Raw genomic sequence first — 47,621 nt, 5'->3', positions numbered from 1 at the left:
CAATCCAGCGGCCCGCAGCTGCATCACAACAATAGCGCAGATCCAACAAACAATGCTCGGGCTTGACCCGAGCATCCAGGCCACACGGAGAACGTCGCCTGGACCCTCGGGTCAAGCCCGAGGGTGACGCGGAGAGGGTGGGAAACGAGGTGCAAATCGGAGGCACGGAAAAAGCCGCACCGCCTTTCGATCAGGCAATGCGGCGCTCCTTGACAGGCTGCGGTTACCGCCCCGACTGGATCTGGTCCAGCACGCCGCCATCGGCGAAGTGGGTCTCGTTGGCCGCTTCCCAGCCGCCGAACACGTCTTCCACGGTGATCAGCTTCACCTCGGGGAACTTGTCGGCATATTCGGCCTTCACTTCCTCGTTATGGACGCGGTTGTTGAAGGAGGCGACGATTTCCTGGCCCTGCTTGGTGTAGAGGAATTCGAGATAGGCCTTGGAAACCTCCTCCGTGCCGCGTTCCTGGGCGACCTTGTCGACGACGGCGACCGGGAATTCGGCGAGCAGCGACATGGAGGGTACGACGCGCTCATATTCGTCTTCGCCATACTGGGCGCGGATGTTTTCCACTTCCGCCTCGAAGGTGATCAGCACATCGCCGATGCCGCGTTCGATGAAGGTGGTGGTGGCGCCGCGGCCGCCGGTGTCGAACACGGCGACATTGCCGAGGAAATCGCCGACGAACTCGCGCGCCTTCTCGTCATCGCCGCCGAACTGATCGAGGGCATAGCCATAGGCTGCGAGATAGGTGTAGCGGCCATTGCCGGAGGTTTTCGGGTTGGGGAATACCAGCTCCACGCCTTCGGCGGCGAGATCGTCCCAGTCCTCGATACCCTTCGGATTGCCCTTGCGCACCAGGAAGGCCGGCAGCGAGTAGTAGGGCGAGGCGTTGTTCGGCAGCGCCTGCTGCCAGTCGGCCGCGACGAAGCCGTTATCGGCGAGGATCTGCACGTCGAGCACCTGATTGAAGGTGACGAGGTCGGCCTTCAGGCCCTGCAGGATGGCGCGGGCCTGCTTGGAGGAGCCGGCATGCGACTGCTTGATCTCGACATCGTCGCCGGTTTCAGCCTTCCAGTATTCGGCGAAGGCCGGGTTGATCGTGGCGTAGAGTTCGCGCGCGATGTCGTAGGAGACGTTGAGGATTTCCACCTGGTCGGCCTTGGCCGGCGTGGTGAAGAGCAGGGCGGCGCCGAGAGCGGCGAGGAGTGTCTTCTTCATGAAATGAACCAATCTGCTGAATGGAAGGATCGTGAGGCGGAGATTATGAAAAGTGGCGAATTTGCGCCAAGAAAACCCTTCGCCCGAAGGCTGCTTCTTTGGAAAATTATAGTCGCGTTTCGTCCCTGAAACGGCTTTTGTTTTCGTGGCGCGCGGATCGGCCCGGCGGCCAACGCCTGAAAATTTGGTCCCCATCCCGTGCGGAGATGCTAACGCGTGCTATAGGTTCGCAGAACCCGTGACAAGGTCTTCTACTATCGCGAAGGAACAGTTTCATGAAAATCGGATTTATCGGCCTCGGCCTGATGGGACGCCCGATGGCGGCCAACCTGATCGAAGCCGGCCACGAACTCTTCATCAACCGGGTAAAGCCGGTCTCGCAATTCCTCGTCGAAAGAGGCGCGACCGCCTGCGAAACGCCGAAGGCGGTGGCCGAGGCCGCCGAGATCGTCATTACCATCGTCTCCGATACGCCGGATGTGGAAGAGGTGCTGTTCGGCGAGAACGGCGCGGTCCACGGCCTGTCCAAGGGCAAGATGGTGATCGACATGAGCACGATCTCGCCGGTGGCCACGCGGGACTTCGCCGAGAAACTGGCCGCGATCGGCTGCGCCTATCTCGATGCGCCAGTCTCCGGCGGCGATATCGGCGCGAAGAACGCCACGCTGACGATCATGGTCGGCGGCGCGGACGAGGACTTTTCCCGCGGCAAGCCGTTGTTCGAGGCAATGGGCAAGACCATCACCCATATCGGCCCGGTCGGCGACGGCCAGACCGCCAAGCTCGCCAACCAGATCGTGGTTGGGCTGACGGTCGAGGCCGTGTCCGAAGCGCTACTGTTTGCGAAAAAGGCCGGCGCGGATCCCGCCAAGGTGCGCGAGGCCCTGATGGGCGGCTTCGCCGGCTCGCCGATCCTCAAAATTCACGGTGAGCGGATGCTCAACCGCACCTTCGATCCCGGTTTCAGCATGCGGCTGCAGAGGAAGGACATGTCGCTCGTCGTCAACGCCGCCCGCGAGATCGGCCTTGCGCTGCCCAACGCTGCGTCCACCGAGCAGTTGATGAACGCCGCAATCGCCCGCGGCGACGGTGAACTCGACAATTCTGCGTTGATCCGCACGCTGGAGGCGATGGCGGGGCTTGAAGACGAGGCGTGAGCGCAAGTCGCGCTCTGACCGTGCCGCCTGCTCCCGATATTCTCTCCCGCTGGCGGGAGAGATGCCCCGAAAGGGGCAGTGAGGGTGGCGCGGCATTTCAAACCGTGAAGGCGTTCGCGGTGACAGGCTCCCCCCTCACTGTCGCTTTCGCGACATCTCTCCCCTCCGGGGCGAGAAGACTTGGGGGCTTTGCGGCGAGGCCTGCGTGGTGATCCGGTAGCCGAGGAATTTACTCCTGTTCGAATTCGATCAGCGCGCCCTGGAAATCCTTTGGGTGCGCGAAGAGGACCGGTTTGCCGTGCGCGCCGGTCTTCGGCTTACCGTCGCCGAGCACGCGGATGCCGCGTTCGCCGAGCCTTGCCGAGGCTTGCGTGATGTCTTCCACCTCGAAACATAGGTGATGGATGCCGCCGCTCGGGTTCTTGTCGAGAAAGCCGGCGATCGGCGAGCCTTCGCCCAACGGATGCAGCAGCTCGATCTTGGTGTTGTCGAGGGTGATGAACACCACCGTGACGCCATGCTCCGGCAGGTCCTGCGGTTCGGAAACCTTTGCGCCGAGCGCTTCATAGCTTGCGGCGGCCTCGGCAAGGTCGGGCACGGCGATGGCGACGTGGTTGAGGCGGGTGATCATCGGTTGCGCCTCTTGCCTTCGAGCAGGTCGAGCAGCGAATTGGCGGAATCCAGCACATTGGTGCCGGGGCCGTAGACGGCGGCCACGCCGTTTTCGAGCAGGAAATCATAATCCTTGCGCGGTATGACCCCGCCGACGACGACGATCACCTCGTCCGCGCCGCGCTTCTTCAGCGCGTTGACAAGCTGCGGGGCCAGCGTCCTATGGCCGGCGGCGAGCGATGACATGCCGACGATATCCACCTTCTCGCTCAGTGCGAGATCGGCGGCTTCCTCCGGCGTCTGGAACAGCGGGCCGGCGACGACATCGAAGCCGATATCGCCATAGCCGGAGGCGATCACCTTGGCGCCGCGGTCATGGCCGTCTTGGCCGAGCTTGGCGATCAGCACGCGCGGCGCGCGGCCTTTCGTTTCCGCATAGGCCTTCAACCGGTCGGTGATCACGGCATATTCGGGGTCGTCCTTATAGGCCGCGCCATAGATGTTGCGCACCACTTTGGGGGTTGCGGCATAGCTGCCGAAAGCCTCGCGCATCGCATCGGAAATCTCGCCGACGGTGGCGCGGGCACGGGCTGCCTCGACGGCCGCCTCCAGCAGGTTGCCCTCGCCGGTTTTCGCCACCTCGGCAAGGCGGGCAAGCGCCCGGTCGCAGGCTTTCGGATCGCGTTGGCGGCGGGTCTGTTCGATCCGGCGGATCTGGGAAGCCTTGACGGCCGAATTGTCGATATCGAGCGTTTCGATCGGCTCCTCGTTTTCAAGCCGGAACCTGTTGACGCCGACGATCACCTCCTCGCCCCGGTCGACGGCGGCCTGGCGGCGGGTGGCGGCCTCCTCGATCATCTTCTTCGGCAGGCCGGCATCGACGGCGGCGGTCATGCCGCCTTCCGCCTCGATCTTTTCCATCAGCGCCCAGGCCTTGTCGGCAAGGTCGTTGGTCAGGCTCTCGACGTAATAGGAGCCGGCCAGCGGATCGACCACTTTGGTAATCCCGGTCTCGTTCTGCAGGATCAGCTGGGTGTTGCGGGCGATGCGGGCGGAAAATTCGGTCGGCAGCGCCATCGCCTCATCCAACGCATTGGTGTGCAGCGACTGGGTGCCGCCGAGCGCCGCCGACATTGCCTCGTAAGCCGTGCGGATGACGTTGTTGTAAGGGTCCTGCTCCTGCAGCGATACGCCGGAGGTCTGGCAGTGGGTCCTGAGCATCAGCGAGGATGCCTTCTTCGGCGCGAACTCCTCCATGATCCGCGTCCACAAAAGGCGCGCGGCGCGGAGCTTGGCGGCCTCCATGAAGAAGTTCATGCCGATCGCGAAGAAGAAGGATAGCCTTCCCGCGAAGGCATCGACATCGAGGCCCTTGGCAATGGCCGCGCGGACATATTCGCGCCCGTCGGCAAGCGTGAAAGCCAGTTCCTGCACCAGCGTCGCGCCCGCCTCCTGGATGTGGTAGCCGGAAATCGAGATCGAATTGAACTTCGGCATTTCCTGCGCGGTATATTCGATGATGTCGGCAATGATCCGCATCGAGGGTTCGGGCGGATAGATATAGGTGTTGCGGACCATGAACTCCTTCAGGATATCGTTCTGGATGGTGCCGCTGAGTTTTTCGCGGGGCACGCCCTGTTCCTCGCCGGCGACGATGAAGCTTGCAAGGATCGGGATCACCGCGCCGTTCATGGTCATCGACACCGAGATCGTCTCGAGCGGAATGCCGTCGAACAGGATCTTCATGTCCTCGACCGAGTCGATCGCGACCCCCGCCTTGCCGACATCGCCTTCCACGCGCGGATGGTCGCTGTCATAGCCGCGATGGGTGGCGAGATCGAAGGCGACGGAAACGCCCTGCTGGCCGGCAGCGAGGTTGCGGCGGTAGAAGGCGTTGCTCTCTTCCGCCGTGGAAAACCCGGCATATTGCCGGATGGTCCAGGGCCGTCCCGCATACATGGTCGCGCGCGGCCCGCGCACGAAGGGGGCAAAGCCCGGCAGGCTGCCGATATGGTCAACGCCCTCTAGGTCCTGCGCCGTGTAGAGCGGCTTGACGGCAATGCCCTCCGGCGTGTTCCAGGTCAGCTCTTCGACCGGCTTCTTCGCCTCCTTTTCGGCAAGCGCCTTCCAGTCCGCTATGGTCTTGTCGTTCGCCATGGTCATATCCTCCCGCCGGTCATCACTCGAATTCCATGATCATTTCATCGACGGCAAGGCTTGCGCCGGTTTCGACGGCGATCGTCTTCACCACGCCGCGCTTTTCGGCGCGCAGGATGTTTTCCATCTTCATCGCCTCGACGGTGGCAAGCGCCTGACCGGCCTCCACAGTATCGCCGGCGGCAACCGAGAGCGCGGTAATCACGCCCGGCATCGGGCAGAGCAGCATTTTCGAGGTGTCCGGCGGCATTTTGTGCGGCATCAGTTTCGCCAGCGCCGCCACATGCGGCGAGCGCACCCTTGCCGTGACATCCATGCCGCGCCAGCGCAGCCGGATCGCCGGACCCTTGAGATCCACCTTGATGCCGAGCGAAACGCCATCGACCTCGAAGGCGGCGTGGCTTATGCCCGGCTTCCAGTCGCTGGCAACGCTTGAGGTCTTGCCATCGGCGAAGGTGATCGTCGCCTTGTCGCCTGTCGCGATTGTCAGCGTGAAGGCGTGGCCGGCAAGCGTCACCACCCAGTCGGCGCCGACAGACCGGCGGTGATTGTCGATCGTGCCGGAAATATGCGCTGCCCGGTCCTGCACCCGGTAATTGATCAGCGCGGCGATCGCCGCCAGCTTGCGGGCGGCATGATCATCCGGTTCGACGCCGGTAAAGCCCTCGGGAAATTCCTCGGCGATATAGGCGGTCGTCAGCCGTCCGGCGCGGAACCGCTCCTGACGCATCACCGCCGAGAGGAAGGGCAGGTTGTGGCCGATGCCCTCGACCTCGAAATTGTCGAGCGCGTCGCTCATCGCGTCGATCGCGCTGGCGCGGTCGGGGGCGTGGGTGCAGAGCTTGGCGATCATCGGATCGTAATACATCGAAATCTCGCCGCCCTCGGTGACGCCGGTATCATTGCGCACCACCGAGCCATCCGGATACGCGCCTTCCTCCGGCGGCCGGTAGCGCGTCAGCCTGCCGATCGAGGGCAGGAAATTGCGGTAGGGGTCTTCGGCGTAAAGTCGGCTTTCGATCGCCCAGCCGGTGAGCTTGACGTCGTCCTGACCGATCGTCAGCGCCTCGCCGGATGCCACCCGGATCATCTGCTCGACCAGATCGAGACCGGTCACAAGCTCGGTCACCGGGTGCTCCACCTGCAGGCGGGTGTTCATCTCCAGGAAGTAGAATTTGTTTTCCTTGCCATCGACGATGAATTCCACCGTGCCGGCGGAGTGGTAGCCGACGGCCTTGGCCAGCGCCACGGCCTGTTCGCCCATCGCCTTGCGGGTCGCTTCATCGAGAAAAGGCGAGGGCGCTTCCTCGATGACCTTCTGGTTGCGCCGTTGGATCGAGCATTCGCGCTCGCCGAGATAGAGACAGTTGCCATGCTTGTCGCCCAGCACCTGGATTTCGATATGGCGCGGCTCGGTGACGAATTTCTCGATGAAGATGCGGTCGTCGCCAAAGGCGTTCTTGGCTTCATTCTTGGAGGACTGGAAGCCCTCGCGCGCCTCCTCGGCGTTCCAGGCAATGCGCATGCCCTTGCCGCCGCCGCCGGCCGAGGCCTTGATCATCACAGGATAGCCGATCTCGTCGGAAATCCTCACCGCCTCGTCGGCATCGGCGATCAGCCCCATATGGCCGGGCACGGTGGAAACGCCGGCCTCCGCCGCAAGCTTCTTCGAGGTAATCTTGTCGCCCATCGCCTCGATCGCGCCGACCGGCGGACCGATGAAGGCGATGCCTTCCTTCTCGAGGGCTGCGGCAAAAACCGGGTTTTCGGACAGGAAGCCATAGCCCGGATGCACCGCGTCCGCGCCCGTCTTGCGGATCGCGTCGAGAATCTTGTCGATCACGATATAGGACTGCGCAGACGGCGCCGCGCCGATATGCACGGCCTCGTCGGCCATCTTCACATGCAGCGCGTCGCGGTCGGCATCGGAATAGACCGCGACCGTTGCAATGCCCATTTTCTTCGCGGTCTTGATGACCCGGCAAGCGATTTCGCCGCGATTGGCAATAAGGATTTTCTTGATCATGTCTGCGGGCCTCAAAGCGGTATCGTGTCGTGCTTCTTCCAGTGCGTCTCCGCCCGCTTGTTGCGCAGCGAGGCGAAGGCGCGGGCGATGCGGCGGCGCGAGGAATGCGGCATGATCACCTCGTCGATGAAGCCGCGTTCGGCGGCGACGAAGGGGTTGGCGAAGCGTTCCTCGTATTCGGCGACCTTCGCGGCGATCTTTTCCGGGTCGCCGAGATCGGCGCGGTGGAGGATTTCTGTCGCGCCCTTCGCGCCCATCACCGCGATTTCGGCCGTCGGCCATGCATAATTGATATCCGCGCCGATATGCTTCGAGGCCATCACGTCATAGGCCCCGCCATAGGCCTTGCGGGTGATCAGCGTCACCATCGGAACGGTCGCCTGGGCATAGGCGAACAGCAGTTTCGCGCCGTGCTTGATGACGCCGCCATATTCCTGGCCGGTGCCCGGCAGGAAGCCCGGCACGTCGACCAGCGTCAGAAGCGGAATATTGAAGGCATCGCAGAAGCGCACGAAACGGGCGGCCTTGCGTGATGAGTCGATATCGAGGCAGCCGGCCAGCACCATCGGCTGGTTGGCGACGACGCCCACGGTCTGGCCCTCGATCCGCATGAAGCCGGTGATGATGTTTCTGGCGAACGCCTCCTGAAGCTCGAAGAAATCGCCCTCGTCGGCAAGTGCCAGGATCAGCTCCTTCATGTCGTAGGGCTTGTTGGAGCTGTCGGGGATCAGCGTGTCGAGGCGCTGTTCGATCCGGCCTGGATCGTCATGGAACGGGCGCACCGGCGGCTTCTCGCGGTTGTTGAGCGGCAGGAAATCGAACAACAGCCGGACCTGCTCCAGCGTTTCGATGTCGTTTTCATAAGCGCCGTCGGCGACAGATGATTTTTTCGTATGGGTGTCGGCGCCGCCGAGCTCTTCCGCCGTGATCACCTCATTGGTGACGGTCTTGACCACATCCGGGCCGGTGACGAACATGAAGGAACTGTCGCGCACCATGAAGATGAAATCGGTCATCGCCGGGGAATAGACCGCCCCGCCGGCGCAGGGGCCCATGATCACCGAAATCTGCGGGATCACGCCGGAGGCCTCGACATTGCGGCGGAAGACTTCGGCATAGCCCGCAAGCGAGGCGACGCCTTCCTGAATGCGCGCGCCGCCCGAATCGTTGAGGCCGATCACCGGCGCGCTGTTCTTCACCGCCATATCCATGATCTTGCAGATCTTCTGGGCATGGGTTTCAGACAGCGAGCCGCCGAGCACGGTGAAATCCTGCGAGAACACATAGACCTGCCGGCCGTTGATCGTCCCCCAGCCGGTGACCACGCCATCGCCCGGCACTTTTTGCCCCGCCATGCCGAAATCGACGCAGCGATGAGTGACATACATGTCGTATTCTTCGAACGAGCCTTCGTCGAACAGCACCTCGATGCGCTCGCGCGCCGTCAGCTTGCCCTTGGCGTGCTGGGCGTCGATGCGGCGCTGACCGCCGCCGAGACGAGCCTCCTCGCGGCGGCTTTCCAATTGCTCCAGAACTGTTCGCATGTCTCTCCCCATGTCACTCGACCGTGGCCATAACCCAAAGCCGCGTGCCAGAATATGATTGAACGCGCGCGTTTGTTAAATTATAAAATGGCAAATCCGAAATTGCGAATTTGCGAACATGGCCACCGGAAAACTCTTCATCGGACGCAAGGTGCGTGAACTCAGGCTTCAGGGCAACATGACCCAGAGCCAGTGCGCCGAACGGCTCGGCATTTCGACCAGCTACCTCAACCAGATCGAGAACAACCAGCGTCCGGTTTCGGCCGCCGTGCTGCTGGCGCTGGCGGAGAAATTTCAGCTTGATCTCAGCGAGCTTTCCTCGGGGGAGGGCGACCGGCTGCTTTCGGCGCTCACCGAGGCGCTGACGGATCCGGTGTTCGAGAACTATACGCCCGGCCTGCAGGAGCTGAAGCTTGTGGTCCAGAACGCGCCCGGCTTTGCCCACGCGCTGGTCGCCGCCCATCAGGCCTATCGCCGGATGAACGAGCAGCTTGCGGGTTTCGACGATACGATTTCGCGCGCGAGCCCGCTGGAGGCGACGCCTTACGAGGAGGTGCGTGACTTCTTCCACTTCGTCGACAACTACCTGCACGATCTCGACATCGCCGCCGAAAAGCTGGCGGCGGAGATCGGCATCGGCGAGGCGGATGACGCAGCGCTTCTCGCAGCCCATCTGGAGAAGGCGCATGGCGTCCGGGTGCTTCGGATCGGGCCGGAAAGCGCGCTGATCCGGCAATATGATCCCAAGCAGCGTACGCTGGCGGTCAACGCCTCGGTGCCGCAATCGACCCGCAATTTCCAGATGGCGTTGCAGATCGGGCAGTTGCATGCTGCAGATCTTATCGACAGGATCGCGGCGGAGGCGGGGTTCCGCTCGCCTGAGGCCGTCGATATCTGCCGCGCCGGGCTAAAGAACTATTTCGCCGGCGCCCTGATCATGCCCTATCGCAAGTTCCTGACCGCCGCCCATGAGCTGCGCCACGATATCGAACTGCTTGCCGCCCGCTTCGGCTCCTCGCTGGAGCAGGTCTGTCACCGGCTTTCCACGTTGCAGCGCCCGGGCCAGAAGGGCGTGCCGATCTTTTTCGCGAGGGTCGACCGCGCCGGCAACATCACCAAGCGCCACAGCGCCGCCAAGCTGCAATTCGCCCGCTTCGGCGCGGCCTGTCCGCTCTGGAACGTGCACCAGGCCTTTGAGCAGCCCGACCGGATCATCCGCCAGCTCGCCGAAACGCCGGATGGCGCGCGCTATCTCTGTCTGGCGACCCAGATCACCAAGGGCGGCGGCGGCTTTTTTGCGCCCAAGCCCACCTATGCGATCGCGCTCGGCTGCGAGGTTTCCTATGCGGGCGCCTTCGTCTATGCCGACGATCTCGACGCCGACAATCGCGCCGCCTTCAGCCCGATCGGCATTTCCTGCCGGATCTGCGAGCGCACAAAATGCCCGAGCCGCGCCGTGCCGCCGCTGAAACGCAAGATCGAGGTCGACCAGAACCAGCGGCATTTCCTGCCCTATGAACTGATGTAAGGCCGCGCCTCTATTGGACCTTCGGTCCGGCCTCGGTGCAGTTGTTCGGGAACCATCGCGTCAGGAAATCGACGAAGGTGCGCACCTTCTGCGGCAGATAGCGGCGGTGCGGGTAGATGGCATAGATCGCCGCGCTGGTCGGCAGATGGTCATCGAAAAGGGTGACGAGTTCTCCGGACGCGACCGCTTCACGCGCAATGAAATCCGGCACCAGCGCCACCCCCAGCCCGGCAATCGCGCCGCGCATGGTCGCGATCGGCGAGTTGACCGAAACCGGGCCGTGGATCGGCACGGTATAGACGGTGCCATCTTCCGGGTTCTTGAACCTGAGCGAGCCGTGGGATTTCGGATTGGTATCGACCAGGAACGGCACATGGGCCAGATCTGCGGGCTTTTCCAGCGGGCGGTCGAGCGCCGCCAGCCATGTCGGCGACACGCAGATATGCGACTTGAAATCGGCAAGCTTGCGCGCGATCAGCGCTGAATCCTCGAGGCTGGTGATCCGGATCGCGACATCATAGCCTTCCTCCACAAGATCGACGAACCGGTCCTCGGCGACGATTTCGAGCGAGAGGTCCGGATGGGTTGCGGTGAAATCAAGCAGCGACCGGCCGACCGGGGCATCGATGAAGGTGCGGGGCACCGAAACCTTGAGCTTGCCGCGCAGGTCGGAATTGTTGGCGCGCACCGTATCGGAGAGATTGTCGACGTCCTGGACGATGTCGATAACGCGGCGATGGTAAAGTTGTCCCGCCTCCGTCAGCGAGAACTGGCGCGTCGTGCGGTTCAGCAGCAGCACGCCGAGATCGTCCTCCAGCTCGCGCACATATTTCGAAAGCAGCGCCTTGGAGCGGCCGGTCTTGCGGGCGGCGGCGGAAAAGCCTTCCGCTTCGACCACATCGATGAAAGCCCGCATTCTCGTCAAAGTGTCCATTGCCGCTCCTTGAAAGCGCTTGCGAAAAAATTACTGAAGTTTTGTCAATCAGATAGCATCTTCAACGGGATACAGGGGAAGATTTTGGGGGTGCCCCACTTGATTTTCAAGTCCGGTTTTAATATCTCTCCGCTTGCCCAAAGTCGCGCGTGCCTGTGGGTGTCCGCCGAACTCTCGAATGGTGAGGGTCACGGTAAGGTACCTGGAACTAACCCCTCCAGTCGCTTCCCGGCCAACCGGTCAAGCGAGGACATCTTGAAGCAACGACGGTGCGGGCCTTTCTGGTGTCTCCCGGATTTCCATCCCCGGGGTACTAAAGAGGCACATACCTTCATTGCCGGAAGTGCGGCGGGTCAATCCCCCAATCCAAGGCAGACAAAGCCGGATCATCCTTGCTTGCAGGGCTGATTCAAACTTGAGCGTTCGCCGCAACCGTTCCCCGGGGTCTCCACCGGCCGGGTTCGTGCGCGGAGCGATGCGCCCTTTGTCATCCGGGAAAATACCGGATCAGAATGCTTCAGAAGGGGTTAGAACAATGACCACCGAGCGTATCGCCGAATTCTTCCGCACCCGCCGCCCCGATGGCCCCTGCCTCGTTGTGGACCGCGAAGTCGTGCGCGACAACTACACCGCCTTCCGCCGCGCGCTGCCCAACAGCGACATCTTCTACGCGGTCAAGGCCAACCCCGCGCCGCAGATCCTCGAGCTGCTCGCAGGCCTCGGCTCCAACTTCGATTGCGCGTCCGTCGCCGAAATCGAAATGGCGCTGGAAGCCGGTGCCACCGCTGACCGCATCTCGTTCGGCAACACCATCAAGAAGGAACGCGACATCGCCCGCGCCTATGCGCTCGGCGTCAACCTGTTCGCTGTCGATTGCCATGAGGAAGTCGAGAAGATTTCCCGTGCAGCCCCCGGCGCGCGCGTGTTCTGCCGCGTTCTGACCGATGGCGAAGGTGCTGAATGGCCGCTGTCGCGCAAGTTCGGCTGCGTTCCGGCCATGGCCGTCGACGCGCTGGTCTATGCCCATCAGCTTGGTCTGGAAAGCTACGGCGTATCCTTCCACGTCGGCTCGCAGATGACCAAGGTTGAAGCCTGGGACGCAGCGCTTTCCGATGCCAAGCGGGTGTTCGCGCAGCTTGCCAAGCAGGGCATCTACCTGCAGATGGTCAACATGGGCGGCGGCTTCCCGACCAAGTATCTGCGCGACGTGCCGACGGCGGAAGCCTACGGCCAGGCGATCTTCGCGGCGCTGTCCCGCCACTTCGGCAACCAGCTCCCGCGCACGATCATCGAGCCCGGCCGCGGCATGGTCGGCAATGCCGGCGTCATCAAGTCGGAAGTGGTTCTGATCTCGAAGAAGTCCGACGATGACAAGCATCGCTGGGTATTCCTCGACATCGGCAAGTTCGGCGGTCTCGCCGAAACCATGGACGAGGCGATCCGTTATCCGATCCGCACCGAGCGTGACGGCGACGAGATGGAGCCCTGCGTTCTCGCCGGCCCGACCTGCGACAGCGCCGATGTGATGTACGAGAAGAACATGTATCCGCTGCCGATCTCGCTGACGATCGGCGACGAGGTTCTGATCGAAGGCACCGGCGCCTACACCACGACCTATGCGTCGGTGGCGTTCAACGGCTTCGAGCCGCTGAAATCCTACGTCATCTGAGGATTTCCCTTGCACATCGGTGCGGCTTGAGGAGAGCCGCACCGGGATAGCCGACCGGGGCCACGCCCCGGCCATCCTGTTGCACTGTAATTTTGGGGGATAATCCGATGGCCCCGGTTCTTGCTGAAATCGCTGTTCAGTCTTTCGTTATTGCCGAAGAGGCCTCTTTCGACGTGCCCGCGCGCGAAGCGCTGCTCGATCGCGCCATGGGCCCGATGCGCAAGAAGAAATCGTCGGAGAAGATCCGCCGCAACCGGCTGCCGGCCGATGGCCTCGCTCTCGTTGCCCGCGATGCCGCCGGCATGTTGATCGGCACGGTGCGCCTCTGGCACGTGGATGCCGGCATTGCCGCCGATGGGCGCGGCGTGCCAGCACTTCTCCTCGGCCCGCTCGCCGTCGAGCCCGGCCTTTCCGGCAAGGGCGTCGGCGGTACGCTGATGCGCGCCGCGATCGCCGAAGCCGCGGCCCGCGGCCACGGCGCGATCCTGCTCGTCGGTGATCCGGAATACTACGCCCGCTTCGGCTTTTGTGCCGACAAGGCCGAACTCTTGGTCATGCCCGGCCCGTTCGAACGCCGCCGTTTCCTCGGCCTCGAATTGAAGAACGGCCACCTCGAAGGCGCCGCCGGCGTTCTCGTGGCCTCGGGCCGGAAACTCCCGTCCGCACGGGTCAAACCCTTCCGCCGCGCCGCCTAAGGTTCCTTCACCGTAAAAAGCTCCGCTGGTTTCCGATCAGCGGAGCTTTTGCGTTTGGCACAAAAAACCCGGCCGCCGGGGCCGGGTTCGTTCATTCGGTTCTGCAGTCGCTCAACCCGCAGCGCGGGCCTTCTCGAAGCGCTTGCGCTCGTTGGAGTCGAGATACATCTTGCGCAGGCGGATCGACTTCGGGGTGACTTCCATCAACTCGTCGTCCTGGATCCAGGAGAGCGCGCGGTCGAGCGTCATGCGGATCGGGGGCGTTAGCTTCACCGCTTCGTCCTTGCCGGCGGAGCGGATATTGGTGAGCTGCTTGCCCTTCAGCACGTTGACCTCAAGGTCGTTGTCGCGAGTGTGGATGCCGACGATCATGCCGGCATAGACCTTGTCGCCCGGCTCGATGATCATCGGGCCGCGATCTTCCAGGTTGAACATCGCGTAGGCGACAGCCTCGCCAGCCTGGTTGGAAAGCAGAACGCCCTGGCTGCGGCCGCCGATCTCGCCCTTGTAGGGCTGGTAGTCGTGGAACAGGCGGTTCATGATCGCCGTGCCGCGGGTATCGGTCAGAAGTTCGGACTGGTAGCCGATCAGGCCACGGGTCGGCGCGAAGAAGCGCAGGCGCACGCGATCGCCGCCGGACGGGCGCAGCTCGACCATTTCGCCCTTGCGCTCGGCCATCTTCTGCACGACGACTCCGGAATGCTCCTCATCGACGTCGATGACGACTTCCTCGATCGGCTCCATCAACTGGCCGGTTTCGGCGTCATTGTGCATGACCACGCGCGGACGCGAGACGGCGATCTCGAAGCCTTCGCGGCGCATGGTCTCGATCAGTACGGCGAGCTGGAGTTCGCCACGGCCGGAGACGTAGAAACTGTCCTTGCCCTCGGCTTCCTCGATCTTCAGCGCGACATTGCCTTCGGCTTCCTTGAACAGGCGGTCGCGGATGACGCGGCTCGTGACCTTGTCGCCTTCGGTGCCGGCGAGCGGCGAGTCGTTGACGATGAAGGACATCGTCACCGTCGGCGGATCGATCGGCTGGGCGGTGAGCGGCGTGGTGACTGACGGATCGCAGAACGTGTCGGCAACCGTGCCCTTGGAAAGGCCGGCGATCGCAACGATGTCGCCCGCCTGGGCTTCCTCGATCGGCTGACGCTCGATGCCGCGGAAGGCGAGGATCTTGGAGACGCGGCCGGTCTCGACGGTCTTGCCGTCCTGGCTCAGCACCTTGACCGCCTGGTTCGGCTTGATCGTGCCGGAATTGATGCGTCCGGTGATGATGCGGCCGAGATAGGGGTTGGCTTCCAGAAGCGTGCCGATCATCGAGAACGCGCCTTCGGCAACCTTCGGCGCCGGAACATGGTCGACAACGAGATCGAGAAGCGGGCCGAGGCCCTGGTCCTTCGGGCCTTCCGGCGAGGTGTTCATCCAGCCGGCGCGGCCGGAGCCGTAGAGAATGTGGAAGTCGAGCTGCTCGTCGGTGGCGTCGAGGGCGGCAAACAGGTCGAAGACCTCGTTGACGACTTCGTCGGCGCGGGCGTCCGGACGGTCGATCTTGTTGATCGCGACGATCGGGCGGAGACCGACCTTCAGTGCCTTGCCAACCACGAATTTGGTCTGCGGCATCGGGCCTTCGGCGGCGTCGACGAGAACGATCGCGCCATCCACCATCGACAGGATGCGCTCGACCTCGCCGCCGAAATCGGCGTGGCCGGGGGTGTCGACGATGTTGATGCGGGTATCCTTCCAGACAACCGAGGTCGCCTTGGCGAGAATGGTGATGCCGCGCTCTTTTTCGAGGTCGTTCGAGTCCATCACGCGCTCGTCAACGCGCTGGTTTTCGCGGAATGCGCCGGACTGTTTCAGAAGCTCGTCGACAAGGGTCGTCTTGCCATGGTCAACGTGCGCGATGATCGCGATGTTGCGAAGTGCCATATTTTTAGATCTCTGGGGCTGGGACGCAGTCAATGTTCTGGGGAGGAGCGCCCGGTACTCATGGGGGCGCTCTTACACATATTTTGACGAAAACGAAAGAGAATGTTTTGTGGCAGGGGTTTTGCGGTCGTTGTAAAGCGAGGCGTCGGGTCATTCGCTTATGGGTAGGATGCGTATTATACCGCCATTTTCTCATGGGTCATGCTCGGGCTCGACCCGAGCATCCAGGCGACACGGAAAACGCTGCCTGGACCCTCGGGTCGAGCCCGAGGGTGACCCGAGGTTGGGGTAAGGTGAGCGAAGATCGCAAGAGCCTCAACCGAAGCCGAGCAGGATTGCCCCCTGGTAGAACACGAAGGCCACCAGCCAGGCGTAAACCAGCGACACGACCAGCGAAAACACCATGAACATCGTCGAGCGGCTTTCCGCGCGCACGGTCGCGACCGTGGTCAGGCAGGGCGTGTAGAGCAGGCAGAACAGGCAGAAGGAATAGGCGGCCACCGGCGAAACGGTGAGGCCGATCTGGTGGGCGACGAGGCCCGCGGACATGGCGTAGATGGTCGAGAGCGACCCGATCACCACTTCCTTGGCGATAAAGCCGAAGATCAGCGCCAGCGTCAGGTAGGGATTTACTCCTATGGGCGCCATCACCGGCTGCAGGAATTCGCCGAGCCTGCCGCCCCAGGTATCAAGTCCCGTTGCATCCGTCGGGAAATTGGTCAGGAACCAGACCGCAATCGTGCCGACGATGATGAAGTTCGTGGCGCGGTGCAGGAAGATGCGGAGTTCGCCGTAGCCCCGAAGCCAAACCTGCCTGAGCGTCGGCACCCGGTAGGGCGGGAGCTCCAGCACGAAGGGCTCGGTATTCTTGAACTGTTTCGAGCGCGAGAAGATCGCGGCGGCGAGGAAGGCGGCGACGAAACTGATGATATAGAACGAAAACAGCACCAGCGGCCCCTGCGCCGGCGGAAACACGGCGGCGATGATGAATACGAAAACAGCCAGCCGCGCCGAGCACAGCGAGAAGGGGATGATCAGCATAGTCAACAGCCGGAGCGGCTGCGAGCGCATCACGCGGGTGCCCATCAGCGCCGGCACGTTGCAGCCGAAACCCATCATCTGCATCACGAAAGAGCGGCCGTCGAGGCCGACGCGGCGCATCCACGTATCCATCAGATAGGCCGCGCGCGAGAGGTAGCCGCTGTCTTCCACCGCCGCCATCAGGAAGAAGAACAGCATGATCAGCGGGATGAAGGAGGCGACGGTGGCGACGCCGAGCCAGATGCCGTTGATGACGAAGTTCTTCAGCCATGCCGGACCGAGATCGAGCGCCGGGGCGAGGACATGCGCCTGGACCCAGTCGGTGACGACGCCGGCCGCGTCCTGCGAGGGCAGGCCGAGCGCCCAGACGATATAGAAAACGACCAGCATCACCACGAAGAACAGCGGTAGGCCGAAAAGCGGATGGAGCAGCACCCGGTCGAGGCGCTCCGTCATCGTCTTCGGGGGCGTTTCCGGGTAATGGACAGCGCCATCGATGGTCTTGGCCAGCGTTTCGGGCGTCATCAGCGTGGCGCGCAGCGTATCGTAACCGGCAAGCCTTGCCGGCATGCCCTCATGGTCCGCAAGCGTGGCTGCGACCGAGGTCAGCGCCTCCGGATAGCCCTCGCCATATTTGGCGCTGATCAGATGCACCGGCAGGCCGAGCCGCGCCGACAGTGAATGCGTATCGATCGCGATCCCGTTGCGGCGGGCCTCGTCGGCCATGTTCAGCATCACCACGGCGGGCAGGCCGAGCAGTTTCACCTGCAGCGGCATCAGGATCTGGCGGTCGATCTGGCTGGCATTGACGACGATGATGACGAGGTCGACGGGATAAGTCTGCAGAAACTCTGCAACGACGGTCTCGTCCTCGGAAAAGCCTTCGAGATCATAGATGCCGGGCAGGTCGACGACCTCGACCATCCGCCCGCCGATCTTCACCCGCGCATTTGATAGCGAAACCGTGATGCCCGGCCAGTTGCCGACATGGGCGCTCGCGCCGGTGATCCGGTTGTAGAGCATCGACTTGCCGGTATTGGGCTGGCCGATGACGGCGATGCGCGGGATATCGTTTCGCGAAAGATCGGCTTCAGCCGGGGAGCAATGGGTCATCGTGCGTTCCGGGTCTTCAAAGTGCAGGACCGGGCGAGATCCGTCCGGCAATTTGACCCGGCGTGCCGTTTCGGCATCATCGTTTAAAGCTTTCGAACCTTGACCAGCGCCGCCTCCGAACGGCGGATGGCGATCTCGGTCGCCTTGCCGGCGCGCACCACGAGAGGTCCGCCGAACCAGCCGCGCCGGACCATCATCACCTGATGCGGGCTTGAAAGGCCCATCGCCCTCAGCCGCACCGCCAGCCCGTTTTCGTGACCGCCGGCGTCGATGATTTCGACAGTCCCGCTTTCGCCGGGCGCAAGGCTTTCCAGCGATACGATCCGGCCCTCTTCGGCCGACATCATGATCGGGTCTTGCATGGTTCGCTTCCCTGACGTTGTCACGCTTCTATGACACGGCAGCTTTATGGCGGCAATAGGTGAGTGTCACGGGAAGGTATAATTAAATTTCTGAAATATATGCGGTTTGCCGCATGCTCACAGCCTATAGGCGCGTTTGACCAGATTGTAGGTGAGGTCGCGGGCGACTTCCGGGGCCTCGTCCTCGTCCAGCCGGCCGGTGGTCACCAGCGTCGCCAGATAGGCGCAATCGACGCGGCGGGCGACATCGTGGCGGGCGGGGATCGAGCAGAAGGCGCGGGTGTCGTCGTTGAAGCCGACGGTGTTGTAGAAGCCCGCCGTCTCGGTGGTCATCTCCCGGTAGCGGCGCATGCCCTCGGGGCTGTCATGGAACCACCATGCCGGGCCAAGCTTCAGCGAAGGGTACGCGCCGGCAAGCGGGGCGAGTTCGCGCGTGTAGGCGGTCTCGTCCAGCGTGAACAGGATGATGCTGAGCGAGGGCTCCATGCCGACAGCGTTCAGCAGCGGGCGCAGCGCCTCGACATAGCTGGTCTGGACCGGAATATCGAAACCGACATTGCGGCCGTGCCGGGCCATCATCGGCACGGAGTGATTGCGGAACGAACCCGGATGGATCTGCAGCACCAGTCCATCCTCGATGCTCATCCGCGCCATCTCGGTCAGCATGTGGCCGCGGAAGGCGTCCGCCTCATCCGCGCTGCACGCGCCCTTCAGCGCCTTTTCAAACAGCGCGGCGGCGTCCGCTTTCGGCAGGTCCTCCGTGCGGGCGGTGGCGTGGCCGTGATCGGTGCTGGTCGCGCCGAATTCCTTGAAATAGGCCCGCCGCATGCGATGGGCGTCGAGATACTGGTCGTATCTGGTGGTATCGAGGCCGGTGATCGCGCCGAGTTTTTCGACGTTTTCGGCAAAGCCCTCGAAGTCGGGATCAACCACCGGGTCGGGGCGATAGGCGGTGATCACGCGCCCGCCGATCCAGCCGCTTTCGCGGATCTTCCGGTGCCATTTCAGGTCGTCGAGCGGGTCTTCGGTGGTCGCGATCACCTCGAGGTTGAACCGCTCGAACAGGGCGCGCGGGCGGAATTCCGGCCGCTTCAGGCAGTCGTCGATGTGATCGTAGAATTCATCCGCCGTGTCAGGTCCCAGTCGCTTGGTAAGGCCGAAGACGTACTCGAAGGCGTGTTCCAGCCAGCCCCGGCTTGGCGTGCCCCGGAACAGGTAGAAATTTTCAGCGAACAACCGCCAGATCGCCCGGCTATCGGTCTCGCTCGCGCCGCCGTCAATGCGGGCAACGCCGAGTTTCTCCGGCGCAATGCCCTGCGAGCACAACATGCGGAAAACGTAGTGGTCAGGCACCACGAACAGTTGCGCGGGATCCGGAAAGGGCTCGTTTTCGGCATACCAGCGCGGATCGGTATGGCCGTGCGGGCTGATGATCGGCAGCCTGCCGACTTCGCGATAAAGCGCGCGCGCCAGATCCCGCGCCTTCGGTTCAAGCGGAAAAAGACGGTCATTGTCGAGCATTTGCGGCTCCCTGGCGCATTGCAATTCGTGCCAAAACTAATATGTTAGTATGCGAGAAGTGTCAACGGAGGCCGCATGGTGGCCAGTTTAGACCAGCCCCGGCAGACGGTGACCGATCTGATCTTTGACAGGCTCTACCGCCAGGTCATCGAGAACGAACTGCCGCCCGGCACCAAACTTTCGGAAGCCGAGGTCGCGCGCAGGCTCGGCGTGTCGCGCCAGCCGGTACGCGACGCCTTTTACCGACTGTCGCAGCAGGGCTTTCTGCTGGTCAGGCCGCAGCGCGCCACGCTTGTCGCGCCTATTTCCGTTGAGGCGGTGATGCAGGCGCTGTTCATTCGCACGGCGCTGGAGGTGGCGACCGTCACGGCCGCTGCGGAGCAGGGAACGGACGAGGATTTCGACAGGCTCGACGCATTGCTCGAGGAGCAGGCGAGGGCGGTGCAGGCCGACGACCGGATGGGCTTCCATCGTCTCGATGACGAGCTTCATCGCCAGATCTGCGCGCTGGCGGGCCATGAATACGCCTGGACGCTGATCCGGGAACACAAGGCCCATATGGATCGCATCCGGCTGCTCTCGCTGTCCTTCACCGCCCATGACGCGCTGGCCGAGCACCGCGCCATCGTCGGCGCGATCAAGGCGCGGGATGCCGATGCCGCCGTTTCCGCCATGCGCCATCACCTTTCCCGGATCGCCGGCAGCATCGAGCGTATCCACCAGACCAATCCCAGTTTCTTCGATCAGGAACAGATATGAAAAACATTCTCAGCATCGGCGAATGCATGGTCGAGATGGCCCCGCGCGCCGATGGCGCCTATACGCGCGGATTTGCCGGCGACACCTTCAACGCCGCCTGGTATCTGGCGAAGCTTTTGCCCGAAGGCGCCACGGTGGATTATTTCACCGCCGTCGGTACGGATGCCGTTTCCGGCGAAATGCTCGATTTCATGGAGCGGTCGGGCGTCGGGACCGGTTGCATCCGCCGGGTCGAGGATCGCACGGTCGGCCTCTACATGATTGCGCTGAAGGATGGCGAGCGCTCGTTTTCCTACTGGCGCGGCCAGTCCGCCGCCAAGCGGCTCGCCGCCGATCGCGCGGCGCTTGAGGCGGCCGTGCGGGGCAGGGACCTCATCCTGTTCTCCGGCATCACCATGGCGATTGTCGACGAGGCCGATCGCGGCACGCTGCTGGATGTGCTGGCCGAGGCGCGAAAGGCGGGCGCGGTGATCGCCTTCGATCCCAATATGCGCCTCCGTCTCTGGCCCTCGCGCGCGGTGATGGCCGAGACCATCATGAAGGCCGCCGAGGTCAGCGACATGGTGCTGCCGTCGTTCGATGAGGACGGCGCGGTGTTCGGCGATGACAGCCCCGAGGCGACGATCGCGCGTTATCGCGCGTGCGGCGCGGAGACGGTGGTGGTCAAGAACGGAGTCGATACGATCCATGCCGAATCCGCAACGGAGGGCGCGATCACCTTCCAGCCGACGCCGGCCGAAAACGTGGTCGACACCACGGCGGCGGGCGACAGTTTCAATGCCGGTTTGATCGCGGCGCTCGCACGGGGCGAAAGCCTCGGCGATGCCATCGCCCGGGCCGCGGCTCTTTCTTCCCGCGTCATTGCAGCGCGCGGCGCGCTCGTGGACGACGCGGTTGGGTGAGGGGCGGATCTGCGTTCAGGTGGCCGACTTTACGGGATCTTGGCCGCGGTCACCTCGACCTCGACCAGAAATTCGGCGCGGGTGAAGCCCGAGACGATCAGCAACGTGGAGACGGGCAGGGGATCGGAAATGTACTTGTCCCGCACCTCCATATAGGCCGGGAAATCCTCGCGCATCGTCACATAGCCGTTGATGCGGACCACGTCCTCGAAGCCCATATCGGCCTCGGCGAGGATCTTTCCGATCGCCTCGAAGCACAGCTCGGCCTGGCCCTTGACCGAACGCGGGATGACCTCGTCCGCGCCGATGCCGAGCTGGCCCGAGGTGACCAGCAGCCCCGCGCCGGGCGGCACGTAAAGCCCGTGGCTGTAATTTCCGAAGGGTTTGCGCACGCCGTTTGGGTTGATGCTCTTTTTCATGAAACCGCCTCCGAATACTGCCGTGACCCGTGATTGCAACGATGCCCGGCGCTTTCGCCGGGCATGCGATATTTTGTGTTCTCTCGCATCCGAACTGGCGGACGGCGATGCGCAACACGCTCCAATGTAGCGGTTTCGCGGGGAATTTTAAGCCGTGTAGCCGCGTATCCCCTTGATTTCCAGAAAATCTTCCATGCCCCAGTCGGCAAACTCGCGGCCATTGCCGGATTGCTTGTAGCCGCCGAAGGGAATGGCGGTGTCCCAGTCCGGATCGTTGATCGTGACATTGCCGGCGCGCAGGCGCGCCGCGACCTTGCGGGCATGGTCGAGATCGCCCGATTGCACATAGGCGGCGAGACCATAGGGCGTGTCGTTGGCAATCGCGATCGCCTCTTCTTCGCTCTGGTAGGACAGCACCGACAAGACCGGGCCAAAGACCTCCTCGCGGGCGATCGTCATGGCGTTGTCGACATGGCCGAAAACGGTGGGCTTGACATAATAGCCGTGATTGATGCCGTCCGGGCGGCCGGGGCCGCCGACGGCAACGGTCGCGCCCTCGGATATCGCCGTTTCGATCAACCCCTGGATCTTGTCATATTGCTGACGGCTGACGACCGGGCCGAGATCGGTGTCTTCCGCGCGCGGATCGCCGACCTTGAGCGTGAGCGCCGCCTTTCTGGCAATCTCCAGCGCCTCGTCATGCCTTGCGGCGGGCACCAGCATGCGCGTTGGCGCGTCGCAGGACTGGCCGGAATTCTGGAAGCAGGAAAGTACGCCGCCGGCCACCGCCTTTTCGAAATCGGCATCCTCCAGCACGATATTCGGCGACTTGCCGCCAAGCTCCTGGCAGACGCGCTTGACCGTATCGGCGGCGGTCTTGGCAACGATGATGCCGGCACGGGTCGAGCCGGTGAAGGAGACCATGTCGACGTCCTCGTGGCCGGCCATGACCTGGCCGACGTCCGGGCCGGTGCCGTTGACGAGGTTGAAGACGCCGGGCGGAACGCCGGCCTCCTCCATGATCTCGGCGAAGATGATGGCCGAAAGCGGCGCGATTTCCGATGGCTTCAGCACCACGGTGCAGCCGGTGGCGAGCGCCGGCGCGACCTTGGCCGCGATCTGGTTCAGCGGCCAGTTCCACGGCGTGATCAGGGCGCAGACGCCGATCGGCTCACGTACGATCAGGCCCTTGTTGCGCTCCTCGGAGAACTCGAAATTCTCAAGCGCCTTGCGGGTGTTACTGATATGGGAGGCACCGACGGGCACCTGGGCGCTGCGCGCAAGCTTCAGCGGCGCACCCATTTCGCTCATCACCGCCTCGACCAGATCGTCGGCGCGGGCCCGGTAGCATTCCAGCACCCGCTCCAGAAGCGCAAGCCGCTCCTCGCGCGTGGTGAGCGAGAAGCTCTCGAAGGCGCGCCGCGCGGCCGCCACCGCCTTGTCGACATCCGATGCCTGCCCGAGCGCGATCGCGGTGACGACCTCCTCGGTCGCCGGATTGATGACGTCGAGCGTTTCCTGCCCGTCCGGCTCGACCCAGGCGCCGTCGATGAAGAATTTTCTGTGGTGGGACATCGGTATCTCCGTAAATTGCATGCTGCGCCATCGCGCCGTCTATAGCGCATAAATGTGGTGAAGGTCACGGCTCGGCAAGCGCCGCCTCTTCAACTTTCTCCGGGGTCTTTCGGCAATTGCCAGTCGATCGGCTCGATGCCCTGTTCGAGCAGGAACTGATTGGCCTTGGAAAACGGGCGACTGCCGAAAAAGCCGTTATGGGCCGAAAGCGGCGAGGGATGCGGCGATTTCAGCACCAGATGCCGGCTTCTATCGACGAAACTCGCCTTCTTCTGGGCATAAGCGCCCCACAGGATGAATACGACATGCGGGCACTCGTCATTGACGACGCGGATCACGGCGTCGGTGAACTCCTCCCAGCCCTTGCCGCGATGGGATGCGGCGGCGGCCTGGCGCACGGTCAGCACCGAGTTCAAAAGCAAGACGCCCTGCTTTGCCCAGTGCTCCAGAAAGCCGTGGTCGACCTTCTGAAAGCCGACATCGGCGGCAAGCTCCTTGTAGATATTGACCAGCGAGGGCGGGGTGCGCACGCCGGGACGCACCGAAAAGCAGAGCCCGTGTGCCTGTCCCGGGCCGTGATAGGGATCCTGCCCGAGGATGACGACCTTCACCCGGTCAAGCGGCGTCAGATCGAGCGCGCGAAAATATTCCTCGCCTTTCGGAAAGACGACCTGTCCGTTGCGCTTCTCGTCCACAAGAAAGGATCTGAGGCCGGCCATGTAGGCGCTTTCGAATTCCGGTTGAAGCTTCTCCTTCCAGCCCGGCTCGAGTCTGATTTCGCCCATGCTCTGCTAACTCCCGTTCATGTCCTGCCTGCGACAATTGTCGCACTTGTATAGCAACGACGTCTCCCCAATTCCAGAACAGGCAGAAGGAGGCCTCAAACATGCAAACGACAGCTTTTGTTGCAACGATTTTCGACGGCAAGTCCAACCCGAACAAGGTGACCGTCGCCTTCACCATGGCGCTCAACGCGCTGAAGAAGGGGCATAGCGCCACAATTATCCTGATGGTCGAGGCCGTGGAACTGGGCAAGCCCGGTGCCACCGACGGCATGGATATCGGCGCGCCGTTCGAGCCGGTTTCCAACCTTCTCGAAGAATACCGCACGGCCGGTGGAAAGATCGCGATCTGCGGCGCCTGCATGAAGCATAACGGCATGAGCGCCGAGGACATGGACCCCGCCTACGAGATCATCACCGCACCCGACGTCATCGATCTTCTGATGAACGCCGAGGGATCGCTGCAGATCACCTGACGGGTCACGGCATCCGCAAACGCGAGCCGGCGCGGCAGGGGACCCGCCGGCAGCGCTGGCAAATAAAGTCGCGGGCGGCGACGTTCCGGCGTTGACCGGCGCTTTGGCACAGGCCAAACTGCCGCGCGTGATCACATCGCGCTAAGAACAATCCTGACAGGGGGTTTCGAAATGCTCAACTTCAAGAAAACGGTGTTCGCCACCGCGGCGATCGCCGCTTTTGCCGGCTTTGCCGCGCCGGTCGTCGCGCAGGACACCAAGACCGTCGCCATCACCTATATCGTCGAACACCCCGCCCTTGACGCCGTGCGCGAAGGCATTGTCGAGAGCCTTGCCGAAAAGGGCTACAAGGAAGGCGAGAACCTGAAGGTCGTCGCCCGCTCCGCCCAGGGCAACATGACCACGCAGAGCCAGATCGCCGATGAATTCGCTGGCATCGATCCGGACGTCGCGGTCGGCATTTCGACGCCCTCGGCCCAGGCGCTGAAGAACTCGATGGGCGATACCCCTGTGGTGTTCGCCGCCGTCACCGACCCGGTCGCCGCCGGCCTGATCGAGAACCCGGAAAAGCCGGAAGCCAACATCACCGGCACCTCCGACAAGCAGCCGCCGAAGCCGGCGCTGGAGCTGATCCAGAAGCTGGTTCCGGACGTCAAGACCATCGGCGTCATCTATAATCCGGGCGAAGCCAACTCGGTCGTGCAGGTCGATGACATCAAGGCCGGCGCCGAAGAGCTCGGCCTCACCGTCGTCGAAAGCCCCGCCGCCCAGTCGACCATGGTGCCGGATGCGGCCCGCAACCTCGTCGGCAAGGCTGACGCGATCCTGCTGCCGACCGACAATTCGGTGATCTCGGTGCTGGAAGCGATCGTGACCGTCGGCGAGCGCGCCAAGCTGCCCGTCTTCACGACCGACACCGATTCCGTCGAGCGCGGCGCGGTTGCGGCCTTCGGCTTCAACTATGCCGAAATGGGCACGGTCACCGGCGATATGATCGCCCAGATCCTCGAAGGCACAGCGGTTGCCGATATTCCGGTCGTCGTACCCGGCAATCAGGATCTGTTCCTGAACCTCAAGGCGGCCAAGGCCATGGGCATTGATGTGCCGGCCGACGTTGTTGACAGCGCCAAGAAGGTCATCGAGTAAACATGACGCTTTTCGCACTCGCCGGTGCGTTCGAGACCGGCCTGCTCTTCGCCCTCGTGGCGTTGAGCATCTTCATGTCGTTCCGCGTTCTGGACTTTCCGGACCTGACGGTGGACGGAAGCTTCCCGCTTGGCGCGGCGGTTTCCGCCGCCGCCATCATCCACGGCATCGATCCCTTTATCGCGACGTTTTTCGGCCTGCTCGCTGGCGCGGCCGCGGGCTTCGTCACCGGCCTGCTGAATGTCCGCTTCGGCATCATGAACCTGCTCGCCGGCATTCTGTCGATGGTCGCGCTGTTTTCGATCAATCTTCGGATCATGGGACGGCCGAACTTGCCGGTCTACGGCCAGGATACGGTGTTCTCCCGCTTTGAAGACCTCGTCGGCGCGGGGCTCTGGAGCAACACGATCCTGCTTCTGATCATCGCGATCGGCGCCAAGTTCATTATCGACTGGTTCCTGAAGACCGAGATCGGCCTTGGCCTGCGCGCCTCGGGCGAAAACCCGGCAATGGCGGAAGCCCAGGGCATCCGCAACGGCGCGATGACGCTGCTCGGCATGTCGATCGCCAATGCGCTCTGCGCGCTCGCCGGCTCGCTGTTTGCGCAGATGCAAGGGGTCGCGGACGTCACCATGGGCGTCGGCACCATCGTCACCGGGCTTGCGGCGCTGATCATCGGCGAGGCCATTCTCGGCCGGCGCACCGTGTTTCTCGCCACGCTCGGCTGCGTCATCGGCGCGGTCGTCTACCGCCTGTTCATCGCGTTTGCGCTGTCGGCCGGCTTCATCGGCATTCGCCCGCAGGATCTGAACCTGATCACCGCGATCGTCGTCGCCGTCGCCGTTGTGCTCTCCCAGAGCCGCGGCAAGAAGGGGCGAAAGTCGATGTTCAATTTCCGCCTCGTGCGCGGCGCGCAGCAACCGGATGAAGGGCAGGACTGATGCTGAAACTTGACGACATCCACATCACCTTCAATGCCGGCACTGCGACCGAGGTCCGGGCGCTGCGCGGCGTCTCGCTCGATATCGCGGAGGGCGAATTCGTTACCGTGATCGGCTCCAACGGGGCGGGTAAGTCGACGCTGCTCTCCACCGTCGTCGGCACGGCGAAGCCCGATACCGGCACGATCCACCTCGCCGGCAACGACGTCACCAACTGGCCCGCCGCCAAGCGCGCCCGTCTTGTCGGCCGGGTGTTTCAGGAGCCCCGGCTCGGCACCTGCTCGTCGCTGTCGATCGAGGAAAATCTTGCGCTCGCCGCCGCCCGCGGCAAGAAGCGGGGCCTCGCCCTCGCGCTTGGCAAGCGCGGCCAGAAGCAGATGTTTGCCGAGCATCTCGAAAAGCTCGGCCTTGGCCTTGAGCACCGCATGGCAACGCCCATTGGCGCGCTGTCGGGCGGCCAGCGACAGGCCGTCAGCCTGCTGATGGCAACGCTGCTGCCGATGAAGATCCTGGTACTCGACGAGCACACCGCCGCCCTCGACCCGTCAGCTGCCCACAAGGTGTTGTCGCTGTCGGCGGAAATCGCCGGCGAAAGCCGGCTGACCACGCTGATGGTGACCCATTCGATGAAGGACGCGCTGGCCTATGGCTCCCGCACCCTGATGATGAATGCCGGCCAGGTCGTGCTCGATATCGCCGGCGAGGAACGCTCAAAGCTGAAGGTCTCCGACCTGCTCGAACGCTTCGGTCGCGCGGCCGGCACGGAGATCGACGACGATCAGCTGATGCTGGCGTAGGCCGGGACGTCAGGGCCCAATCCCCTGGGGTCAAAGCGCCAGCGCCCAGACTTTCGCCGACCGGACGTCGCCGTGGCGCAGCCGCAGGGAATGGATGGGATCGAAGCCGGCGATGCGCTTGGTGCCGGTCCAGCGGCCATTGTCGGCGAAGACCTCGACCGAACCGATATCGAGGAACACCCGGATATGACTCGGCTTTGCGCCGGGCGCGATATAGCGCGGCGTCGGCTTTTCGGCGTCATCGCGATAGACCAGGCTCAGGCCCTCTTCGTCCAGCGTGATCACGATCTCGATATTGTTATGATATAGGTCTAGTTCGAACGTCGGGCCGTCGAGTTCGATCACGATCTCGGCCTGCCCGGTTTCGAGGCTCACCAGTTCTCCGGCCGCGAGCGCGGTTTCGTCTATCAGATGGTCGCGCAGGCTTTCCACGCCCTCGATCGGCGGGGTCAGAAGCGTGTCGTCGGCGGCGTCATAGACGAGGTTTCGCGGCAGCGTCATCGCTGTGGGAAAATCGATTTCGGGGGCGGCATCCGCCCAGTTGGCAAGCCAGCCGATGCCCACCGGCGTGCCCTGATCGAGGAAGGCCTGGAAGGCGTAATTGTCGGTGACGAAGTCGAGCTCCTGCTCGAAATGCGGCGTGAATGTCGTGCCGTCGAACTTGCCGACGGTCGCCGTCGTCAGGTTCCGGCGCCCGGTTTCCTCGTGATGGCTGTGCATCAGGCCGCAGATCAGCGCCCAGTGGGTGGAGGGGTCGCCTGCCGGCCCGTCGAGCGGCAGCAGGCAGGGACACTCGATCACCTGCGTGTTGAACCGGCCTTCCGAATGCAGCACCGAGACGAATTCCCAGCCGCTCGCCGCCGTCACATCCGCGGTCTGGTAGAGCAGCACGACGCCTTCCTCGCCCATGCGGCTGCCGAGCAGCATTTTCCAATAGCCGTCGGGCCCGCGGAAGACATAAGGGTCGCGGAAATCGAGTGTCAGGCCCTCAAGTTCGGGGCGGGTGTCGATCAGCGGCTTGGCCGCGCCGGCGAAGATCAGCGATTGCGAGGTCGCCATCATCTGGATTTCGCGCTCCGGCGCACGGTCGATCATGTGTTCGGTGAAGAACACCCGGACTCCGGCGGAGTTTTCCAGCGGGATCGCGGAGCCCGAAAACGCGCCGCCGCGCTTGTCCGGCTTGGCGGTCAGATCCTCCGAAGGAAACAGGAAGATCGGCAGATGCCGCCAGTGCAGGAAATCCTCCGAGACCGCATGGCCCCAATGCATCGTGTTCCATTTCAGCCCGTGCGAATAATGCTGGTAGAACAGATGTGCCGAGCCGTTGAACCGGCCGAAGCCGTTCGGATCGTTCATCCAGCCGAAGGGCGGGCGGAAATGATAGGAGCCGGGCGCCGGCGCCGGCGCATTGGCGGCGTGGGTGCGCAGGACGGTGATGCCTTCTTCCAGCACCTTGGCGTCGGTGAACCAGTAGGCGACTGAAATCGTGGTCGTTTCGGGATCATAGGCGCATTCCAGTTCCCCGCCATGCGGCACGAAGAACATCCGGAATTCATATTCTTCGGAATTCTGCACGAAGACGTCGCCGAAGACCTGGTCATTCAGCGAAAGCCTCAACTCCCCAGGCGCATGCGGGTGAACCGCCTTGAGCCAGACATGCAGTACGGCATTGACCGGCACATTGCCGCGCAGCTTGCGAAGGCGGGTTTCGTCGGCGGTGGTCAATTCATGCATGCTCGTTCGGCTCCGTTCCTGCGCATCGACGCCGGAACGCCCTGCGCTTTTGCTGCGCCGAACGGCCCGGATTTTCAGACATACGCACCGCGGCAAAGCCAATAAATGGTTACCCGAATGCGCTCTCCCGCACGCGCCGTCTCCCGGCGCCTGCCTGCTCTTTCAGACCTAGTGGTCTGAGCGTCGATGTAAAGAGGGGGCGGGAGAAATGAACAAGCTCAAAATGGATCATTGAATACAATCTTAGATTGTGTATATAATTTATTATAACTTTTAGGTAGAGGACGATGCCATGTATAGAAATTCATTTCGCGCCTATCAGTTCGTTTTTGCTATCGCCGTTTCGGCAGGTTTAGCGCTTTCGGGGTCTGCGGCCCTCGCGCAGGCCAACGGCGCGCAGCCGCTGGAATCTCTCTTCGATTACATCAACAACACGACGGGCGCGGCAGGCGTTTATGAAAACTGCGGCCAGATCGATAATCTGGCGACGGTAGAGACGACGATGTATGTCTGCGACTATGTCTCCCAGACGAGCTGGAAGGGAACGGACCCGGACTACATTTCCGACGCCACGGGCGGCGGCGGCTGGTCGCACAAGGTTTCCATAGCCGTTCCGAAAAAGATCGGGATGTCGCAGAGCGACTACATCTACATGATCAATGGCGGAAAAGACTATTTGCTCTACGAGGCGATTTTTTACGATCTCCTGGCGCAGGAAATTTCCGCTGCGCCATTCAATATGGCGCCGGATGACCTTGATTCCGTTTTGAATAGCGGTTGCACAACGCCATCGCAGACCAATTGGTGTCAAACCGCAAATCTTTCGGCGCTTCTTTCCTATCTCCTGAATATCCCCATGATCGTTCAGAACTTCGTTCCGAACGAACTGCTCGACATGTTGAGCATTGTCGACGGCAAGACATATTATGCGAGAGAGGAAGACGACCTCGTCGCCGAGTCGCTCATGCATCCGGCCAATGATGGAATCGATGCAATCGACTATGCCGCGCTGTTTCCAATGGCGTCGTCAGTCGTCCACAGCATGTCCGCCGCGCAGCAAAGCATCGCCCAATTGCCGGCGCTTTCCGGCCTTCCCCAGGTCCGGCAATATGTCCTGACAGGCGCTTCCAAGCGTGGATGGACGACCTATCTCGCGACGGCATATGACCGTCTGTCGAACCAGTTGGTCAAGGCCGCCGTTCCGATCGTCATGCCGATCGATATCAAGTCGGTCCTGGCGCAGGTTCACGCGAACTATCAGTTTTCGAACCTCTATAATGGTTGGCCGCAGGACCTGCAGCCTTATGAGCAGGATCCCCAAGGCACCGGCAACAGGAATCTGCTGGACAAAATGATGTCTGGAGAGCTGGACAATCTCCTGACCCAGATCGACATCGTCTATTATCTGCAATCGAATCCGCAATTGCTCAACCAGTTTCCGCTTCTCGAAGTGGCCGCTTCGCATGACGGCTTCTTCACGCCCGCAGCGCCCGCCATCTACATGAGCGACTTCTGGAACAATGGGTACGATCCTTTCGCGACGCTGATCATTCTGCCCAATACCACCCATAGCGACGTGACCCCTTCGGAGGTTTCCGATCTGGTCGGCGCCGCGCTCCAGATTACCGGTTTCGCCATCGATGTTACCGGCAACACGGGCAATATTCTGAACTATACGCCAAACTCGGCTTTCTCATTCCCCTTCATGAGCCAGATTCAGGTGAACGGCGGGATCATGTCCGTGGAGACCAATAATCAGCCCGGATTAGTCGACCTTCCCAAGGGTGGAAAGAGCGCTAGTCCCGTCTATTACAGATGTACCTATGCCGACGAGAAGGATGATCTCCTCTTTCCGGGCACACAACCGGGTGAGACCACGTATTCAGAGCCTGCCTATTTTGAGAATGTTACCTTCCAGCACCCGGCTCCGTTGGAATGGCGTTGGGCGATGGATTTGGATTCGCTCGCTGGCCAGGTGAGCCAGTGCAATGGAAGCAAGAGTTCAGCTTACCTGGCCTTTTTCATCGGGGTCAATTACTCCGGCCCCGAAGGCGACTATATTGGCGATCATTATCGCAACAGCCCTATCTACGTTATCGATAATCCGAACAGGTAGGGATCGATACCAGATAGGAAACGATTGGCTGGCGGTGGAGGCCCTCAAAAGGCCTCCATCTCGCTCTTCACCTTATCGAGAAAGCGGGCGCGGGTTTCCTCGGTGCAGTTGTTCATGTCGTAATGGGCCATGAAGCGCACCGGGGCGCCGAGCTTGATCTGGGCGCGCAGCACGCGCTTGATCATCTTTTTCGGCGGGTTGCCGGCGAGAAACGCCCGCATCGGCGTCGCGCCATAGGTGAAGACGGCGGCGGCCTTGGTGATGTGGCGCAGCGTCGGCTTCAGCTTGCCGTCTTCCAGCGCGAAGGAAACACCCGGCAGCCAGACGCGGTCGAAATAGCCTTTCAGCATCGCCGGATAGCCGAAATTCCAGATCGGCGTGACGATCACCAGTGCCTCCGCCTTTTGCAGGCGCTCGACATAGGAGGCGACCGGCGCGGTGTTTTCCGGATAGTCGTGATAGCCGATCCGCTCCTCGCGGGTCAGCACCGGCTGGAAGTTTTCGGCATAGAGATCGCAATCATCGACCTCGTGGCCGGCCTTGGTCAGGCTTTCGATAACCTGCCTGTGCAGGGCCGCGCCATAGCTGGTTTCCACCGGGTGGGAGAAGAGAACGAGGACGCGCATTTTACTCCGCTCCCGTCTCGGCAAGGCCCTTGAACAGGAAGTTCTTGCCGGCCTTGAAGTCGAAATCCGGATTTTCCCAGGCGATCATCTTGCCGGGGTTCATCAGGCCCTTGGGGTCGGTTTCCTTCTTGAAGGCAAGCTGCAACTCGTCGGTCTGCTTCATGCCGCCTTCTTCCAGCGTGTATCGGTGCGGGTTGAAGATCGGGCAGCCATGGGCCTCGTGGATATTGATGATCTCCTCCAGCCGCTCCGGCGTGGTGTAGCGCACCAGCGGCAGGCCGGAACACTGCACCGCGCCGTCGAAACGCAGGAATTCCAGATGGCCGATCACCTCATCGCCGAAAAGCTCGGTCATCTCGCGGACCTTCTCGACATGGTCGGGGCCGGGATACTGGACCTGAAGATAGGTGAAGCTGTCGGGCTCCATCTTCAGCGCGCGCAGCGTGGTGTGGTTCCAGCCAAGTTCATAGGCGCGCGGTATGCCGCGCAGGCTCTCCACCTCATCGGCACGGAAGCGGATTTCGCCCTTCATCAGCTTCACCAGCGCCTCGAACGGCGCGAGCGCATGAGGCGCGACCATGACCACGGTGACCGCCTCGCCCTCCTTCAGCCAAGGCTTGTGGCGGGTGAAAAAGTCGTGAGGAACGGGGGCGGCGATCGGTGCGATTTCCTTGACCAGAATGCCGGAGGATTTCGCCAGCCGGTCGGAAAACCGCACGGCATCCATGAAGCTCTCGTGGCCGACGATCACGTCGACCCAGTCATAGGCGGGCGCCAGCGGCATCTCGACCTCGGTGATGATGCCGTTGGTGCCGTAGGCGTGGGAGACCTTCAGCAGATCGCGCGCCGTCAGCTCCATCACGCGGGGCTCTTCCTCGAGCGTCACGATCCGCAACCGCAGCACATTGCCGAGATCACGCAACCCGCCCCAGTGGACCGAGCCGACGCCGCCGGAACCGCCGGCGATGAAGCCGCCAAGGGTGGCCTGTCCGGTGGTGGAGGGGTGGAAGCGCAGCTCCTGGCCGGATTTTTCCTTCAACTCCTTGTCGAGCTGGGCGCAGATGATGCCCGGCTCGGTGATCACGCGGCCTTGATGGATCTCCTTGATCTGGTTCATCTTGGTCATGTCGAGCACGATGCCGCCGGACAAAGGCATGCACTGGCCGTAATTGCCGGTGCCGCCGCCGCGCGCGGTTACCGGCACATCGTGGCGGAAGGCGACCTTCAGCACCTTGATCACCTCGTCCTCGCTTGCGGGCGAGACGATCAGGTCGCCGGTGACGTTTTCAAGCTGGGCCTTGAGGATCGGCGAGTACCAGTAGAAATCCCGGCTCTTGCGGGAGACGAGGTTCGGGTTGTCCTCGATGGCGATGCCTTCGAGCTCGGCCTTGATCTGTTGATAGTCCGGCATGTTCACTTATCCATCAGCGGGTCAAGTTCGCGATAATCCGGCAGGCTGCGGTCGATGCCCATGCCATTCCGCATCACGATGCGGTCAGCCTGCGGACGGGAAAGAAACTCGCTCCAGCGCCGCGCGCTGAAGAGCACGAGATCGGCGGGCCCGCCCTCGGCGATCAGCCCGCGCTCCGGGCGGCCGATGATTTCGGCGGGGGTGCGGGTGATGATGCGTGGCGTATCGTCGAGCGGATGGTCGAGCTGGAGAATGCGCACCGCTTCGCGGATCACCTCGACGGGGTCGAGATCGCCATAGGCGTAGAACGGGTCGCGGGTGTTGTCGGAGGCGACGGCGGTCTTGACGCCGGCGGCCGCCAGTTCCTTGAACAGCGTCACGCCGCGCCAGCGCGGGGTGACGCCCGCGTGGCGATCCTGGAGATACATGTTGCACATCGGCAGTGAGACGACCGCGATCTCGGCCTCGGCGACACGGTCGATCGTGCGCTTGGCCGTGTCATCGTCCTGACGCGCCAGCGAACAGCAATGGCCGACGGTGACCGCGCCCTCGAAACTGTTACGGATCTTGGCATCGGCGATGCGGCCAAGGGTCAGCACCTCGCGGTCCTCGGTCTCGTCGACATGGAGATCGATATCGAGACCGGCCTCGCCTGCCGCCTGAAACAACCGGTCGAGCCGTGCGTCGAGATCCGGCAGCATCTGTGTGACGCCGCCGATCAGGCCGCCCCGGCGCTTCAACAGCGCCACCAGATCGTCGAAGAACGGCTCGAAGATCATGTCGATCGCAAACAGCGCAACGGCCTGAAGCTCGATCCGGTCCGCCCATTTCTCGCGGATATCAGAGAATACCTCGAAGGAGATTTCGTGCTGTGGCGGCAGGCTGTCGAGATGGGTGCGCAGCAGGCCGGTGCCGTGGGAATAGGCGCATTTCAGCGAGAACTCCATCCGCGCTGCAACATCATCCGCCGACCAGTTGGCCTCGCGATCGGCGCGGACGTTTTCGAGCGCGCCCATGAAGGTGCCGTCGGGATTGCGGCGGCGCTCCCAGATATGGCCCTTGTCGATATGGGTGTGCATGTCGGTGAAGGTCGGCCAGACCATGCCGCCGCGAAGGTCGACTGCGGGCAGGGCGGCGGGCGCTGTTCCCGGCAAGGAGATGGCAGCGATCCTGCCGTTCTCGATTGTGATATCGGCGGCGACCAGCCCTTCTCGCGCGGTAAAGAGGGCGGCGTCGCGAAGACAGATCGCCGGCACGGTCGCGTTCTGGAGAACGAAGGCGGGGGCCTTCGGAAGCGTCACAAAGCCGGGCATCAGTTTTCTCTCTTGAGGCTGCTCTCATGCCAGCGATGCAGGAACAGCCAGGCGATGAAGGAGGTGAGCGCGAAGATCGCGACGCCGAGGCAGGCGAGCATGAACAGCGCCGCGAACAGCCTCGGAATGTTGAGCCGGTATTGCGATTCCAAGAGCCGGAAGGCAAGACCCGAACCGGCGCCCGCCGAACCCGCCGCGAATTCCGCGACCACGGCGGCAATCAGCGCCAGCCCGCCACCGATCCTCAGCCCCGTCATGAAATAGGGCAGCGAGGCCGGCAGTTTCAGGTGGATCAGCGTCTGCCAGCGCGAGGCGCCGTAAAGCTCGAACAGGTTCAGGAGATTGTGGTCGACGCTCTTTAGCCCCTGCGCCATGTTCGACAGGATCGGAAAGAACGCCACCAGAAAGGCGCAGATCAGGAGCGCCACCTGCGTGGTCGGCGTATAGATAAGGATCAGCGGCGCGATGGCGACGATGGGCGTGACTTGCAGGATCACGGTGATCGGGTAAAGCGCGGTCTCGATCCAGCGCGACTGCACCATGATCACCGCAAGCCCGACGCCGCCGACCAGCGCCAGCCCCAGCGAGATGAAGGTGATCTTGGTCGTCACCCAGAGCGCTGGCGCAAGCGTGCCCCAGTCCTCGATGAAGGCCTTGGCCACCAAAGCGGGGCCAGGCAGGATGTAATGCGGGGTCTGGTAGATCACCACGATCGCCTGCCAGATCGCCACCAGCAGCGCCAGCACGGCGATCGGGATGACGATCTTCAGAATGGTCTCGCCATTGCGGGCGAAGAAGCCGGGGCGCTGATAGGTTTCATTGCTCATCAGTGGTCGCCTCCCGCTGCCTGAATCGCGCCCTGAAGCGAGCGCGAGACCTTTTCGCAGGCCAGCCGATATTCTTCCGAGGTGCGGTAGCTCTCGTCGCGTTCCTGGCTGGTATCGAGCGGGAAATCGTCGAACACCTGACCGGGACGGGCGCGCATGACCACGATGCGGTTGGAAAGATAGGCGGATTCGAACACCGAGTGAGTCACGAAGATCACGGTGATGCCGGTTTCGTGCCAGAGCCGCAGAACGTCGTCATTGAGCTTCTGCCGGGTAATTTCGTCCAGTGCGGCAAACGGCTCGTCCATCAGCAGAAGCTTGGGCTTGGTCACCAGCGCACGGGCGATCGAGACCCGCATCTTCATGCCGCCGGAGAGTTCGCGCGGATAGGCATTGGGGAAATCCTGAAGGCCGACGGTGGCGAGCGCGGCCATGATCTCGTCGCGCACGCCCGCCTTGGATTTGCCGCGCAGTTTCAGCGGCAGGAAGACATTGTCGAACACCGTCGCCCACGGCATCAGCGTCGGTTCCTGAAACACGAAGCTGATATCGCCTTCCGGCTTGCCCTTGGCGGAAATGCGCGAGGTCGGCCAGTCGATCGTGCCCTGCGTGACATCGCCGAGCGAGGCCATGATGCGCAAGGCCGTCGACTTGCCGCAGCCCGACGGTCCGAGCAGGCTGACGAACTGGCCCTGACAGACGGTGAGGCTCATATCCTTGAGCGCGATCGTGCCGTTGGAGAAAATCTTGGTGACATGCTCAAGCTTCACCAGCGGCTTTTGCAGCAATGCCTCGGCGGGCGCCATGCGGTTATCCTGTATGCGTAAACGGGTCGCCCCGCGCGGGCGCGGGGCGAAAGATGCGGTCAGTTTATTTCATCAGGTCCTTGCCGACGCCCTTGCAGACGAACTGCGTCGTATAGGCCTTGGTATAGTCGAGGTCGGCTTCATAGAGGCCGATATCGACCATATCGTCGAAGAAGGTCTTGAAGTGTTCGTCGGTCATGCAGCCGATGCCGCCATCCTCGGCCTCGCCGGAGACGACGATGCCGTATTCCTTCATCTTCTCGATCGAATAGGCGATCTGCTCATCCGTCATTTCCGGATTGTCTTTCTTGATCAGATCGTTGGCGGCGGTGTTGTCGCCGTAGAGGTAGTTGTACCAGCCCTCGATCGAGGCATCGACGAAGCGCTGCACGAGGTCCGGGTTTTCATCGACCATTTTCTGCTGGGCGGTGATCATCGTCGAATAGGGCGAGTAGCCGCTGTCGGCGAGCAGGAACACTTTCGGCGTCCAGCCGGCTTCCTTTTCCACCGAATAGGGCTCCGAGGTCAGGTAACCCTGCTGGGCGGATTGCGGATCGGCGATGAACGGGGCGGGGTTGAAGGTGTAGGGCTTGTACTGGGCATCGTCGAAGCCGTCGAAATTGGCCTTCATCCACTGGAAATAGGACAGGAACCCGTCCTTGCCCATGAAGATCGTCGGCAGTTTGGCGAGGTCGCCGAATTCCTCGATGCCCTGGTCGGGATGCGCCATCAGGATCTGCGGGTCCTTCTGGAAGATCGCGGCGACGTCGATCAGCGGAATGTCCTCGACCACGGCGTCGAATTCACCCTGCGGCGAGCCCATGTAGAAATCGACCTTGCCGGCGATCAGCAGCGCGCGGTTGGCCGCCTGCGGTCCACCCTGGACGATGGTGACGTCGAGCCCGTATTTCTCGTAGGTGCCGTCGGCAACCGCCTGGTAGAAGCCGCCATGCTCGGCCTGGGCCAGCCAGTTGGTGCCGTAGGAGACCTCGTCGAGCGCCAGCGCGGGCGCCGCGGCGGCAAGCGTCAGGCCGGCAAAGGCCGCAAGCCCGGTCATGCTGGATTGAAGTGACATTTCTCGTTCCCCTTCGCGTTTTGCTGAAGCTTATGATTGGTATTTGAGCGGCTTAACCGCTGTTTGAGAAGTATCAATTTTCGTGCGCATCGATGCCTTTTTTGCACAAGGCTCGGGAATGATATAATTGTAGTCGCACTGCGTAAAAAATGGTCACCTGAGCCGAGTTTACCCCGATGCTGCACTCCCGCAAACTGCAATATATCGATGAAATCGCCCGTTGCGGATCGATCCGGAAGGCCGCCCAGAGGTTGAATGTCGCATCGTCGGCGGTCAACCGGCAGATCCTGGCGCTGGAGGAGGAGTTGGGCGCGCCGCTGTTCGAGCGGCTGCCGCGCGGCTTGCGGCTGACGGCGGCGGGCGAGATGTGCGTCGAGCATGTTCGCGAGGTGCTGAAAAGCTATGACCGGCTGGAGGCGCGTATCCGGGCGCTGAAGATGCCGCAGGCCGGCAAGGTCACCCTGGTCACCACCGTCGGGCTTGCCGCCGGGCCGCTGCCGGAAATCATCGCCCGTTTTGTGGAGAAGAATCCACGCATCCGCATTCATCTGCGTTCCGATATCGGCGATACCACGATTGCCTCTGTGGTCACCGGCGATGTCGATCTCGGCCTCGGCTTCAACATTCCGCCCACACCGGGCATCCGCACCGTCGCCACTTTCGATGTGCCGATCGGCGCGGTGCTGCCGCCGGGACATCCCCTGGCGGAGCAGGAACGCGTCAACGTCTCCGATGTGGTGCAGGAGCCGCTGGTGTTGGCGCAAAGCGGCACCAGCCTGCGCAACGTCATCAACCTGATGCTGTCGCCGCTGCCGCTGCCGGTCGAACCGGTGGTCGAGACCAATGCATCGGAAATGCTGAAGCAACTGGTCAAGCGCGGCACCGGCCTGACCTTTCTCAACCCGCTCGATGTCTATGACGATTGCAGCCGGGGCGAACTGGTCTTCCGCCCGGTCGCCGACCCGCATGTGCGCCACCAGCCGATGAAGCTCTTCGCCCGCGCCCGCGCGCCCCTCGACGCCGCGACCAGCCTGTTCGTGGACTACCTGCTCAGCGAACTGGCGGCGATGATCGCGACGCTGCAGGAGCGCCGGCATTTGCCGGAGACGGCTTAGTTGTCCCGGCTGCCGGCCAGTATCATCCGTACGGTGTTGTGGGATCGAAGCATTGCAGCCAACAATCTCTCCCCTTGAGGGAGAGATGCCCCGACAGGGGCAGAGAGGGGTGAACCCTATCCGCGAATTCGGAGCCTGCGGCTTTTAGGGCTTGCGCCCTTTACCCCTCTCTGTCGCTTTCGCGACATCTCCCCCTCAAGGGGGGAGATTGTGGTCGAGAGGCCTTCGCTCTGAACTGTCTGTCCTGGTAAAAGGTAAGGCTGCACCTTCACCCCGGCGTATAAAGCTTCTCCAGCGGATAATCCCGCAAATCCTCGATCAGCTCGATGAAACCCGCCGCCTGATGCCGGGCGATGGCCTTGCCTTTTTCGGCGGTGCCGGCCGCCGCATTGCCGACGGCGCCCTTGGGGTTGAGGTCGTGGGCGATCCAGGCGAGCGAATTGGGCGGGATCGGCTGCAGGTGGCGGGTGTTTTCCTTCTGCCATTTGGCGAGCGAGGCGAAGTTTTCCGCATGCTCCATCTTCACCAGCTCGGGCCGGAAATGCAGCATCAGCGAAGTTTCGACCTCGCCGGCATGGATGCCGTAGGTGCGCTCCTCGTCGCTGATCATGCCCTCGGGGTGGCCGAAGCGGCCCCATTGGGTGGAAACCACCGCCATTGCAAACCGCACCCGCATCTCGCGCGCGACGATATGCATGATGTCGAGATTGCCGCCATGACTGTTGACGATTATCATCTTTCTGAGGCCCGCTTCCGCGACCTTCTCGCCGATCGCGGTCCAGGCGGGGATCAGGATATCGGCGCCGAAGGAAAGCGTGCCGGGGCCGTAGACATGTTCGTTGGCCTTGCCGATTTCCTGCACCGGCAGCACCAGAACGTCGAGATCATCGGGAAGCATGGCCTGAACCGTGTCGAGCATGCCGCGCGCGATCGCCACATCGGTGGCGACCGGCAGATGCGGGCCGTGCTGCTCGGTGGAGGCGATCGGCAGGATCGCGATCGTCTTTTCGGCATCAAGCGCGGCAAAATCCGGGCTCGTCAGTTCATTCCAGTAAAAGCGCTTGGCCATGTCTCACCTGTCTGATGTTCCCCGCCGCTTTTCGCAGCGGCGTCTCAGACAGGTTTAGGCAAAGGGCGTGATCGGCAAAAGCATCGTTTTGCGTCCCGTCCGCTCTCTTTTTGCGCGCGGTCTCAGGTCGGCTTCGGTTTGCCCCACTGGGCAAGCGCAATCCCGCCGACCACGAGCACAAGGGCGATCGCGTGGAATCCCGCAAGCTGTTCGTTCAGCACCAGCACGGCGATGATCGTGCCGAACACCGGGATCAGGTTGATGAAGATGCCGGCGCGGTTGGGGCCGATCACATCGACGCCGCGGATGAAGAAGACCTGGGAAATGAGCGAGGGAAAAAGCCCCGCATAGAGCACCACGCCGAAGCCGATGGCGTCATGCGGGAAGATCGCGGAGCCTACGGCGATTTCGGCCGCCACCAGCGGTATCGAGGCGATCACCGCGCCACAGCAGAACGATACCACCATCACCCGCCAGTCGAGCGGCGGCTTCCAGCGCAGCGCCACGGTGTAGCCGGAATAGCTGAGCGCGGCGGCAAGCGCGAGCAGGTCGCCGAGATTGAGGTCGAGGTGCAGCAGCTTGCGCATCTCGCCCTGGGAGACAACGGTCGCAACGCCCGCCAGCGTGACCAGAAAGCCGGTCATCTGCAGCACGGTCGAGCGGGTGCGAAACAGCGCGAAATTAATGGCGAGGATGCAAAAGGGCAGGCTTGCCTGGATCATCGACACGTTGATTGCCGAGGTGAGCTGGAGCCCGGAATAGAGAAAGGCGTTATAGGCGGTATAGCCGACCGCGCCGAAGGCAAGGACCGCCGGCCAGTTGCGCCTGACCACCGGCCACTCGTTGCGCAGCTGCGGCAGTGAAAACAGCCCGAGAACGATGGCGGCCAGGGTCCAGCGCAGGGAATTGAGAACCATGGGGGAAACGTGCCCCACGGCCAGCTTGCCCGCAGTCATGTTTCCGCCCCAAAGAAATGCCGTGATGGTGAGAAGCAGATAGGCCTGCCATTCGCTGGCGTTTGCGCCTGATTTCATGTCATTCGCCGATCCATTCGAGGGTAAGGACGCAATAGTCCGTCTGCCATGGGGCTGTCACGAGAAAATTTCGCGCTTGCGGGCGTGGGGGATCGCAATATGACAGCGAGATGGTTATAGATGCTGCGGCTTAACCGTGACTTAGGACTTCCAGGTAGGTGATATGACAAATGTTGTAGTGGTCGGCTCGCAATGGGGCGACGAGGGCAAGGGCAAGATCGTTGACTGGCTTTCCGAGCGCGCCGATATCGTGGTGCGCTATCAGGGCGGTCACAATGCCGGCCACACGCTGGTAATCGACGGCGTGAGCTACAAACTGTCGCTGCTGCCCTCCGGCGTCGTACGCGAAGGTAAGCTTGCCGTCATCGGCAACGGCGTCGTCGTCGACCCGCATGCGCTGATCGCCGAGATCGGCCGTCTGGAAGCGCAAGGGGTTAAGATCTCGCCGGAAAACCTCCGGATCGCGGACAATGCGACGCTGATCCTCTCGCTCCACCGCGAGCTTGACGGCATGCGCGAGGACGCCGCCTCCAATTCCGGCACCAAGATCGGCACCACAAGGCGCGGCATCGGTCCGGCCTATGAGGACAAGGTCGGCCGCCGCGCGATCCGGCTGATGGACCTTGCCAATCTGGAAACCCTGCCGGCCAAGGTCGACCGGCTGCTGACCCACCACAATGCGCTGCGCCGCGGCTTCGGCGCGCCCGAGATTTCCCATGATGCCATCATGGAGGAACTCACCTCTGTCGCCGATCAGATCCTGCCTTACCGCGAAACCGTCTGGCTGCTGCTCGACAAGAAGCGCCGCGCCGGCCAGCGCATCCTGTTCGAGGGCGCGCAGGGCACGCTGCTCGATATCGACCATGGCACCTATCCCTTCGTCACCTCGTCGAACACGGTGGCGGGGCAGGCCGCGGCCGGTTCCGGCATGGGCCCGGGCTCGCTCGGCTATATTCTCGGCATTACCAAGGCCTATACGACGCGCGTCGGCGAAGGTCCGTTTCCGACGGAACTCAATGACGAGGTCGGCAATTTCCTCGGCGAGCGCGGTCATGAATTCGGCACGGTCACCGGGCGCAAGCGTCGCTGCGGCTGGTTTGACGCCGTACTGGTGCGCCAGGCTGTCGCCACCAACGGCATCACCGGCATCGCGCTGACCAAGCTCGATGTGCTGGACGGTCTGGACGAGTTGAAGATCTGCGTCGCCTATGAGCTGGATGGCGAGCGCATCGAGGCGCTGCCGGCAAGCCAGGGCGCGCAGGCGCGCGTCAAGCCGGTCTATGTCACGCTGGAAGGCTGGAAGGAATCAACCGTCGGCGCGCGCAAATGGGCGGACCTGCCGGCCCAGGCGATCAAGTATGTACGCCAGGTTGAGGAGCTGATCGGGGCTCCCGTTGCGCTTCTATCCACAAGTCCTGAGCGCGATGATACCATTCTCGTGACCGATCCATTTGAAGATTAAGAAAAAATCGTAGTATTGTCGCGGCACTGTCCCGCACAATAGGGGTGATTCATGGCGGATTTCACAGCAGTCATTCGGCGCGCGGTCGAAGGCCTTCCGGAGCAATCTCCGGAATTGCGCGCCCGCGTCTATGAAAAGGCGCGCTCTGCTGTCATCCGGCAGATGGAAAACATGAACCCCCCGCCGCCGGAAGCGATGATCAAGCGGCAGATCGACAAGATCGATGCCGCGATCGCCGAGGTCGAGAGCGATTTCGCCGTGGCCCTGCCGCCCGATGAGGAGATTGTCGAGGACGGGTTTACCGAAGAAGCCCCGGTCGAGGACGATGTCGCGCCGGAACCGCCGGTGGAAGAGCCTTATCGCGACGAAGAGCCGTATGAAGAGCCGCCGGTAGACGAGGTTGCGCCGGAACCGGAGCATCATTTCGAGCCCGAGCCCGAGCCCGAGCCCGAGCCCGAGCCCGAGCCGGAGCTGGAACCCGAACCTGCGCAGCCGCGCCAAGCCACAGGCTTCCTGCAAGGCGCCACCTTCGAGGCGGTCAACCGGCCCGACAGGGTCGTCTATGAGCGCGCGCCCGATCCCGAGGAGTCCTATTCCTTCGATACGCCGGAGGAAGAAGAGGAAAGCGATGCCGGATCGGTGGTGGTCGAGCCGGATGAAGACGAACGCCGCGCCTCTGACGATTGGCGCTACGAGGCGGCGCCCGCCGCCGTGCCAACCGAACCGGCCGCGCCTGCGGGCGGGCGACCTGTTTCCGAGAAGGACTGGGCCCATGTGGACAGTCTTCTGGGGCTTGAGCCGGAAGAGCCGGGTTACGACGACGACGAGCGGTCTTCGGGTTACGGTCGCGATGGCGACGACACCGGGCGTGGAGGACGCGGCGGGGCGAAACGCATCGGTCTCGCTGTCGCCGCCGTCGTCATTCTGGCAGTGGTTGCTGTCGGCGGCTATTTCGCCTGGCAGAGCCGCGACACGGTGACGGCGCTGGTTGATCCGGGAACAGAACAGGCTGCCGAAACGCCGGTAGAGCCCGAGACGCCGCCGTCGACAGAACCGGAGGCTGAAACCGCCGAGGCGCCGGCCGATGACGCTGCGGACGAGGGCGAGGCGGCAGGCGAAAAGCAGTTCACCCAGCGGCTGCTGCCGGATGGCACCGAAGTCGAGGAAGGCCTGCCCGCCGCCGGCGCCAGTGCCGGACCGGCGCGTACCGTCGCAAACCAGACATCCGGCGCGCCGGCGACTTCCGGGTCCACGCAGGAAGCGGCCGAGCCCGCGCCGCCGGTCGGCTCCGCGCAGAAGATGTTCCTTTACGAGGAGCAGCTTGGCCAGTCGGTGCCGTCGGCCTATCAGGGCACGGTGACCTGGGAGCTGAAGCAGGAAAACACCGGCACGGCGGTGTCCGAACCGGTGATCGAGGGCGTCATGAACGTGCCCGATGCCGGGCTTTCCGGCGTGATCACCTTCCGCCGCAACGACGATTCCTCGCTGCCGGCGAGCCATCTCATCGACATTTCGTTCACGCTCGGCGATAATTTCCAGGGCGGCGCGGTTGACAATGTCCAGCGGATATCGCTGAAGAACACCGAAGCTGCCAGGGGCGATCCGCTGATCGCGGTCTCCGCCAAGATCACCGACGATCTCTACATGCTGGCACTCAATGATTTCGATCAGGCGCGCGGACAGAACCTGGCCCTGCTCGCCGAGCGCAACTGGATCGATATCCCGATCACCTACCGCAACGGTCGCCGCGCGCTGCTGACGCTGGAAAAGGGCACGACCGGCATGGCAATCTTCGACCGCGCCGTCCAGGAATGGCAGGCGCTGGGCGATATCGGCGACAATAACTGATCGCAAAAAAGCCGCGGCGGTTTCCCGTCGCGGCTTCTTCATTCTCATCCCGTCAAAGCCGGGTGATCAGTCGTCTGCGCCCTCGCGCACGGCGCGGACCGCCTTGGCGTTGGCGGTCACCTGCTTCTGCACGGCGTCCTGCACCTTTTCGAAGGCGCGGACCTCGATCTGGCGCACGCGTTCGCGCGAGATGTTGAATTCGCCGGAGAGCGATTCCAGGGTTTCCGGGTCTTCAGACAATCGACGGGCCACAAAGATGCGCTTTTCGCGGTCGTTCAGCACGTCCATCGCGGACGACAGCATGTCGCGGCGGTTTTCGAGCTCGTCCTGATTGACGAGCATTTCCTCCTGGCTGTCATGCTCGTCGACGAGCCAGTCCTGCCACTGCCCGGATTCGCCTTCCGTTGCGCGGATCGGCGCGTTCAGTGAGGCGTCGCCGGAAAGCCTGCGGTTCATCGAGATCACTTCTTCCTCGCTGACATTCAGCTTGGTCGCGATTTCGGTGACCTGTTCGGGTTTCAGGTCGCCATCCTCGATCGCCTGGATCTTGCCCTTGAGGCGGCGCAGATTGAAGAACAACCGCTTCTGGTTGGCGGTGGTGCCCATTTTGACGAGCGACCACGAGCGCAGGATATATTCCTGGATCGAGGCCTTGATCCACCACATCGCATAGGTCGCCAGACGGAAACCGCGCTCGGGATCGAATTTCTTGACGGCCTGCATCAGCCCGACATTGCCTTCGGACACGACTTCGCCGATCGGCAGCCCGTAGCCGCGATAGCCCATCGCAATCTTGGCGACGAGGCGCAGGTGGCTGGTGACGAGCTGATGGGCCGCGTTGCGGTCGTCATGCTCCTGATACCGCTTGGCTAGCATGTATTCCTGCTGCGGCTCGAGCATGGGGAATTTGCGGATTTCTTCGAGATAACGGTTGAGGCCGTTTTCTCCGGCACGGATGCTGGGAAGCGTATTGGCCATGCTTTCACCCCCTTGGTGTTGCAATCCTCATCAGGTCAACGGCGACTACCGGGACGAAGCCCGCAATCCGACCATCGATTTTCTGGAGGGAAAACCCGATTTAAGTATGGCAGGGAGGGCTTTCAAGGGATCTGGATCAAAAACTTTCCATTGACTGGAATGTTTTTGATCGGATTGACCGCTCAGCCCTCGAATGCAGCGCAAAGGGCTGCCATATCTTCGGGCAGCGGCGCCTCGAAATGCATCTCTTCGCCGGTCGACGGGTGTTCGATCACGAGCAGGGCGGCATGGAGCGCCTGACGCGGGAAGCCGCGCACCAGCGAGGCGGCCGGCTCCTCCAGCAAATTGACCTTGGTCTTGAAGCCCCCGCCATACATGTTGTCGCCGATCAGCGGGTGGCCGATATGGGCCATGTGGACGCGGATCTGGTGGGTTCTCCCCGTCTCCAGCCGGCATTCCACTAGGCTTGCCAGCGCGCTGCCATCTGGTTTTTCTCCGAAACGGCGTTCGACCGTGTAATGGGTGATGGCGAAATCGGCATCGGCGCTGTCGGCCCGTTTAACGGCGCGGCGAATGCGGTCTGGCGCGCGCCCGAGCGGGGCATCGATCGTGCCCTGCAGCGTTTTCGGCCGGCCCCAGATCAGCGCCTTGTAGGCGCGCTGCAGCGGTCCGGTGCGGCCGTGATCGGCGAACTGAGCGGCAAGCGATTGATGGGCGGCGTCGTTCTTGGCCACCACCATCACGCCGGTGGTATCCTTGTCGAGGCGGTGGACGATGCCGGGGCGCTTCACCCCGCCAATGCCCGAAAGCGTGTCGCCACAATGGAAGATCAACGCGTTGACCAGGGTTCCCGTCCAGTTGCCAGCGCCGGGATGCACCACAAGGCCCGCCTGCTTGTTGATGACGATGATGTCGTCGTCCTCATGCAGGATCTCGAGCGGAATGTCCTCGCCTTCCGGCTCGGCATCCTCCGGCTCGGGCATGATCAGGGTGATGGCCTCGCCCGGCTTCACCTTGCGGCTCGGCTCGGTCACCGGCTTGCCGTCAATCGATACCGCGCCGGTATTGATCAGCGCCTTGACGCGGGTGCGCGACACGCCGTCGCCCATCTCGCGCGCAATGAAAGCGTCCAGACGCTCTTTCGTGCCCTCGGGGACGAGAAAGTCTTTTCTATCGGCCTGGGTTTGTTTAAACGGGTCGTCTGTCATCTGAACTTTGCAAGTGCGGTTCGCGCTTGTTAAGCGAAACCGGCCCCCGGAGCAATGGACAATGTCGCAACACCGCATTGAAGACGAAGAAGAGGAAAAGCCGCTCGACCCCGCAGTCGAGCTGGTGCGGCGACGGATGCTGCGCTTGCAGGTCGTCTCCGCGCTGATCATGATCGTCTCGCTGATGGCGGTGTTCGGCGCGATCCTCTACAAGGTAATGAGCCGAACGGATGAAGCGCCTGTCGCCGAGCGGGGCGGCGCGATCGTGCCTGCGGATGCGCCAAGAGCGCTGACGGCCAACCTGCCGCGCGGGTTCCAGATCGCCGATATCAGTTATGGCGACGGCCAGGCGCTGATCTACGGCACCAAGGACAACGGCGAGCAGACACTCTATCTCTTTGATATCAATACCGGCCGCATGGCCGCCGATGTCGAAATCCGCTTCGACTGAGATGGCCGCTCCGGCAATCACAATCACCGATCCCGACGATCCGCGGGTCGCGCCGTTCCGCGCGATCCGGGAGAAGGATCTGGTCGGACGGCAGGGCCTGTTCATCGCCGAAGGCACGGTGGTGCTGAGGGTGCTGGCCGAGGCGGATGCCGAACGGTTCGAGGCCGACCGCATCCTCGTGCTGGAAAACCGGCTGGCGGGCATCGCGGACATTCTGGAAAGCTATCCGGAGGATGTGCCGGTATTCACCTGCAACGCCGCGGTGATGAACGCGATTGCCGGGTTCGACATGCATCGCGGGGTTCTGGCGCTGGGCCGCATTGCCGGCCGGCCAACGACGGAGGAGCTGATTGCAGCGTTGCCTGAAGATGCGCTCGTGGTCGTCTGCATCGGTCTTTCCAACCACGACAATGCCGGCGCGATCTTCCGCAATGCGACGGCGCTTGGCGCCGATGCGGTGTTTCTCGACGCGACCTCTTGTGATCCGCTTTATCGCAAGGCGTTGCGCGTGTCCGTCGGCTCCGTGCTGAAAATGCCGTGGATCCGAAACGGCAAGGGACCGGAAATCCTTTCCGCGCTGGCGCGGGCCGGCTTCGATGTCGTCGCCCTCTCGCCCGCTGGCGGCGAACCCCTTCACCGCCTCTCTCCGGGACGGCGGGTGGCGCTTGTGCTGGGGACGGAGGGGGAAGGGCTGCCGGCCGATATCATGGAAGCGTTCCGCACCGTGCGAATCCCGCAGGCCCCCGGGCTAGACAGCCTCAATGTCGGCAATGCAGCGGCGATCGCGCTCTATCAACTTGCGCTTGCCAAGGGGCGGATCGGTTAGATTGCGGCCGTTTAGCTGTTGTGGCCGAGCAGCGCGCGGGCGCGCTCGGCAAGGCTGATCCGGTGGGCGCTGTGGCCTTGATCGCGCGAAAGCGCGGCCTCCAGCGCATCGCGCGCGCCCTCGCCGCCCTCGCGATAGCGGTAGGCGATCATCATCGCGGCAAGCTCGGCAAGAGCCGCGCGCAGGGCCTCGTCCTCGCGATCCGAGCCGGCGGCTTCATCCATCTGGCTGCAGATCGCGGCATAGCGCGCTTCGATGTCGGCTTTCAGATCGCCCAATCCCGCGCTCCGCTCAAAAGGGGTTCCAGGTCGGCCGCTCGGTCAGCTTCAGATAGCCGACATTGACGCCGAGACGCGCGCCAATGCCCGAGCGCACCGGAACCAGGATGACATCGCGGTACTTGTAGACC

42 protein-coding genes (1 of these 42 running past the window's edge) are annotated in these 47,621 nt (G+C 62.8%); 16 read left to right on the top strand and 26 right to left on the bottom strand.

What is annotated here, in order from left to right:
- Window positions 1-223: 223 nt before the first annotated feature.
- Window positions 224-1,222 (bottom strand): thiosulfate ABC transporter substrate-binding protein CysP, encoded by a 999-nt coding sequence (cysP, locus tag V6766_RS17365; RefSeq protein ID WP_448468595.1) that lies wholly within the window; start codon window positions 1,220-1,222, stop codon window positions 224-226.
- Window positions 1,223-1,497: 275 nt separating this feature from the next.
- Here cysP and V6766_RS17360 point away from each other — a divergent pair, with 275 nt between their 5' ends.
- Window positions 1,498-2,379 (top strand): 2-hydroxy-3-oxopropionate reductase, encoded by an 882-nt coding sequence (locus V6766_RS17360; RefSeq protein WP_448468593.1) that lies wholly within the window; start codon window positions 1,498-1,500, stop codon window positions 2,377-2,379.
- Between the two features lie 229 nt (window positions 2,380-2,608).
- Here the strand turns inward: V6766_RS17360 and mce are convergent, their stop codons facing one another.
- The 4 genes from mce to V6766_RS17340 are packed head-to-tail and all read right to left on the bottom strand — an operon-like array spanning window position 2,609 to window position 8,718.
- Window positions 2,609-3,010, bottom strand: coding sequence for a methylmalonyl-CoA epimerase (gene mce, locus V6766_RS17355; RefSeq protein WP_448468591.1), 402 nt, complete (start codon window positions 3,008-3,010; stop codon window positions 2,609-2,611).
- Window positions 3,007-5,148, bottom strand: coding sequence for a methylmalonyl-CoA mutase (scpA, locus tag V6766_RS17350; protein ID WP_448468589.1), 2,142 nt, complete (start codon window positions 5,146-5,148; stop codon window positions 3,007-3,009). The genes mce and scpA overlap by 4 nt, the downstream gene beginning before the upstream one ends.
- A 22-nt stretch (window positions 5,149-5,170) precedes the next feature.
- Complete coding sequence (locus V6766_RS17345) at window positions 5,171-7,174, bottom strand: acetyl-CoA carboxylase biotin carboxylase subunit (protein WP_448468587.1); 2,004 nt, start codon at window positions 7,172-7,174, stop codon at window positions 5,171-5,173.
- Window positions 7,175-7,185: 11 nt separating this feature from the next.
- Window positions 7,186-8,718 (bottom strand): acyl-CoA carboxylase subunit beta, encoded by a 1,533-nt coding sequence (locus V6766_RS17340; RefSeq protein ID WP_448468585.1) that lies wholly within the window; start codon window positions 8,716-8,718, stop codon window positions 7,186-7,188.
- Window positions 8,719-8,836: 118 nt separating this feature from the next.
- On the opposite strand from V6766_RS17340, the gene V6766_RS17335 reads away from it, so the two are divergent.
- Window positions 8,837-10,246, top strand: coding sequence for a helix-turn-helix domain-containing protein (locus V6766_RS17335; protein ID WP_448468583.1), 1,410 nt, complete (start codon window positions 8,837-8,839; stop codon window positions 10,244-10,246).
- Between the two features lie 10 nt (window positions 10,247-10,256).
- Here V6766_RS17335 and V6766_RS17330 read toward each other — a convergent pair whose 3' ends face one another.
- Window positions 10,257-11,180, bottom strand: coding sequence for a LysR family transcriptional regulator (locus V6766_RS17330; RefSeq protein WP_448468581.1), 924 nt, complete (start codon window positions 11,178-11,180; stop codon window positions 10,257-10,259).
- A gap of 535 nt (window positions 11,181-11,715) precedes the next feature.
- Between V6766_RS17330 and odc2 the strand changes: the two genes are divergently transcribed.
- On the top strand, window positions 11,716-12,849 hold the full coding sequence (odc2, locus tag V6766_RS17325) for an ornithine/lysine decarboxylase (RefSeq protein WP_448468579.1): 1,134 nt from the start codon (window positions 11,716-11,718) through the stop codon (window positions 12,847-12,849).
- Between the two features lie 107 nt (window positions 12,850-12,956).
- Window positions 12,957-13,544, top strand: a complete 588-nt coding sequence (locus V6766_RS17320) for a GNAT family N-acetyltransferase (protein WP_448468577.1) — start codon at window positions 12,957-12,959, stop codon at window positions 13,542-13,544.
- Between the two features lie 111 nt (window positions 13,545-13,655).
- On the opposite strand, the gene typA is transcribed toward V6766_RS17320, so the two are convergent.
- The 4 genes from typA to uxaC all read right to left on the bottom strand — a co-directional run bounded on the left by typA (window position 13,656) and on the right by uxaC (window position 19,516).
- A complete protein-coding gene (gene typA, locus V6766_RS17315; RefSeq protein ID WP_448468575.1) occupies window positions 13,656-15,479 on the bottom strand; it encodes a translational GTPase TypA in 1,824 nt (607 codons plus the stop codon).
- Between the two features lie 315 nt (window positions 15,480-15,794).
- Complete coding sequence (gene feoB / locus V6766_RS17310) at window positions 15,795-17,633, bottom strand: ferrous iron transport protein B (protein WP_448468573.1); 1,839 nt, start codon at window positions 17,631-17,633, stop codon at window positions 15,795-15,797.
- A gap of 83 nt (window positions 17,634-17,716) precedes the next feature.
- Window positions 17,717-17,995 (bottom strand): FeoA family protein, encoded by a 279-nt coding sequence (locus V6766_RS17305; RefSeq protein WP_448431845.1) that lies wholly within the window; start codon window positions 17,993-17,995, stop codon window positions 17,717-17,719.
- A gap of 117 nt (window positions 17,996-18,112) precedes the next feature.
- Window positions 18,113-19,516, bottom strand: coding sequence for a glucuronate isomerase (gene uxaC, locus V6766_RS17300; protein WP_448468572.1), 1,404 nt, complete (start codon window positions 19,514-19,516; stop codon window positions 18,113-18,115).
- 75 nt (window positions 19,517-19,591) lie between these two features.
- Between uxaC and V6766_RS17295 the strand changes: the two genes are divergently transcribed.
- Entirely contained in the window at window positions 19,592-20,275 is a 684-nt protein-coding gene (locus V6766_RS17295) for a GntR family transcriptional regulator (protein WP_448468570.1), read from the top strand.
- Window positions 20,272-21,177 (top strand): sugar kinase, encoded by a 906-nt coding sequence (locus tag V6766_RS17290; RefSeq protein WP_448468568.1) that lies wholly within the window; start codon window positions 20,272-20,274, stop codon window positions 21,175-21,177. The genes V6766_RS17295 and V6766_RS17290 overlap by 4 nt, the downstream gene beginning before the upstream one ends.
- Window positions 21,178-21,206: 29 nt before the next feature.
- Here the strand turns inward: V6766_RS17290 and V6766_RS17285 are convergent, their stop codons facing one another.
- The 3 genes from V6766_RS17285 to ung all read right to left on the bottom strand — a co-directional run bounded on the left by V6766_RS17285 (window position 21,207) and on the right by ung (window position 23,956).
- Window positions 21,207-21,596 carry a RidA family protein gene (locus V6766_RS17285; RefSeq protein WP_448468566.1) on the bottom strand — a complete coding sequence of 130 codons (390 nt, stop codon included), beginning with the start codon at window positions 21,594-21,596 and terminating at the stop codon, window positions 21,207-21,209.
- A gap of 147 nt (window positions 21,597-21,743) precedes the next feature.
- Window positions 21,744-23,171: an aldehyde dehydrogenase family protein gene (locus V6766_RS17280; protein WP_448468564.1), complete on the bottom strand. Its 1,428-nt coding sequence runs from the start codon at window positions 23,169-23,171 to the stop codon at window positions 21,744-21,746.
- A gap of 89 nt (window positions 23,172-23,260) precedes the next feature.
- Window positions 23,261-23,956, bottom strand: coding sequence for a uracil-DNA glycosylase (ung, locus tag V6766_RS17275; protein WP_448468562.1), 696 nt, complete (start codon window positions 23,954-23,956; stop codon window positions 23,261-23,263).
- A 101-nt stretch (window positions 23,957-24,057) separates the two neighbouring features.
- Here ung and V6766_RS17270 point away from each other — a divergent pair, with 101 nt between their 5' ends.
- The 4 genes from V6766_RS17270 (at window position 24,058) to V6766_RS17255 (ending at window position 27,313) form a co-directional block, all read left to right on the top strand.
- Window positions 24,058-24,429 carry a DsrE family protein gene (locus V6766_RS17270; protein ID WP_448468560.1) on the top strand — a complete coding sequence of 124 codons (372 nt, stop codon included), beginning with the start codon at window positions 24,058-24,060 and terminating at the stop codon, window positions 24,427-24,429.
- Window positions 24,430-24,600: 171 nt separating this feature from the next.
- Window positions 24,601-25,575: an ABC transporter substrate-binding protein gene (locus V6766_RS17265; RefSeq protein WP_448468558.1), complete on the top strand. Its 975-nt coding sequence runs from the start codon at window positions 24,601-24,603 to the stop codon at window positions 25,573-25,575.
- 2 nt (window positions 25,576-25,577) lie between these two features.
- Window positions 25,578-26,516 carry an ABC transporter permease gene (locus V6766_RS17260; protein ID WP_230721622.1) on the top strand — a complete coding sequence of 313 codons (939 nt, stop codon included), beginning with the start codon at window positions 25,578-25,580 and terminating at the stop codon, window positions 26,514-26,516.
- Entirely contained in the window at window positions 26,516-27,313 is a 798-nt protein-coding gene (locus V6766_RS17255; protein WP_448468556.1) for an ABC transporter ATP-binding protein, read from the top strand. The genes V6766_RS17260 and V6766_RS17255 overlap by 1 nt, the downstream gene beginning before the upstream one ends.
- Before the next feature lie 30 nt (window positions 27,314-27,343).
- On the opposite strand, the gene V6766_RS17250 is transcribed toward V6766_RS17255, so the two are convergent.
- Window positions 27,344-29,047 (bottom strand): glycoside hydrolase family 32 protein, encoded by a 1,704-nt coding sequence (locus V6766_RS17250; RefSeq protein WP_448468554.1) that lies wholly within the window; start codon window positions 29,045-29,047, stop codon window positions 27,344-27,346.
- 292 nt (window positions 29,048-29,339) lie between these two features.
- Between V6766_RS17250 and V6766_RS17245 the strand changes: the two genes are divergently transcribed.
- Window positions 29,340-31,163: a PhoPQ-activated protein PqaA family protein gene (locus V6766_RS17245; RefSeq protein ID WP_448468552.1), complete on the top strand. Its 1,824-nt coding sequence runs from the start codon at window positions 29,340-29,342 to the stop codon at window positions 31,161-31,163.
- A 44-nt stretch (window positions 31,164-31,207) separates the two neighbouring features.
- Here V6766_RS17245 and V6766_RS17240 read toward each other — a convergent pair whose 3' ends face one another.
- The 6 genes from V6766_RS17240 to V6766_RS17215 all read right to left on the bottom strand — a co-directional run bounded on the left by V6766_RS17240 (window position 31,208) and on the right by V6766_RS17215 (window position 37,221).
- Complete coding sequence (locus V6766_RS17240) at window positions 31,208-31,789, bottom strand: NAD(P)H-dependent oxidoreductase (protein ID WP_448468550.1); 582 nt, start codon at window positions 31,787-31,789, stop codon at window positions 31,208-31,210.
- 1 nt (window position 31,790) lies between these two features.
- A complete protein-coding gene (locus tag V6766_RS17235) occupies window positions 31,791-33,200 on the bottom strand; it encodes an FAD-binding oxidoreductase (RefSeq protein ID WP_448468548.1) in 1,410 nt (469 codons plus the stop codon).
- 2 nt (window positions 33,201-33,202) lie between these two features.
- Window positions 33,203-34,513 (bottom strand): cytosine deaminase, encoded by a 1,311-nt coding sequence (locus tag V6766_RS17230; protein ID WP_448468546.1) that lies wholly within the window; start codon window positions 34,511-34,513, stop codon window positions 33,203-33,205.
- Window positions 34,513-35,340, bottom strand: coding sequence for an ABC transporter permease (locus tag V6766_RS17225; protein WP_448468544.1), 828 nt, complete (start codon window positions 35,338-35,340; stop codon window positions 34,513-34,515). Before V6766_RS17225 ends, V6766_RS17230 begins: the two co-directional genes overlap by 1 nt.
- Window positions 35,340-36,146: an ABC transporter ATP-binding protein gene (locus tag V6766_RS17220; protein ID WP_448468542.1), complete on the bottom strand. Its 807-nt coding sequence runs from the start codon at window positions 36,144-36,146 to the stop codon at window positions 35,340-35,342. Before V6766_RS17220 ends, V6766_RS17225 begins: the two co-directional genes overlap by 1 nt.
- Before the next feature lie 64 nt (window positions 36,147-36,210).
- Window positions 36,211-37,221, bottom strand: a complete 1,011-nt coding sequence (locus tag V6766_RS17215; protein ID WP_448468540.1) for an ABC transporter substrate-binding protein — start codon at window positions 37,219-37,221, stop codon at window positions 36,211-36,213.
- Window positions 37,222-37,397: 176 nt separating this feature from the next.
- On the opposite strand from V6766_RS17215, the gene V6766_RS17210 reads away from it, so the two are divergent.
- Window positions 37,398-38,336 carry a LysR family transcriptional regulator gene (locus tag V6766_RS17210; protein WP_448468538.1) on the top strand — a complete coding sequence of 313 codons (939 nt, stop codon included), beginning with the start codon at window positions 37,398-37,400 and terminating at the stop codon, window positions 38,334-38,336.
- Window positions 38,337-38,604: 268 nt separating this feature from the next.
- On the opposite strand, the gene V6766_RS17205 is transcribed toward V6766_RS17210, so the two are convergent.
- Both V6766_RS17205 and V6766_RS17200 read right to left on the bottom strand, forming a co-directional pair.
- Window positions 38,605-39,405 carry a creatininase family protein gene (locus V6766_RS17205; RefSeq protein ID WP_448468536.1) on the bottom strand — a complete coding sequence of 267 codons (801 nt, stop codon included), beginning with the start codon at window positions 39,403-39,405 and terminating at the stop codon, window positions 38,605-38,607.
- Window positions 39,406-39,527: 122 nt separating this feature from the next.
- Entirely contained in the window at window positions 39,528-40,439 is a 912-nt protein-coding gene (locus V6766_RS17200; RefSeq protein ID WP_448468534.1) for a DMT family transporter, read from the bottom strand.
- 163 nt (window positions 40,440-40,602) lie between these two features.
- Here V6766_RS17200 and V6766_RS17195 point away from each other — a divergent pair, with 163 nt between their 5' ends.
- Together V6766_RS17195 and V6766_RS17190 are read left to right on the top strand one after the other, a co-directional pair.
- Entirely contained in the window at window positions 40,603-41,901 is a 1,299-nt protein-coding gene (locus tag V6766_RS17195) for an adenylosuccinate synthase (protein ID WP_448468532.1), read from the top strand.
- A gap of 51 nt (window positions 41,902-41,952) precedes the next feature.
- Window positions 41,953-43,749: a hypothetical protein gene (locus V6766_RS17190; protein ID WP_448468530.1), complete on the top strand. Its 1,797-nt coding sequence runs from the start codon at window positions 41,953-41,955 to the stop codon at window positions 43,747-43,749.
- 66 nt (window positions 43,750-43,815) lie between these two features.
- Here the strand turns inward: V6766_RS17190 and rpoH are convergent, their stop codons facing one another.
- Together rpoH and V6766_RS17180 are read right to left on the bottom strand one after the other, a co-directional pair.
- Entirely contained in the window at window positions 43,816-44,727 is a 912-nt protein-coding gene (gene rpoH, locus V6766_RS17185) for an RNA polymerase sigma factor RpoH (RefSeq protein WP_448468528.1), read from the bottom strand.
- A 182-nt stretch (window positions 44,728-44,909) separates the two neighbouring features.
- Window positions 44,910-45,935 (bottom strand): RluA family pseudouridine synthase, encoded by a 1,026-nt coding sequence (locus V6766_RS17180; protein WP_448468526.1) that lies wholly within the window; start codon window positions 45,933-45,935, stop codon window positions 44,910-44,912.
- A 61-nt stretch (window positions 45,936-45,996) separates the two neighbouring features.
- On the opposite strand from V6766_RS17180, the gene V6766_RS17175 reads away from it, so the two are divergent.
- Both V6766_RS17175 and V6766_RS17170 read left to right on the top strand, forming a co-directional pair.
- Window positions 45,997-46,386, top strand: coding sequence for a hypothetical protein (locus tag V6766_RS17175; RefSeq protein ID WP_448468524.1), 390 nt, complete (start codon window positions 45,997-45,999; stop codon window positions 46,384-46,386).
- Between the two features lies 1 nt (window position 46,387).
- Entirely contained in the window at window positions 46,388-47,212 is an 825-nt protein-coding gene (locus tag V6766_RS17170; RefSeq protein ID WP_448468601.1) for a TrmH family RNA methyltransferase, read from the top strand.
- Window positions 47,213-47,223: 11 nt separating this feature from the next.
- Here V6766_RS17170 and V6766_RS17165 read toward each other — a convergent pair whose 3' ends face one another.
- Window positions 47,224-47,490: a hypothetical protein gene (locus V6766_RS17165; protein ID WP_448468522.1), complete on the bottom strand. Its 267-nt coding sequence runs from the start codon at window positions 47,488-47,490 to the stop codon at window positions 47,224-47,226.
- Window positions 47,491-47,503: 13 nt separating this feature from the next.
- Window positions 47,504-47,621 carry the 3' portion of a DUF1134 domain-containing protein gene (locus V6766_RS17160; protein ID WP_448468520.1) on the bottom strand. 485 nt of this gene lie beyond the right edge of the window, so the window shows 118 of its 603 coding nt (coding positions 486-603); its start codon lies beyond the right edge, outside the window; the stop codon is at window positions 47,504-47,506.

The sequence above is a fragment of the Martelella sp. AMO21009 genome (assembly GCF_053484295.1).
This window is presented reverse-complemented; position numbering and strand designations above follow the sequence as displayed.

Bases quoted from the DNA above. Each gene is read 5' to 3' on its own strand.
- cysP (WP_448468595.1), bottom strand. From the start codon at position 1,222: ATGAAGAAGACACTCCTCGCCGCTCTCGGCGCCGCCCTGCTCTTCACC.
- V6766_RS17360 (WP_448468593.1), top strand. From the start codon at position 1,498: ATGAAAATCGGATTTATCGGCCTCGGCCTGATGGGACGCCCGATGGCG.
- mce (WP_448468591.1), bottom strand. From the start codon at position 3,010: ATGATCACCCGCCTCAACCACGTCGCCATCGCCGTGCCCGACCTTGCC.
- scpA (WP_448468589.1), bottom strand. From the start codon at position 5,148: ATGGCGAACGACAAGACCATAGCGGACTGGAAGGCGCTTGCCGAAAAG.
- V6766_RS17345 (WP_448468587.1), bottom strand. From the start codon at position 7,174: ATGATCAAGAAAATCCTTATTGCCAATCGCGGCGAAATCGCTTGCCGG.
- V6766_RS17340 (WP_448468585.1), bottom strand. From the start codon at position 8,718: ATGCGAACAGTTCTGGAGCAATTGGAAAGCCGCCGCGAGGAGGCTCGT.
- V6766_RS17335 (WP_448468583.1), top strand. From the start codon at position 8,837: ATGGCCACCGGAAAACTCTTCATCGGACGCAAGGTGCGTGAACTCAGG.
- V6766_RS17330 (WP_448468581.1), bottom strand. From the start codon at position 11,180: ATGGACACTTTGACGAGAATGCGGGCTTTCATCGATGTGGTCGAAGCG.
- odc2 (WP_448468579.1), top strand. From the start codon at position 11,716: ATGACCACCGAGCGTATCGCCGAATTCTTCCGCACCCGCCGCCCCGAT.
- V6766_RS17320 (WP_448468577.1), top strand. From the start codon at position 12,957: ATGGCCCCGGTTCTTGCTGAAATCGCTGTTCAGTCTTTCGTTATTGCC.
- typA (WP_448468575.1), bottom strand. From the start codon at position 15,479: ATGGCACTTCGCAACATCGCGATCATCGCGCACGTTGACCATGGCAAG.
- feoB (WP_448468573.1), bottom strand. From the start codon at position 17,633: ATGACCCATTGCTCCCCGGCTGAAGCCGATCTTTCGCGAAACGATATC.
- V6766_RS17305 (WP_448431845.1), bottom strand. From the start codon at position 17,995: ATGCAAGACCCGATCATGATGTCGGCCGAAGAGGGCCGGATCGTATCG.
- uxaC (WP_448468572.1), bottom strand. From the start codon at position 19,516: ATGCTCGACAATGACCGTCTTTTTCCGCTTGAACCGAAGGCGCGGGAT.
- V6766_RS17295 (WP_448468570.1), top strand. From the start codon at position 19,592: ATGGTGGCCAGTTTAGACCAGCCCCGGCAGACGGTGACCGATCTGATC.
- V6766_RS17290 (WP_448468568.1), top strand. From the start codon at position 20,272: ATGAAAAACATTCTCAGCATCGGCGAATGCATGGTCGAGATGGCCCCG.
- V6766_RS17285 (WP_448468566.1), bottom strand. From the start codon at position 21,596: ATGAAAAAGAGCATCAACCCAAACGGCGTGCGCAAACCCTTCGGAAAT.
- V6766_RS17280 (WP_448468564.1), bottom strand. From the start codon at position 23,171: ATGTCCCACCACAGAAAATTCTTCATCGACGGCGCCTGGGTCGAGCCG.
- ung (WP_448468562.1), bottom strand. From the start codon at position 23,956: ATGGGCGAAATCAGACTCGAGCCGGGCTGGAAGGAGAAGCTTCAACCG.
- V6766_RS17270 (WP_448468560.1), top strand. From the start codon at position 24,058: ATGCAAACGACAGCTTTTGTTGCAACGATTTTCGACGGCAAGTCCAAC.
- V6766_RS17265 (WP_448468558.1), top strand. From the start codon at position 24,601: ATGCTCAACTTCAAGAAAACGGTGTTCGCCACCGCGGCGATCGCCGCT.
- V6766_RS17260 (WP_230721622.1), top strand. From the start codon at position 25,578: ATGACGCTTTTCGCACTCGCCGGTGCGTTCGAGACCGGCCTGCTCTTC.
- V6766_RS17255 (WP_448468556.1), top strand. From the start codon at position 26,516: ATGCTGAAACTTGACGACATCCACATCACCTTCAATGCCGGCACTGCG.
- V6766_RS17250 (WP_448468554.1), bottom strand. From the start codon at position 29,047: ATGCATGAATTGACCACCGCCGACGAAACCCGCCTTCGCAAGCTGCGC.
- V6766_RS17245 (WP_448468552.1), top strand. From the start codon at position 29,340: ATGTATAGAAATTCATTTCGCGCCTATCAGTTCGTTTTTGCTATCGCC.
- V6766_RS17240 (WP_448468550.1), bottom strand. From the start codon at position 31,789: ATGCGCGTCCTCGTTCTCTTCTCCCACCCGGTGGAAACCAGCTATGGC.
- V6766_RS17235 (WP_448468548.1), bottom strand. From the start codon at position 33,200: ATGCCGGACTATCAACAGATCAAGGCCGAGCTCGAAGGCATCGCCATC.
- V6766_RS17230 (WP_448468546.1), bottom strand. From the start codon at position 34,513: ATGCCCGGCTTTGTGACGCTTCCGAAGGCCCCCGCCTTCGTTCTCCAG.
- V6766_RS17225 (WP_448468544.1), bottom strand. From the start codon at position 35,340: ATGAGCAATGAAACCTATCAGCGCCCCGGCTTCTTCGCCCGCAATGGC.
- V6766_RS17220 (WP_448468542.1), bottom strand. From the start codon at position 36,146: ATGGCGCCCGCCGAGGCATTGCTGCAAAAGCCGCTGGTGAAGCTTGAG.
- V6766_RS17215 (WP_448468540.1), bottom strand. From the start codon at position 37,221: ATGTCACTTCAATCCAGCATGACCGGGCTTGCGGCCTTTGCCGGCCTG.
- V6766_RS17210 (WP_448468538.1), top strand. From the start codon at position 37,398: ATGCTGCACTCCCGCAAACTGCAATATATCGATGAAATCGCCCGTTGC.
- V6766_RS17205 (WP_448468536.1), bottom strand. From the start codon at position 39,405: ATGGCCAAGCGCTTTTACTGGAATGAACTGACGAGCCCGGATTTTGCC.
- V6766_RS17200 (WP_448468534.1), bottom strand. From the start codon at position 40,439: ATGAAATCAGGCGCAAACGCCAGCGAATGGCAGGCCTATCTGCTTCTC.
- V6766_RS17195 (WP_448468532.1), top strand. From the start codon at position 40,603: ATGACAAATGTTGTAGTGGTCGGCTCGCAATGGGGCGACGAGGGCAAG.
- V6766_RS17190 (WP_448468530.1), top strand. From the start codon at position 41,953: ATGGCGGATTTCACAGCAGTCATTCGGCGCGCGGTCGAAGGCCTTCCG.
- rpoH (WP_448468528.1), bottom strand. From the start codon at position 44,727: ATGGCCAATACGCTTCCCAGCATCCGTGCCGGAGAAAACGGCCTCAAC.
- V6766_RS17180 (WP_448468526.1), bottom strand. From the start codon at position 45,935: ATGACAGACGACCCGTTTAAACAAACCCAGGCCGATAGAAAAGACTTT.
- V6766_RS17175 (WP_448468524.1), top strand. From the start codon at position 45,997: ATGTCGCAACACCGCATTGAAGACGAAGAAGAGGAAAAGCCGCTCGAC.
- V6766_RS17170 (WP_448468601.1), top strand. From the start codon at position 46,388: ATGGCCGCTCCGGCAATCACAATCACCGATCCCGACGATCCGCGGGTC.